This window comes from Cytobacillus spongiae, assembly GCF_021390075.1.
In genome coordinates this window covers 2536513-2594183 of sequence record NZ_CP089997.1, presented here as the reverse complement: position 1 = coordinate 2594183, position 57671 = coordinate 2536513, and the positions used below count along the sequence as shown (strand labels likewise).

Genomic DNA, 57671 nt, shown 5'->3' with positions numbered 1-57671 from the left:
CAGAGCTTTCTCCTCAGTTAAAAGAGCAAACGATAATCATCAATGGGGTTTCGAAATCGCACTCAATGACAGGCTGGAGAATTGGATATGCTGCAGGGAACAAAGAGCTTATTAAGGCAATGACGAACCTAGCAAGCCATAGTACATCTAATCCAACAACTACTGCTCAATTTGGTTCAATTGAAGCGTACATGGGTTCACAAGCTCATGTAGAAGAAATGCGTCAAGCATTTGAAAAGAGATTGGCCATTATTTATGATAAGCTAGTTGTTATTCCTGGCTTCACATGTGTAAAGCCTCAAGGTGCTTTCTATCTTTTCCCTAATGCGAAGGAAGCAGCAGAATTATCAGGATATGCAGATGTAGATGCTTTTTCAGAAGCGCTGCTAGAAGATGCAATGGTAGCAGTTATTCCAGGTTCTGGATTCGGCGCTCCTGATAACATTCGTTTGTCCTATGCCACTTCATTAGAGCAATTAGAAACAGCAGTTGAACGTATGGACCAATTCGTACGTAATAAAATGAGCAATTAAGACACTTACCGTGGGATTATAACTTTAATCCGACTACAAAAGCACTTAGCTATTCGGATATAGCTAGGTGTTTTTATATTTTAGGATGTGTTATCCCTTGTGTTGATTTGGAACAGCAAGTGGATTGTATCAAATGGTGGGAGAGTCAATTTTTCGTATGGGGAAATCGGTTCTCTGAGACACAGCAGGACCATTAGCGAGACAACAAAAAACAAGTGAGACCCCGGAATCGATATAGTCGCTGAGGAGGCTTTCCGCATGCCCCGTGGAAAGGAAAGCATCCTGTAGTGGAAAACAACCGTCTCATTTAATCAACCTATTCATTAAGGACTAATAATAAATAAATGATATGTAATGAATCCACCTGTAGCTATATGCATTAGTTAAAATTTTTCCCATCTGTAAATGCGAATTAAGAAGGCTATTCGTCTTACGCGTTCGAAGTGTTCATGTTATACTAGCTAAGAGGTGTAAACATATGAAAGATCATTTATTAGAGTGGCTGAAGGAAGGCAATCTGACTATACCTGGGGTATTGCTCTCACAATATAAAGACATGGGGATGGATGAGAAAGAGCTTACATTGCTTCTCCATGTAATTCATTTTATCGATAAAGGAAATCATTTCCCTACTCCAATTGAAATTTCCTCCCGCATGACGATTTCTGTTACAGAATGTACAGAAATACTTCGTCGCTTAATTCAAAAAGGGTTAATGAAAATTACAGAAGGATATTCAAGTGATGGAATACGATTTGAAGCCTATTCCTTAGACCCGCTTTGGGAAAGATTAGTTGAAAATTTCTACTTAAAGAAGAAACAGCAGGAACAGGTGACTACTGAACAACAAGAGACAGATTTATATACATGCTTCGAGCAGGAATTTGGTCGACCTCTATCTCCATTTGAGTGTGAATCATTAGCGATGTGGATGGATGATGATCATCATGATCCAATTATCATTAAAGCAGCCTTAAGAGAAGCCGTTATTTCAGGTAAATTAAACTTTAGATACATCGATCGAATATTGTTTGAATGGAAGAAGAATGGAATTAAAACGATTGAACAAGCGAAAAGCTATGGAAGAAAGTTCAGACAAAGTCAAACCTCTCAAAGAGGAAAACAATCAGAACCCTCAACGACTATGTCGAAATCCGTGCCATTTTATAATTGGCTGGAACAATAAATTTTTCGGTGAACGGGAGAAATCAATTCTCTCGTTTGTTTTCATTTTAAAAAAAGTAAGGTGAAAATCATGTTAAAAAAATCAGAAATTCAATTTTGCTTAGATCAAATGGGCGAGATGTTTCCTGATGCCCATTGTGAGCTTATACACGCTAATCCGTTTGAATTGGTAATTGCGGTCGCTTTATCTGCACAATGCACAGATGCACTCGTTAATAAAGTAACCAAGCAATTATTTCAAAAGTACAAAACACCGGAAGATTACTTGAGTGTCTCCATTGAAGAGCTGCAAAACGATATTCGTTCAATTGGCTTATATCGCAATAAAGCAAAAAATATTCAAAAGCTATCGCAAATGTTAATAGATGACTATGGCGGGATTGTTCCTAGGGACCGAGATGAACTAACGAAGCTACCTGGAGTAGGCAGGAAAACAGCGAATGTGGTTGTATCGGTTGCATACGGAATTCCAGCAATTGCTGTTGACACTCATGTAGAAAGAGTGAGTAAGCGACTTGCCTTTTGCCGCTGGAAGGATTCCGTACTTGAGGTAGAAAAGACGCTTATGAAAAAGATTCCGAAAGAAGAATGGTCCGTTACCCATCACCGAATGATTTTCTTTGGGAGGTATCATTGTAAAGCTCAAAATCCTCAATGTGAAATTTGTCCGCTGTTAGACGTATGTAGAGAAGGAAAGAAACGGATGAAAGGGAAGAAGTAAATGGAAAACGACAAGAATCAATATCAAATTCCCTCTGAGCTGAAATATGATGGCTTTTGGGAAAGTTTCTATTCAACCTATGAAAAAGAGGATAGAAGGCTGCCGTTCTATGAAGAGGTGGCATTCTACACAAGGGGAAGTTTAAGAAAACCATGGCAGGTAGAGGATGAATGTATCCCCCAGCTTTTGAAGAAATGGGAGACGTTAAAAGAAGAACTGGACAAGCTTTATCAAAATAGAGATACGAATGGAGTTATTCTCCCCATGAAGCAGGCAATCGCTTTATTGGTTCAGTTCATCTATTGGGCAAACGGAGAACCAGCCCGCTTAGACCGAATAAAGAAACTGAATGAGCTCACTTACAAGCCAGTAAATGCTACAGAGCGATTGGAATTTATCCTTGTCCGTCCGTCTCTATATCATTCCTTTATGCAAATGGCTGAACTGTTTGAGGAAATGGGTAAACTGTATCAAAAGAAGAAAGCAATGGATGCGAAGCTAAAAAAGAGATAACAAAGAGCGTGTAAACGATGGTTACACGCTCTTTGTCGTACACTTACTGTTTTTCATTTGCTTACACATTTGATGGGAAATTTAAAATATTGGGCTAATTATTTCCGCTTCCTGTATTATTATTACCAGGATTGGTTGTCGTTCCGCCAGACGAGTTACCGCCCGTCCCCGAATTTCCGGTTTGACCACCATTCTGTCCAGATCCATTACCAGGGTTTGTACCTGTATTGGTATCATCTGTCTCACCGGAATCTTCATCTCCAGGTTCGGTGCCATCATTGTTTTCCTCATCACCGTTATCTTCGTCGGCAGAATCTTCATCTTCTTCGTTTTCATCCCCAAGATTATACGGATCAGGGATTTCAATCGAAACCGAAGCAGAATCGCTTCTTTGCTCGCCTCTAACTGCCGTAACTTTAAACGTATAGATGGCGCCTAGAATTGGATCTGTCATCGTAATTCCTTTTTCAGGGGTAACGGTTAGTGTTTGTTCAACGCCTTCATCCGTTGATACGGTTACTTCAAATTGGATGCTATTATCAGCTTCATCCAGTTCTTCATCAGTGTAATCCCAAGTTAGGATCACCTCGTTAGCTGCTTCATCATATTTAGCCTCTAAGCCTTGAGGTGTTTCAGGCAGGTCATACTTATCAGATACTTCATTTGGCGCATGACCTTTGACAGCATACTCATAGATCACTTGATCATCAGGTGTGAATTCACTTGCTAACTTAGCTGGAATGGAGCCTTTTTCAATTTTTACTTTTTCAACACTTTTAGGCATGGTGAAGTCTGGTGTATCAATACCCTCAGAGACATGCTCCATTAAGTTCTTAAATAAATACTGGGAAATTTTTTGTTCATCCCCAAGTAAATAGGTTTTTCGATCTTCTTTAGTCGTTTTATCCTTATATCCAGTCCAAACAGCTGCTGTATAATTGGTTGTGTACCCAACAAACCATGAATCTGGAACCGCACCGTTCGGAATTCCGTATTGCTCACGTTCATCTTTTGAATAGTTCGTCGTACCGGTCTTACCAGCTATAGGTAATCCTGAAACACTTGCTCTGGTACCTGTACCTTCTCTCACGACACTCTTAAGCATGTCAGAAGTCATGAAAGCAGTATAATCTTGCATGGCAACCTTAGATTCAGGTGTTAGATCTAGCTTCGTTCCATCACGTAATTCAATTTCAGTGACAGCGTAAGGGTCAGTGTAGTACCCATTATTTCCGAAAGCACTATATGCTCCGGCCATTTCAAGTGGGGATACTCCATCTCGTAAGCCACCAATAGCATAAGGCTCATAGATTTCCTCTAATGGAATGCCTAATCCTACGGCAAAATCTTTTGCCCGATCTAACCCAACCTCTTGCAGTGCTTGAAGGGCAGGGACGTTACGAGAAAGGGCTAACGCTTTTCTCATCGACATGATACCCATATGCTTATTGTCCCAGTTATTGATTGGCGTTTTCCCGTCTGAATAGGTGTATGGCTTATCATCCAGTGCATGATAAGTACCCCATTTCAAGTATTCGATCGCTGGAGCATAATCTAGAACGGGTTTAATTGTTGATCCTGGCTGACGCTTTGTATCAACAGCGTAATTAAAGCCTCTCTCTACCTTTTGATTTCTCCCGCCGCCAATTGCTCTAATTTCTCCCGTCTTTGTATCAAGAAGGGTTATTCCAGCTTGGAAGTCTTCGTCTGGGTATTCGACAACTTCATTTGTATCAAGCATTTTATTTACATAGTCTTGAGCCTTTGGATCAAGGGTTGTATAGATTTTGACTCCATCAGTGAAAATATTGATGTCTTCATACTTCTCTTCAATTTCATCAATGACCACATCGATAAACGAGCCATATGGCTTTTCAGATCGGTTCCGATCTTCTTCCTTCACGAGTGTGGATTCAACTGGAACAGCTTTTGCTTGTTCCATCTCTTCTTTCGTTATAAACCCATGCTGATTCATTAAAGTTAACACAATGTTACGTCGCTTTTCTGCTTTATCAGGGTGATCAAATGGATTGTAATTATTAGGACTTTGTGGCATTCCGGCAAGCAATGCGGCTTCGTGAAGCTCTAACTCATTTAACTCTTTGCCAAAATAGATGCTAGAAGCGGTCGCCACTCCATGACTATCCTCTGACATGAAAATTTTGTTTACATACATTTCAAAGATTTGTTGCTTTGTATACTTCTGTTCTAATTGAAAGGATAGCCATGCTTCTTGGACTTTCCGTTCGATTGTCTTATCAAAGCTTAAGAACGAATTTTTTACGACCTGCTGGGTAATTGTACTTGCCCCTTCAGATCCAAATCCATTCGTAATATTGGCAATAACTGCACCACCTAAACGGATCGGATCGATTCCGTTATGCTGATAAAATCGTGCATCCTCAACTGCCAGAAATGCTTCTTCTACCTGCTTGGGAATGTCTTCATAATTTACATAATCTCGATTAGCTGCTCCAACCTCACCAATTAAATTTTTATCTTTATCATATATTTTAGAGGAGATTGGGTCCTTTAATAATTTTTCATCTAATTCAGGAGCATCCTTTACCATGTAAGCAAAAACCCCAACACCGGAAAGGATTCCGACAATCCCTAATGCAACTAGCACGAGGAAAATGCGTTTAAAAAGGCCTTTTGGATTTTTCTTGCCTTTTTTCTTCCCTTTCAGATTAGAAGCTTGCTTACGACGCTCCTCTCTCGTTTGATATTTTTCAGCCATATATATTGATCCTTCCTTTCTACTCCATTACAAGTTCACAGGTCTCATGTAAGATTATAAAGATAATCTATTATTTTAATATAGTCAATTCTCGGCCGAAAGCCAAGTGAAATCCTATGCCCGTATTCCTCGATCTCTTCTTTACGGATAGACTTTCGCCCACCTTCGTCCATTCTTTTCCAAAATGTTAGAAGGTGAAGGGCTTCAAGAAGAAAGACCTCCTCAGAGGATGAAAACCTTAGAATGACAAAGCTGACTCCATCTTGGGCCATGACGGACTCCATATGCTTTATTTGATGATCATGAAAATTGCTAAGTGGAAAGGATGTTGTGTTTTTCGTTTCCTTTGCCTCGAAATCAATATACTTCCCTTTGTAGACCCCATTATAATCGGTTGTTGATGCTTGTTGAAAATATGCTTCTTTGATGACGGCTGCACTTCTTTGTGGATAATCAACCTTTACGATTTGAAGAGGGGTTGGCTTTTTATGAATAACTGCGATTCCATTAGATAGATAGAATTGATTTGTTTCATTTAAGTCCTCTTCAAGTGTCATTCCTCTATTGCTGTACGTAATTTTTTTCTCTTTCTTTTGAGTGGAGCTAGATTGAGCTTTTGCCTCATACCTTTTCCCATTCGGATAATGAAAATTCATTGTTCTTTCACCTCTTTATTCCTACCTATCATATCAAATAGAAGAGGAGGTTGGTTGAATAAAAAGCACTAAATAACAAAGGCTATTAGTCAAAGTACTAAGTAAAGGGGATTTACTATGTTCAACAAGTATCTACCTACAGATGAAAATTCCCTCCTGCAAAACATTGAAAACATCACAAACGTAAAAAATATAGATAATGTTTCTAGAACATCGGCTTATCAGGGGTATTATCAAAAGCACAAGGACATTCAATGGTCATTCCTCGCAAGCATGGTGTCTCGAAATGCGGGCTGGAATATGTGTGACCTTGAGGGAGATCTATTCCCTGAAATACTTGAGCCAAGTGTCAGGCAGCGTCTGTTTTTGACCTACGAAAGAGCCAATTGGTTGATTTTTAAAGATGCATATCCTCAATTACTTCTATACCATTATTCGACGAAATTAAAGAAGCCAATGTTTCATCTCTTAGAGTTTTTTCATGTTTCATCTTTTATGCAAAGAGAATGGATGTTGTATTGGCATTCCCGTGATTCAAGGCGATTAATGAATGCTTTAATTGTTAATGAACAAAATGTCATTCAAGAGCCCGTCATTAAAAATCACCTCTATCAAAGAAAAGTTTTTCATACAGCAATGTTCTCTTTTCAGGATTGGTTCCATTTTAGCTCCGCCTTATTTCCAACATGTAACGGGGAATTATTTGGTGCAAGTGTAAATGGGTTTAAATCAATCGACAAACGCATTGACCTAGGTAAGAGACTGGCTAACATATTATTCAATCCTCGACTATATCCAGACTTTTTCGAATTTGCCATTAGGACAGCTCATACGGGATCAAGGCACGATTATGAACAATATTTTCCCTATCGAAAAAGGAGAGAAACCCCTTTTTTGCGAATGACTTATCCGGTTGTCAAACACCATATACATAAGTGGACGGATTGGAGCCTGAGGAAAAAAATAAAAAGCAAATGGTTTGAGGGGGAAATCAATCATAAACACCCACTTCAGATTACCGATTGGTACGAAAGGAAGCAGGCGCAATTGAAAGGATTCATCTATCTAAAAAAAGGTTTTTTTAGATGAGAAGTGTCAAGCAACAAAAAACAGTAGACAACTGGAGTGTACTCGAGTTCGTCTACTGTTTCCTCTTTTCCATCTGTCATGATTTTGAATAAGATTCTTTCCTTAAGTTGAAGGACGGTTTGGACCTTCTAATTTTTTGTCTCCATAACCTGTTTTTTTCTCTTCAAGCTTAGCAGGCTGAGCGTTGTTTTTCTTTTTATTAGTTTTCATATCAACACCTCCATATTTAGTTTGTACAGAGGACTTTTTTTTCATTCGAACGAGCGATGTCGAATGCTCAGAAAATGTTAAAAAATAGTTCTTTCTTTGCCGAATCTCTTCTAGTTTTGTCATGTGTGAAGGAAGGCAAAGGAAAAGGAAGAATTAGTTATCATCAAAGCTAAACTTGAATAACAAGCCTATTTGGCATATTAGGAGGTCATTAGGAATGAATCCATCTGTAGTCAATAAAGAAGAACTTCTCTCGATGTTAACTGAAATTCATGATCAGTTGGAGGAGTTAGAATCTTTATTAGAAACAAATCTAACAGACGCTCGAAAAGATCTGCTACAATCGCAATCAACTTACGTAACTAGTTGTGAAGTAAGATTGGATGAGGTGGAAGAAAGAGTTTTGTTTTTCGAAAATGGGATATCAACTAGTAGAAACCAATCGAGTCAATCACGCTTAAAGCTTGAATTAGGATACTAATCTAAATAAAATAAGAATGGGTAATTGAGTAGTAGCTAAATGTGATAGCTACTTTTATTTTTTATAGAAGATATTTTTTTCAAATGGAAGACAGTTTCAAATAAATGGGTTTAGAAAAAAGGAGATATCCGAAGATGAGTGTCAACAAGCTAAAGAGCCTAACAGAGGAACTATTACAATCTGTCGATTCAATTAACGAACGATTTGCCATATCTAAAGAATCGGGGGTTCCTGGAGATTTTTATCAAGAGGTCAAGCCATTTGCAGATGGAGTCAAGCAAAAAAGTGATGAATGGGCTCAGGAGGCAATGCAATGGATAGCAGCCAATCGGCCGAAAAACCTTCATCCAAATCAAATCAACTCGGCGACAGAACAAATGGAATTAATTTCGGTACAGGCATTTTTCCCCGAAGTAAGCAAAACGAGATTTATTAATTACTCACAATCTGTCCAATACGTGTTAAAGGTGCTGAGAGACTATTTGAGCGAAGAGGACTTATAACGGATGAATCGCGGTTTCCTGTCCAAAAAAAATGCTCCGATTAGGAGCGTTATTCAAGGTTGCTGGATGTAAGTTCTTTTTCATGGGGTGACTCCGCTCCAAGAGCTTCGAGGTCTCGAACGAGCTGTCTGTAACTATTAGCTGAAATTTCGTTTTGGATATAAGCTTTTTTGGCAAAGTCTAATAAAGCATTTACATCTGATTCCTGGCTATTCTTTGCTTGTAAGAATTTTTCATTCAGGTCTTGGATATTCATGGATACATCCTCCCTTTAGACTCTTCTATTGTGGTAAACTGCTTTCTCATCCACTACTTAACTGTATCATGGATCGAAGCATTTCATTATTTTTAAAAAATTTTAACTTCCGACAGAGCCTTACATATTTAGACAAAACCGTTACCATAGAGTTAGGATCTCAAAGCAATCATTTTCATATTAGGTCCTTTATGTATTAATCATCACCAAATAGGCGAATCCCTCATAAGTTGTAGTAATGATTAATTCAAGGAGGATGTTTGCCCATGTTTGGCCGAAAAAAGAGACGTCAATCTTATCCGACTTATTGGCAATATTCTAATGGCATCGATTACTATACACCTGGTCAAAGTGATTTTCGTCAATATCCTGCCATGTATCCTTATCCACCAACCTATTGGAATGATTATGCGGTTCAAGGCCAGGGAATTCCTTATGGTCAACCATCAGCAATGGGGATGGAATCGCCGAGTTCGTACCCTTATGGTCAACCTCAACCACCAGCAATGGGGGGGGAATCACCGAATTCGTATCCATATGGTTATCCGCTAGCAATGGGGGCTGAAACACCGAATTCGTATCCATATGGTCATCCGCTAGCAATGGGGGCTGAATCACCAAATTCGTATCCATATGGTCATCCACTGGCAACGGGAATAGAATCACCGAATACGTATCCTTATGGCTTTCAGATGATGAATCCTTACCCAGGTGGTTATCAACAACAAATGAACCATCCTTATGGTAATGGTACACAAATGAACGGGCAGAGTGTTTTCCATAATCCGTTACAGCCAGTGGAAGAAAAGAAAAAGGGCCAGCCTAGCATTCCATATGGCAATGGGGGGAACGCATATATGAATCCTTATCCAAAGCAATCGATGATGCAAAAGCAATCGGGGATGCAGTCGATTATGAATTCGTTTAAGGGGCAGGATGGTTCATTGGATTTTAATAAGATGGTTGATACTGCTGGACAAATGATGAATGCGGTTAACCAGGTTTCTTCGATGGTGAAAGGGATAGGGGGATTTTTTAAGGCATAGGCTGAAGAACCTATGCTTTTTTGTATGCTTATTTTATTCGTTTGTTCGTTTGAAAATGGGACTCTCACTCTCAATGGTCGGTCGTTCATTTCGCTCCATATTACTATGGTTTGTTAAAATGTTAAACACGCACAATTCCAATTACTATTTTTAAATTTTCTATCCTACTTCTTTTGATTTCTCTCCAGTCAATTACTTTCCTTGGTGAAGGAGTCAAGCCTCCTCGGCTTCGCCTGTCTGGTCTTGACTTTTCCTCTTCATCCCGCAGGAGTCAAGTGGCCTCCGCTTCAGTCCACTAAGGTTTTCAAACTTCAAACAATGAAAAAAATCTAACACTAATAGATCTGAATTTTAATTCTGATTCGTTTCATTCCACTGCATCCACAAACTTCCTTTAATAAAAAAATAGAGTCTCCTTTCAACCTCTGTCACCAAATCTTCACATGTTTTCGTGAACCCCCTTGTCCGTTTGCCCTTAAAAATCACTATATAAAAGGTGAAGGATATTTTATGTGAAGAAGGGACTGGGTGTTGATGGCGATGTATCGAATGGTTCGTACGGATTTTTGGAAGATTCCGATGGTTATGGAGGAGATGTCACCGGAGGATAAGTATTTTTATTTGTATTTGTTGACGAATCCGAATACGAAGCAGATAGGGATCTATACGATTACGAAGAAGCAGATGGCTTTTGATGTGGGCTATTCAATGGAGACGGTGCAGGCGTTGATGGATCGTTTTTGCTTCCATCACAAGCTGATTCGCTATAATCCAGAAACATGGGAGCTCGCGATTAAAGAGTGGGGGAAATATAATCTCCAAAAAGGCGGCAAGCCGGTCATGGATTGTATGTATTCTGAATTGAAAGAGGTTGTCGACACGTCGTTGATTTCTTATGTGATGGAATCGATTAATAAGCAGGAATTTCGTGAACTGTTTGAATCCTTTTGTCATGTGGAGCCATTAGAAGAGGAAGAACTAGATTTAGAAGAAGAACCACTTGAACCCCTAGTAACATGCCATTCTACGATACGTGGGCAAAAAGAAAAAGAAAAAGAAAAAGAAAAACAAAAACAAAAACAAAAAGAAAAACAAAAACAAAAACAACAAGAAAAAGAAAAACAAATACAAAAAGAAACAGAACAAAATCAAAATGGAGAAAAAAACAAACATATACACTCTCCATCTCAACAAAAGAAAAACGATGTAGAAGATGTAGTCGTATTTTGGGATAATAATGGATTTGGTAGTACAAACATACATGGGAAAGAACAGTTACTGATGTGGTTAGATAAAGATGTTTTTTTACAACCGAAAGAAGTTATTATAAAAGCAATGGAAATTGCATGTGCAAATAATAAGAGAATGCTCAATTATGTGATAGGAATATTAAATAACTGGAAAAATCTAAGGTTATTAACGGTTCGAGAGATAGATTTACACGTAGAAAAGCAAAAAAATATAAAAAAACAACCACCTGAGGCCAAAGTATTGCCACCAGGAAGAGATATTCCCAGGAATTTTATATTCGATCTGACTGCAGGTGAAAGGGAATGACAGATTTAGCAGAGATGGTTAGTAGTAATAGGGCAGGATGCTTACATTTTAACAGAGACGAATAAGTGGCTAACGGTATTTATTTATGAATGAAACAAAAAAAGAAGAAATCTCGTCTAACTGTTGGTGAAACTTTCAGAATAAAAGGATTTTATTGACAATTCTATCGAACAATTAGAAAATAATAGAATGACTTCAGGTCATGAAAGGGGGGGATGATTTGTTGCGTCTTATTCAGCAAATAATCATAATATTTTTACTCATATTATTTTTAGCTGGTTTACCTGCTATAGTGTCCATCAGTCCGATAACGGGTACAATTAGCTGGCATCCAGAACGAATGCTGCCAATTTATAAGACTTTCATCCAGAACATAAGTGAAGGAAACTTAGGTACATATCATTTGGGAGCGACAGAAAGACAGATTTCCAACGATATTAAGGACAATTTTTTTACGAGTTTAGGGATGGTGCTGATCGGCGTCAATGTAGCTTTAGTTTTAAGCGTTTTATTTGGCGTTTTTCTGAGCAGGTTTAAGTCAACCAAACTCTTTAATTACTTGTTAAATTTTCTCTCAGCTATCCCTGATTTTATATTAATTATCGCGCTTCTCATTTTTGCAATCAAAATATTTAAATGGACAGGCGTGAAGGTCATCTCGTTAAGACCAGATGCTGGTGCACTTAATACCTGGTTTCCTACCATGCTTGTTAGCATTGCACCTACCCTTTATTTGTTTAAAATCGTATCGGTTAAATACTATCAAATTAGTGGGGAAGACTATATAAAAACAGCAGTAGCGAAAGGGATGGGCATTAACTATATTAATCTTAAGCATATCTTTAAAAATATCGAGCCTTTTATTCTTGCTGAGCTAACAAAAGTGATTTCCTTGGCGATTGGAAACCTATTCATTATTGAATACTTGTTAAACGTTCCTGGAATCACGAAATTTATATTTTTAAGTTATGAAACGCAGGCAATTGCTGTTGGGTTATTCTCAATATTGTTGATTTCCGTCATCGTTTACCTTTCTATAAGACTATTATTATATCTTTTTAAAAGAGGTTTGATTCATGAATAAGCGGTACCAGTTGAATTACTCATTATATATCGGTGTATTTCTTGTCTCGATCATCTTTTTCTTAAGTATGTTTGGACCCATACTAGCACCTCATCCACCCAATGTTCCTTTGGAAACACAATATACAGATGGTGAGTTATTATCGCCACCAATCAAACCAATGGAATCCAATCGGTATCCATTTGGAACGGATTATGGGGGATATGACCTTCTGAGCAAGGTATTATATGGGATCCGATATACAATTGGAATTGCTCTAGCTGTAACCATCTTAAAAATGTTTTTTGGAACCGTAATCGGTCTATATGCAGGTACGTTGAAAAGAACGCCTAGTTGGATGGAGGCGTTTGAAAATACCTGGAGCTATGTTCCAATATTCCTCGTATTGTACTTTTTCTTATTGCCGATTAATTTTAATGAAGCGATCGACACTTCGACTCTCGTTCTATTTTTTATTGTGATTACAACGATGGTAAGCATTCCAAGTATCGTATCTTCTATCCGAAAAAAAACACAGGAAGAATATAAGTATGCATATATAGATGCGGCGAAAACATTGGGTGCCAATCGACATCGCTTGATTTGGAAGCATATTTTTCCCCAAATGAAAGAGTCGTTGTTAGTAATGTTTTTGCTTGAAATTGTCTATGTTATTACGATTATGGGGCAGTTAGCATTAGTGAACATCTTTGTTGGAGGGACTAAAGTGACGTATGATCCGATCTTATATCACTCCCAAACTTTGGAACTTGCTGGACTTGTCGGCCAATCAAGAGACTACATATATGGAAATACTCATATCCTGATTACCCCATTGATCGTATTATTATTCACTACAATTGGGTTTAGCCTTTTAGCGAATGGGCTAAAAAATCGCTTTCAATCAACTTATCAGCGTACACCTTGGATTCGAACAGGACATGCAGCCATTTTGAAGCCAGTCCGGAAGGCGTATGGAAAACAAGCTATGCTATGGTCGCTAACAGGTGAAAAGCTTGCCATGAGCTGTTTTATTCTTTTATTCATCACTGCTGGATCCTATGTATATATGACAAAGGATGATGATGTCGGCGTGAAAAATGGTAGTAAGGCGAAGTATGATCTCTCGTTAAGAATGAATGAAGAAGGGGAGTTTACGACAAATGCTTCGATTGAGGTCAAGAATCATTCTAACGATAGCTGGGAAGATATTGTGTTTTATTTTATCCCAAATGTATTTAGAGAGGGTCATTCCTTTAAAAGTGTAAAGGGAAGTGCACAAGTTAATATTCAGAGTGTAAAAGCGAATGGAGTGGAACAGACTTACGACTTAACAGAAGATACGTTTACGATTAAATTATCGGAAGAGCTGAAAAAAAGGGATAAGGCCACTGTTGAAATTACGTATTCTTTTACCGTCCCTGAGGAAGGGAACCGTTTTTCAAAGGTGGATGAAAATTATTATTTAGCACAATGGTACCCAATGCTCGCTACTTATCAAGGAGGAAAATGGAACAAAGGCCCATACTCTGAAGGGGTAGAAACGTATCATACCGATTTCTCCGATTTCCGTGTGGCCTACGAGCTACCAGCTGGCTATTCCATCGTTTCAACAGCGGACAAAGATGGAGAGCTTGAGCAAAATAAAGGGACAGTGAAAATGAAGAAGGTGAGAGATTACTTTATTGCGATTATCAAAGATATGAAGGTTTATGAGACGGAGGTCGACGATGGTGTCAAAATTCGCCTGTTTGCGAAAGAAGATCATGATAAAGATCCTGATCAAGCTCTTGAGATTGCAAAAGACGCACTATCCTTTTACCAACAGAATATTGGGGAGTATCCTCATCAACAGTTAGATATTGTGTTTGATGATGGTCCTTTTATGGAATACCCAGGAATCGTAACAGTTAATCCATATGTTAATGATGATTCTTTTTTTGAACTTTCCATCGTACATGAAATTGCCCATCAGTACTTTTATGGTGTCGTTTCAAATGATCCGTACCATGAGGGCTGGATTGACGAAGGCATTACTGAGTTTGCAACATCCCTTTATTATTTTGTCGGACAGAACCAAAGAGATTCTATCGCATTTTCCCTTCCTAGATCCCGGATGAAGCGAATCGAAGAGCTAGAGTTAGGAAGGCAGCATTCGAATGTAACGGTAGATGAATTAAAACATACCGGTTATTTATACGGTCAACCAGCAATTGAAATCTATCAGATGATTCTTGAAAAATATCGGAATCTGGGAGATCATCCAAAAGAAGTTGCTGTTGCCTTTTTGCAGGATTATTATGAGCATTTTAAGTACAAAGAAGTGGATACGGAAGAATTCGTTTCCTTTTCAAAAGCTTATTTCGAAGTGCCAACCGATTATTTTAACAACTGGCTCGATACGAAAAACGTACAAAAATAGTTAACAACGAAACGGCACCGCCAATTGTTTGCTCTCACAATTTGACGGTGCCGTTTTTTTGGATATTACTCTGCATCAATGATGACCGTTTTCCCTTTCGGTTTGGGAACTTTAATTTGAAGCAACCCATCTCTGTAGGATGCTTTTACCTGTTTTTCTGGAATGGGGTGAGACAGCATAATGGATCGACTCATTTTTTGTATATGCTGCTGTTTTCGATACATTTTCTGCGCTTGGTCCTCTTCGAAAACTGATTCTTGATGTTGAACAGTAATCGATAAAGTATGGTTTAGAATATCGATGTGGATTTGGTCCTTCTTTATACCTGGAAGCTCTGCGGTAATGATATGCTCGTGATCCTTTTCCACATGATTGACACGAAACGATGGCGTGGCTGGAAATGGTGATTGAAAAAAATCATCAATGTTTTGTAAAAGTCCTTTAACAGGTCTTTCGTTGAAAAAATGATTCATCGATTTCATGATCTCACCGAAAGGTTCATTCCGATTGCGTTTTTGTTGGTGGTCATCTTTAGGTGGTTTAGAAGACATGTCTTCATCTCCTCTCAACAGTTTTCCTCCTTGATAATATATGCACGAGAATAGGCGTTGTTCTTGGAAGCAAGCTGTTCTCTGATTTTCATTTCAAGTGAAGTAAATATGAACGATTTTTGACAGTTCCTAGAGGTGTGATACGAATCACACTAAGTTAGGCTTTTGAAAGGTATTCTAAAACTGTAATAAGAAGGTAGAGAGGGGATATGAATATGTTTTGTTATCAATGTGAGCAAACTCCATCTGGGGGATGTAAAATAATTGGAGTTTGTGGAAAAGATGAAACGATTGCAAGTTTACAAGATACGATTATCTTTGGGTTAAAAGGAATCGCAGCTTACCGAACACATGCTAATCAACTTGGGTATACCGACCCTTTTGTAGATGCTACAACACATGAAGCATTATATATGACATTAACAAACTCTAATTTTAATGTACAAGAACATATTGATATGGCAATGAAGGTTGGACAATCAGCCGTTCGAATGATGGAAGTGTTAGATGAAGCACATACGAAAAGGCTAGGTATTCCGCAGCCCATTCGTGTTTCCCAAAATAAAATTGAAGGCAAATCTATTATTGTAACAGGTCATAACTTATTTGCACTTGAGGAGCTTTTGAAGCAAACAGAAGGTAAAGGAATCAATATTTATACCCATTCAGAAATGCTTCCTGCACACGGATACCCACAGTTAAAGAAATATGCCCATCTGAAGGGGAATATCGGAAAAGCATGGTATGATCAACGACGCTTATTTGAGAAGTTCCCAGGAGCTATTTTGGCCACAACTAACTGTGTGATGCCGATCAAAGGTACATATGCCGATCGGATGTTCTCATATGAAGTAGCAGGCCTTGAAAATGTGTTAAAGATCGAGAATGATGACTTTAGTCCGCTAATCAATCGCGCATTAGAGCTTCCAGAGGCAAATATTGAGTCTGATGAAACATTACTAACAGGCTTCCACCATGAAACCGTATTAGGACTTGCACCAGAAGTAATCGATGCAGTTAAAGCAGGAAAAATTAAAAGATTCTTTGTTATTGCAGGCTGTGACGCACCTGGAAAAGGCGGAGAATACTACCGCGAGCTAGCCACATCATTACCTCCAGAAACCGTCATTTTAACCACATCTTGCGGGAAATTCCGTTTCAATGATGTAGACTACGGTGTCGTTCCTGGAACAGAGATTCCAAGATATATTGACTTAGGGCAATGTAATAATTCAGGGTCAACTGTGAAAATTGCGAAAGCATTAGCAGATGCGTTTGAATGTGAAATTAATGAGCTTCCAGTTAGTATTGTCTTATCTTGGTTCGAACAAAAAGCGGTAGCGATTTTATTAGGGTTATTTAGTCTAGGGATTAAAGACATTCGCATTGGGCCGAAGCCGCCTGAATTCATCTCTGAAGGTGTGATGAATGTTTTACAAGAAACCTTTAACTTAAAATTAATTGGAACGGCAAAAGAGGATATGGAAGAAATGCTGGAGCTATCTGCCAAGTAAGTTAGTTGGTTTGTGTATCTCTAATGATAGCGGTTAATTTTACTAGATAACGAGAACATAAATAAGGCAAACTTAAATTCTTGCCCATATAGCATACCAATTCGTTAACGGATTGGTATGCTATTTTTTTGAGAGGAAGTTAGAAAAATGGAAAATAAGATGTTGGCAGGAATAAGTGTTTTGATGGGTAATATTATATATTGAATAGATTTCAGAATTAAGGATAGTTGAAGGGGAGTTGGATATGAAGGAACGATCAGAAAAAAGGTATCATGCGCCTACTGGTTCAAAAAGTGCGATTACATTTGGTTCGGCTTTAGCAATTGCAATATCTTGGAGTATTCATCAATCTGTTCTCTGGGCCATTATTCACGGGTTCTTTAGTTGGTTCTATGTCATCTATTATGTATTAACAAGGTAAAGGGTCATTGAAGTGAATTCTATGGATTTACGATGGAAGAGCTGTTGAAAGGGTGATTTTCGCTGCAGGCGCTGGCTTATCTTGGGACAAATTTGGGAGGCTCACTGACGCTAACTCTGAAGTGACAGGTTGTTTCGCTTTAAGGGAGGGCGGTGAGCCTCCTCATCGACTAAATCACTTCCTTGGTCTTACCTGTTCTCCTAGTCCAGAAATTCTGCCACCATACATGGTAAATCGCGCTAGTTATGAGGGGAACTGAGCAACTACCATAGTTTTCACACTTCAAATCAATGAATATAGCTTTCGCTTAATAGTTTGATTGTGCCAATGTGAGTTCGTTTCATTATGCTCCGCCACTTGCTTTCCGCAGGGAGGAAGTCAAGCCTCCTCAGCTCGCTTTCGGGGTCTTGACTTTTCCTCTTTATTCCTCAAGAGTTTTACACACCTTCGGTTCCAATCACCTACTACAAATATCATCCTTGCCTTAAATCAATTCATCCAAGAGCGATTCTTTTTCATAAATCATATCTCCATTTGCCGTCACTTCGAGTAACTGCTTTTTCTTCATTTTCGTTAATGTTCTGCTGACGGTTTCTCTTGTTGTTCCGATCATGTTGGCTAGATCCTTGTTTGTGAAATCAGCTTTTAGCACTATTTTTCCATCAGCGGTTTCTTGTCCATGTAAGTTTCCTAGTCGAACGATGAGCTTAATAATTTGTTCGTACGTGTTATTTAGAATTTGTGCTTCTAGCCGTTCTTGAAGATCCACTATTTTCTCCCCAAGAACTTTAAAAACCTTTATGCTTAATTCTGGGTTAGCAATCAACACTTTTTCAAATTGATTTATAGGAACAACCACTAGGGTGCAATCCTCTAATGCTTCTGAATAGGCTGGATAATTGCCCTTTCGAAAAAAACCTACATGTGGAAACATTTCGCCTTGCTTTAATATCGCTACTATTTGTTCTTTTCCATTGATATCACTCTTGTAGATTTTGATTTTTCCATCCACTATAAAATACACATTTTCAATCGGTTCATCCTGCATGAATATGTGATTGCCTTTTTTCCAGTCACGAGGAATTGAAATTTCAATGATCTTATCGATTTCTTGATTATTTAATTCCCTAAATAAGGAAAACTTTGACAACACCTCTTTAATTTCAACTCGCTCCATTTTTTCGACACCTCTTATGAATGATGAAATACATTCTCCATTCTAATGAATACTCTTATTTTAGCAAAAAAAGTGTTGTCAAAAAGGGCTGAACATCTAAATATATCGAACTTTTTTCGAAAAAACCTTTTTTAGCCCTTCGGCAAAGAGATTAAATGTGAAAATGGCAAACGTCATGGCGAAAGCAGAAAAGAATGGAATCCAAATCGGACCACGAATATCTTGAAATGCGTTAATTAACATCATCGGCCAGGTAATCGAATTATTGATTAGCTCAAAGCCGCCTGCTTCATTTTGAATAAATTCCTGCGATATGAAAATGCCAATAAAGCCTAATTGCCCAAGGAGAAACATCACTTTTCCTAAGTCAGAAATGGCATAAACAAATATCCTTCCATACAAGAATGGTAAGATGTAAGCGGTGAAAATGCGAACTGGAGTTGCACCAGCTGCTATGCCTCCAAGTACGTATTCTCTTTTCGATAATTCATCCATTTCTAAGCGAATCATATCAGCTGCACGCCCAACTTCAACCAAAGCAATAATGAGAATTATATAATAGGGTCTCGTATCAATGGTTAATATCGGTGGCAACATCACAAGTAAGATAACGATAATAATAGTAGGGATATAGGACAATAGCCCATTGATGCATGGTAAAAAATAGTGTGCGCCAAATCGATTCTTATGGGCGAAAAAAGCCAATGGAATGGCAAAGATATAACGAATGATAGTTATAAGGAGAACGATGATTAATGTTTCTCTTGCGCCCATCACGAGAAGACTAAATAGGTCCCTTCCTTTTGTGTCCGTCCCAAACCAATGTTCACTTGACGGGGGATAGGGTGGTATGACTGGCTTTTTATTTTCATCAAGTATGTATGTAATAGTGGAAAGCTCGCGATCAACGAAAGGTAGAATAGGACCGACAATAGTGAATAATAATAAGCTCGCTAGCATGAAACCTCCTATACAAACGAGGTAATACTTCTGAATAAAAGATTCCCTTTTCATTCTCTTTCCTCCACTTCGATAGGCATTAAGTAATATTTAAGTGACTGCGAGAGAACAATGGTTGCGAACATTAATAGTAGAAAGGGGAGCATTAAGGCTAACGATCGGATCTCATCATTTCTAAGGATGCTTCCAAGTAGTTCTTTTCCTGCACCATTATAACCAGAAAGTTTCTCGATAATTGGTAAACTTGTTAAAATATATAGCATAGTGAGCTGCGCTTGATTAAGAATTGCCGGCCAGCAGTTCCAAAGCATGTGGAGAAGTGCTTTCACATGACCAAGTCCCTTTGCATAAACCGTCCGGATGTATTCTCTCCCCATTTCATTTTCAAGTGTTGTGGATGTGAATTTAACCATGTGAGTTAACGGGAAAATTATTAATGAAATAAGGGGAATGATAAAGCTATACCACTGTTCATGCCCAAATAGATGAATATGTGGCAGACCGAGTCGGATTAGTTTTATTAATAGATATTGAATAGAGATATATAGAAAAAAGTCTGGAATAGACGAAAAAACCCAAAAAAGAAAGGCAGAGATTTTCCCTCTCTTACGGTCTCGGTGATAGAATTGCAGTACTCCTAGCAATATTCCGAGTCCCATACTAATGAAGAATGCAGGTAAAATAATTTTCAAGCTTCTTGTTACGTACAACTTGGCTTCTTCGCGAATAGATTCCCCTGTACTGCTAATTCCAAAGCCTTTTTCTGTTTGAAAATGAAGAATAAATTCATCCATATTTTCTACATATTTTTCTACACTAAATGGGTAGGATGCTTCTATATGATAGGATGAAAACACCTCGATTTCTTTTTCCCTAGGCAAGAGCAACAGGAGAATAAAACCGATAAGGATGAAAGAAAAGATAGATGTATATTTTAGTAATTTGATAATCATGTTTGTCCCCTTTAATTAATTTCAGAATATTTCCACTTATATCATTGCAAACATCCGAATAATAGTCAATTTTTTCCTTTGGATTCATATTGGATAAAAAGATAAATTTACTACTTTTGAAACGAACGTTTATTCGATACAATAATATAAATGAGGTGAATCATGTGAAGGAAAAGAAAGATATCCATAGAATGATGAAGCATCTAAGAGAATCGGAGCAATTTAAAGATCAGATTGTCTATTGGGAAACAATCGAAGAGAAAGCAGCAAAAACAAAAGAACTACCTAACGACTTGCATCCGAAGCTAAAAGAGGCGTTGCAGCATCGAGGGATTACACAGCTGTATACCCATCAAAAAACGGCATATGATGCGGCTATGGAACAACAAAGCTTTGTAGCTGTTACACCTACAGCATCTGGAAAAACCATGTGCTACAATCTACCTGTTCTTCAATCGATTATAAATGACCCTAATGCGAGAGCGCTTTATTTGTTCCCAACGAAAGCGCTAGCTCAGGATCAAAAAAGTGAAATAAACGAAATCATACAGGAAACAGGGCTAGAGATTAATAGTTATACATATGACGGGGACACACCCTCAAATATTAGGCAGAAGGTACGAAGAGCAGGACATGTTGTGATTACAAACCCAGATATGCTGCATTCTGCGATATTGCCCCATCATACTAAATGGGTTTCTTTGTTTGAAAATCTGAAATATATTGTTATCGATGAATTGCATATTTACCGTGGAGTATTTGGGAGTCATGTCGCGAACGTTATTCGTAGACTCAGAAGGATTTGCCAGTATTATGGAAGTGACCCAGTATGTATCTGTACCTCTGCAACAATAGCGAATCCCTTAGAGCTAGCAGAGAACTTAACAGAGAAAAAGATGAAATTAATAGATAATAATGGGGCACCTAGCGGACGAAAGCACTTTGTATTCTATAACCCTCCGATTGTGAATGTCCCGCTGAATATTAGGAGAAGTGCTACGTTAGAGGCTCGAAAGCTGGCTGCTGAAATGCTAGAAAATAAAATTCAAACGATTGTTTTTGCCAAAAGTCGAGTTCGTGTAGAAATTCTCCTTACCTATCTGCAAGAGCTTGTGAAATATAAGCTAGGTCCAAAAGCCATTCGCGGTTATCGTGGTGGCTACTTGCCGACTGAACGAAGAGAAATTGAAAAAGGACTACGGTCTGGGGATATATACGGAGTCGTAAGCACGAATGCACTTGAGCTTGGAGTCGATATTGGCCAATTACAAGTTTGTATTATGACAGGATATCCCGGAACGATTGCAAGCTCTTGGCAGCAAGCTGGACGGGCAGGAAGGCGACATGGAGAGTCATTAGTCATCCTTGTTGCGAGCTCTAGTCCATTAGATCAATATGTCATCCAGCATCCAGATTATTTCTTTCATCGGAGCCCAGAAAAGGCGCGAATCAATCCGGATAATCTCGTGATTCTAATTGACCACATTAAGTGCGCTGCATACGAATTGCCTTTTAAAAAAGGTGAGAAATTTGGAAGCTTTGAAACGGAAGAAATACTAGAGTATTTAGTAGAAGAACGAATCCTTCATCAAAACGGTGATAAATGGTATTGGATGAATGATTCATTTCCTGCTCACAACATCAGCCTTCGATCAGCCTCTCAGGAAAATGTAGTCATTATTGACCAGTCTGATGTAGCCAATATTCGAGTGATTGGGGAAATGGACCGGTTTTCAAGCATGACCCTTCTCCATGAAGAAGCTATCTACCTTCATCAAGGGATCCAATATCAGGTGGAGATGTTAGATTGGGAAGAGAAAAAAGCATTTGTAAGAGAAGTGGACGTGGACTATTATACAGATGCGAACTTGGCGGTCCAGTTAAAGGTTCTCGAAATGGATAAGAACAGGTCTTTCGAAGATCTTGAAATTGGCTATGGTGATGTTAGTGTCCAGGCCATGGCGACCATTTTTAAGAAAATCAAATTCGAAACACATGAAAATATCGGATCTGGCCCCATTCATCTACCAGAAGAGGAACTGCATACGAGCTCTACGTGGATCTCGTTACAGGATAGTATTTCTCATTTTTCAGAAGAACGAATTGAGCAGGGGTTAATTGGAACAGCACATGCCTTAAAGCATATTGCGCCATTGTTTGTAATGTGCGACCCTCAGGATATTCATGTGGTTCCCCAAGTAAAGGCCGCTCATAATGAAAAGCCAACAATCTTCTTTTATGATCGTTATCCTGGTGGGATTGGATTAAGTGAAAAGATATACGGAGAAATCGAACATTTATTATTGGAAACCACTGCAATGGTGGAAAGATGTCAATGTGAATCTGGTTGCCCATCATGTATTGGGACGGATTCATTGCTACAAACGGCTAAAAGAGATGTCATCAAAATAGTAAAGCTATTTATGAATTTATAGCCATAATTGGGTATTTGGTAGAGGATGGGATGTTAGATGTCATTAAAAAATAAACTAAACCGGTTGAAGCCGCACTTGTCGAAGGGAGAAGGAGTGCCAAAGCTAGATACCCCTCCAATTGATAGAATTCAAGAGGGAATACCTCATATTGAAACATGGACGGAGAATGGGGCATCTCCCTACTACCTTGATGATCAATATTGTCTTGTCAGAGAAGTGATCTATCCACTGTCGTACAAGCATGGAAAATATCAATTTGCCGACTTTATTAAAGCTGTTGATAGCTGGAACACAAGCGATACGGAACACCCACTATCTGCGAAGGGGTTTCAGCCGAACGATTTATTCTTTTTTGATACAGAAACAACAGGCCTAGGAGGAGGAACGGGAAATACGATCTTTTTGTTAGGTCATGCAAGATTTTCTGAAAAAGGGGTGATCTTAAAGCAACATTTCCTTCCAGCTCCTGGTTCGGAGGTTTCTTTGTATACGAGTTTTTTAGAAGAAGTGAATTATGAGACGCTTGTAACCTATAATGGGAAAGCATTTGATTGGCCCCAAGTGAAAACACGCCATACCTTGATACGAGACCATGTGCCGAAATTACCTCAGTTTGGTCATTTTGATCTCTATCATGCATCTAGACGAATGTGGAAGCATAAATTAGAGAGGCTAAAGCTTGCGGTGGTAGAGAAAGAAGTGCTGGACGTGCAAAGAACGGATGATATTCCAGGGTTTCTCGCACCAATGATCTACTTTGATTATGTTGAGCGGAAGGACCCGCAAGGAGTTCTTGGGGTGATGAAACATAACGAGATCGATATCCTTTCTTTAATTACTCTTTATACACATCTTACTTTCCAAATTCTCCAGCTAGATCGAGAGCAAACTTCGAAGGAAGCATTTGAAGTCGGAAGATGGTTTACTTCCCTTGGTAAGGGGACGGAGGCGAAAGAAGCATATATTCAGGCATCCCATAAAGAAGATGGCCTTGTTTCGATTGATGCAAGACACGCACTAGCCTTTGAATGGAAAAAACTAAAACAATGGAATAAGGCTGCAGAGCTATGGGATGAAGTCGTTAAGCAAGCATCCCCTGAAATCAAGTTAGAGGCATTTATTGAACTATCCAAGCTGTATGAGCACCGTATCAAAGATGTCGAACGAGCTCTTCATTATTGCTGTGAAGCTGAGTATGTATACGTTGAGGTAGCTAACAAAGGGATTACAAAGCTTCCATTTGAAGAAATAACAAAGCGAAAAAAACGATTAGTAAAGAAGAAATCTATTTCCTAAAGGAAGGTTCTTGTTCCATCTTTAGTTCTCTTCACTTCAGTGATTGCAACAATTACAAATTTCCCGGGGAACCGCAAAATTCAACGAAATTCGAATGTTCATTGTAGGTTTTGACGGAATGATGGGAAATTCGCTAAAGTGTAACAAAAACTTAATGTTTTTTTCGACAATTCCCACCAATTCCTAGTTGTCTGTACTTCTATTAAAATGTAAAATGTAGAATTGTATGATAAGTGTTACTGGAATCAATTAGTGGGGTTGATATTATGTACAAAGCGATATTATTTATGTTTTTTGTTGTGATCTGTTTAACAGCAATTATCTTTACAAGCTTAAAAGACAGCTTCTATACTTTCCTATAAACCTACATTCACAAATACCCATATTTATAGATAAAGCCAAAATTAGGTGTTTTCATTAGTACAAGAATCCCTTTTCCTTCATAGGCTGTTAGTGTAATAACAAAATAAAAATTTAGGAAAGGGGATTTTTATATGTATTGCGGACCAAGACCAAATGTATTGCCTACAGTAGTTCATCCTACAAAATGTTGTGTAACGAACAGTTTTGAAAATAATATTGTTCCTCATGTTCACCCAACACACACAACCAACGTAAACCATATTAATTACAAACACGAGCACTATTTTCCACAAACATTCTCTAATGTAAATGAGGTAACACACCAACACTTTAATGCTGGCCCTGGATACCCTCCATATGGTCCAAGACCAGGCTTTGGCCCGGGTTTCAGATAAGTAGCTATTCTTACACAAGGGTTCTTTTTTGCCCTTGTGTATGATTAAATAGTCTATACATAATGGAATAGTTTGTTACAATAGTACTCAAAGGTAATGTGTAAAAGGAGAAATCTAGTGCCAAAAACAATTGTTGTATCAGGGTACAAACCTTATGAAATAGGTGTTTTTGATCAAAAAAATCCTGGAATACATTATATTAAGCAAGCATTAAAGAAACAGTTCATTCAGTTATTGGATGAAGGGTTAGAATGGGTAATCATAAGTGGGCAACTTGGCGTAGAACTTTGGGCTGCTGAGGTAGTATTCGATTTGCAACTTGAAGGGTATGAATCCCTACAGCTTGCCGTTATTACACCATTTTTAAACCAGGAAGAAAAATGGAAAGATGTTCATAAAGAATGGTATGAATCTGTGTTAGCTGGAGCAGATTATATCGATTCCATTACAAAAAAACCTTATGAAAACCCAAATCAATTTCGCTTGAAAAATCAGTTTTTTGTAGAAAAAAGTGACGGACTTTTATTATTATTTGATCCAGAAAAGGATGGCAGTCCAAAATACCTTTACGAAACAGCCAAAAGGTACCAAGAACATATATCATATGATATCCGTTTAATTACCTTTTATGATTTACAATTAATTGTAGAAGAGGAACAGCTTAAGCAGGATTTTTAATGGAACGTTCCTAAAGTGCCGTGAATCTATCGCAAAGGCGAACACCCTTCCTTTAAACCGCTAAAAGAAAAATTGACAAATTTGACTATTTTTGAAAAAATAAAATATGAATTGGTTATATACCGAGGTGATATAATGCAGTCTGATAAATTTAAATTAACGGCTAAAGATATTTTAGAAAAAGAATTTAAAACAGCTATGCGTGGATACAAGCCAGAAGAAGTTGATAGCTTTTTAGATATGATAATAAAGGATTATGAAGCATTTCAGCTAGAAATTGAGCAATTACAACAAGAAAATGCTCGTCTTCGAAAGCAATTTGAAGAGACTTCAAGAAGACCAACTCCTCAAACCGCTGGAACAACAAATTTTGATATTTTAAAACGAATATCTAATCTTGAAAAGCATGTTTTTGGCAGCAAGCTATACGATTAACAAAAACTGTTAGAATTTCAATATTATTACCATTGATATTCTCATTAAGATTACATATAATAGTTTTTGTATCATTAATAACGTTCGGGTAATCGCTGCAACATTTGTTGTAGAGGAAAGTCCATGCTCGCACGAGCTGCGATGCTCGTAGTGTTTGTGCCTAGTCAATTCATAAGCTAGGGCAGTTGGGCATTATGCTCGATTGACGGCAGGGAAAATGCCTAAGTCTTCGGATATGGCATGAATACCTTGAAAGTGCCACAGTGACGGAGTCTTTTCAGAAATGAAAAGAGTGGAACGAGGTAAACCCCACAAGCGAGAAACCCAAATTATGGTAGGGGCATCTTCTCTAAGGAATATGAACGATGAGAAGGACAGATGCGTTGTCATCTGTAGATAGATGATTACCACCGGAGTACGAGACGTCAGTCGTTTGAAGTACAATGGTACAAAACATGGCTTACAGAACGTTATTAATGGGAATTGATGAGATGACTGAACGGGCTCTCCTTATTAAGGAGGGCTTTTATTTTATGTATACATAGACATGAGATTTCACTGTTTTTTCACCGATGGGGGTCATACTGTGTACAATAAACGAATTACTAATACAGATAATCTATCACTTTTTGAGATGGTATTTCAGCATATGGAAGAAGGCATTATCGTCTTAGACCATGAAATGAAGATTGTGTCGTTAAACCCATGGGCGGAAAAAACGGTACATTATAGTGAAAAAGAACTAATTGGCCAGCCGTTTTCGATGCTATTTCATACTGAACATACATATGAAACGATCCTAAATTGTTTGCACTTGCATGGGAAGTGGAAAGGTGAAGTGAGAAAGAAGCGAAAGAATGGCGACGTATACCCAGAATGGATGAACATTCGAACGGTCCAGGGGTCCGATCTAAATATTCAGCATTTTGTAGTCGTTTTTCGAGATATTACGGAACAGAAAAATTCGCAAGCTGAACTGAGATTAGCGGCAAAAGCGTTAGAAAATACAAGTGAGGGAGTACTTGTAACAGATGAGCGAGGTTCCATCCTTTCTGTAAACCCTGCATTTCAAATCGTGACAGGCTATAGTGAAGAAGAAGTGATTGGCAAGAACCCAAGTATTCTTCAATCTGGTGTACATTCAGAAGACTTTTATACGAACATGTGGAGTATTATTAGAGAAGCGGGGCAGTGGAAAGGGGAAATCTGGAATAAGCGAAAGAATGGCGAGATCTTTCCTGAATGGATTACAATCAGCGCCATCAAGGATCAGCAAGGGAAGATTACGAATTATGTCGCTGTATTTACAGATATAACCGACCGGAAATTTGCTGAAGAGCAGTTGCGTCGATTGGCTCATTACGATACTTTAACTGGTGTTGCGAATCGTTATTCGTTAAATAAACGATTAGAGAATTTGATTCAAACCGCAGAAAAATATAAGCAACAGCTAGCTGTCTTATTTTTAGACTTAGATCGCTTTAAATATGTGAATGACACATTGGGTCATAACTACGGTGATATGCTTCTTAAGCAAGTTTCATCAAGGCTTAAGGGGTTAATCAAGAATAAGGATATGATTGCTCGCCTAGGGGGAGATGAGTTTGTAATTGTACTGCCAAACATCAAACATCCGAAAGAAGCGGTTCATATCTCCCAAAACATCATTGACTCGCTGAAACAATCTTTTATTCTAGATGATCAAGAAGTATATATATCTACAAGCATTGGTATTAGTCTCTATCCATTAGATGGCGTAACCATTGAAACGCTACTTCGAAATGCTGATAAGGCCATGTATCAAGCAAAGGCTAAGGGGCGGGATCAGTTTGAATTGTATCATTCGGATATGCATCAGAACGAATCCAAGCAAATGAAGATTGAAACTCTTTTAAGGAAAGCGATTGAACGAAAAGAGTTTTTCTTAGTGTATCACCCGCAAGTAGATACGAAATCAAAGAAAATAGTTGGAGTCGAAGCGTTAATTCGGTGGAATCAAGCGGAGCTAGGACTCATTTCTCCTGGAGAGTTTATCCCTCTAGCAGAAGAAACCGGATTAATCATGCCGATAAGTGAATGGGTCTTCCAACAGGCTTGTGAAGACTTAAAGAAATTTCATATTGCTGGTTACTCCAATTTAAAGATGAGTATTAATATTTCGGCCCTTCATTTTAATCAAGATGGTTTCATCCGGTCGATTGATAAGCTTATTCAAAAGACAAATGTAAACCCTCATTATATAGAATTAGAGCTAACAGAAAGCATGATCATGCCAAAAGCAACAGAATCTATCGATAAACTTGTAAAACTAAAGCAATTAGGATTAAAATTATCAATAGATGATTTCGGAACCGGCTATTCTTCGTTAAGTTATTTAAACCGGTTTCCAATTGATACACTAAAAATCGATCAAAGTTTCATTAAGAAGCTTTGCGTTTATAAAGAAGACAGTTCAATTGTTCAAGCAATTATTACAATGGCTCACAGGCTTAACTTAAAAGTTGTTGCCGAAGGAGTCGAAAGCAAGAAGCAATTTGAGTTCTTAGAAGAAGAAGCGTGTAATTATGTACAAGGCTTCTACATTACAAAGCCACTTCCTTTTCAAGAATTTCTATTTTTTGCTGAAAGTTGGAATGCCGAATTTGTAGAGTAAGGGTGAAATGATGACAACATACGATTTAATTGCTACTTCAGCTATGGGATTAGAGGCACTAGTTGCTAAAGAGGTCAGAGACCTAGGCTATGAGTGTTCCGTTGAAAATGGCCGCATTAGCTATAAAGGCGATAAGAAAGCGATCGCTCGGTCAAATATGTGGTTACGAACGGCGGATCGCGTAAAGATCAAAGTGGGAGAATTTAAAGCTACCTCCTTTGACGAACTTTTTGAAAAAACTAAAGCACTTCCGTGGGAAAATTTCTTACCTGTAAATGCTGAATTTCCTGTTAGTGGAAAATCTGTAAAGTCAAAATTATATAGTGTTCCTGATTGCCAGGCCATTGTTAAAAAGGCGATTGTTGAGCGGATTAGTAAGCACTATAAGAAAACAAGCTGGCTTGAGGAAAATGGAGCGCTATTTAAATTAGAAGTGGCTATCCATAAGGATGTAGCACTACTAACAATTGATACGAGTGGTAGCGGTCTTCATCGTAGAGGCTATCGCGTAGATCAAGGGGAAGCACCATTAAAAGAAACATTAGCTGCAGCTTTAGTGATGCTGACAAACTGGACGCCAGATCGTCCTTTTGTTGACCCTTTCTGCGGATCAGGGACGATCCCTATAGAAGCTGCTTTAATTGGGCAAAATATTGCACCAGGCTTTAATCGTGAATTCGTTTCAGAGAGCTGGGACTGGATGGAAGCAGAAATCTGGGATGACGTGCGAAATGAAGCAGAGTCATTAGCAAATTATGATCAGCCATTAGACATTACCGGAACGGATATTGATCATCGCATGGTTAAGATTGCAGAAGAAAATGCGTTTGAAGCGGGACTAGGAGACTTAGTCAAGTTCAAGCAAATGCAGATAAGCGACTTTACAACATTTAAGGAATATGGCGTAATAGTGGGAAATCCACCATATGGTGAGCGTCTTGGCGATAAGCCAGCCGTTGAAAAAATGTATCAGCAAATGGGACAAGCATTGATTCCATATGATACATGGTCCGTCTATATGCTGACATCCCATGAAGGCTTTGAAGAATGCTACGGTAAAAAAGCAACCAAGAAGCGGAAATTATTTAACGGGTTTATCCGTACGGATTACTATCAATACTGGGGGAAACGTCCTCCAAGAGCAAATAAAGAATAAGCATAATTTTTCTTTTCGTCGAATAAAATACGATTATCTATTTTATTCGGAGGGAAGATTATTGAAGCACACAAGCATTGATTTTAATCGAATTTCACAAGCATTAGCATCTTCATTTGATGTACTAAAAAATGAGAAGGATGCGCATGAACTAGTTATGGAACAATTACAAAAAGCACGGGACGAATTTCAGCAAGCCTTATCATTTTCATTAACCTCAACACTCAAGTAGAGATCAAGCGCTCTTATATAGCGCTTTTTCTTTTGGTTGAGTAGCGCTTGCGTTTCGATTGATGGAGGGGACTGTTTTGCAAAATCGATTGCCATTTGAAATCTCTAAGACAGAGTCATTTTATGATAAATTTAGCGAGTGGATCGGCGATGTCTTTTATGATATTTTACCTGAAGCCGGCTTTGAGTTAAGGGATGAGCAAGTATATATGGCTTTTCAATTAGAGAAAGCCTTTAAAGAAAAAGAAGTGATTTTCGCAGAAGCGGGTGTAGGAACTGGAAAGACGATCGTCTATTTACTCTATGCGATTTGCTATGCTCGTTATTTGAACAAGCCTGCCATTATTGCTTGTGCGGATGAAACTTTAATTGAACAGCTGGTAAAAAAAGAAGGGGATATTGCGAAGCTCGAACGGGCATTAGACTTACATATTGATGTACGTCTGGCAAAATCAAGGGAGCAATATTTATGTTTAAATAAGCTAGATCACGCTGTCGTACATGAAGACGATGAAATCTTCAATGACCTATTTCATCAGCTGCCTGATTTTGTTCATACAGATAGCTCTATGCAAGCATTTAGAAAATATGGAGACCGGAAAGACTATCCTGAGCTAACAAATGAGCAATGGGATGCTGTAGCATGGGATCCTCTTCAAGACTGCTTTACCTGTTCAAAGAGACACCGCTGCGGCCAGACATTACATCGTGATCATTATCGTAGTGCGAAGGATCTAATTGTCTGTTCCCATGATTTTTACATGGAGCATATTTGGACGAAAGAATCTAGAAAGCGTGAAGGACAGCTACCATTTTTACCGGAAAGCAGCTGTGTAGTATTTGATGAAGGACATCTCCTTGAATATGCAGCTCAGAAAGCTTTGACTTATCGCTTAACAGAGCAAACACTTGAAACATTACTTACAAGGTTAATGTCAAATGATGTAAGAGAAAAAACGTTAAATATTATTGAAGATGCCATCTATCAAAACGAGCAATTTTTCCATACGTTAAGTCTAAATGCCAAAGAGGTAGAAGGGTCCGAAAAAAAATTAATCCATAAAACGGATGGTATGCTGAGTCAAGGGAAGCAACTGTTGACGTTTTTAAATGACCTTGAAGAAGAATTAGTATTTGAAAGTGAAATGTACATCATCAATGAATATGATTTGAAGATTGTTGAAGAATACTTGGAGCAAATCTCCTATTCCCTCAATTTGTTTTTGAAAGAGTTAAATGGCATCACATGGTATGAGGAAATTAAAGGCGAGAGAACCCTTGTCATCATGCCTAGAATGGTAAAGGATATTATGAAGGAAGAAGTATTCTCTCAAAAGAAGCCGTTTGTTTTTTCATCTGCTACTTTAGCAGAAAACAAATCCTTCACCTATGTAGCTTCAAGTCTTGGTGTCGAGAAATACTTATCATTTACTGTACAATCACCATTTGATTACGATGAGCAGATGAATCTGTATATGCCAACGTTTAAGCAAAATGATCGAGTTCACAAAGCTACCTATACCATTGAACAAATAGAGAAATCAGAGGGCCGAGCACTTGTCTTATTTACAAATGACCAAGATCTATCCTTCTTTAAGAATTGGATGCAAGGAAAATTAACTTATCCGGTGTACTTTGAAGGAGATGCTGAAATTAGCACACTTGTATCCAAATTCCAAAACGAGGAGCAATCCGTCCTTTGTTCAACTCATTTATGGGAAGGGTTAGATATACCAGGTAAGTCATTGGAAAATGTCATCATTTTCTCCTTACCGTATCCTCCCCATGACCCTGTATTTCGTGCAAAAAGAGAAGCGGCCACTGATCCATTCCATGAAGTGGACATGCCATACATGCTTCTTCGCCTCAGGCAGGGGATAGGAAGGCTGATTAGAGGACACGAGGACAGAGGATCCGTATCCATTTTACTAGAAGATCAAGTAGAGAATGAAGTGATCACAATGATTCAAACCACCCTCCCAACAGAACCGACAAGAAGTGAGTAAGCGAGCTAGAACTTACTTATATCTATCCGTAGTAACATGAACTTGGAAGATGCGAATAAAATATCATTAAAGGGGATCGAGAGTAAGCTCTCGGTCTCTTATTTTTTGCTTAAGAATAGAAATAAATAGCATAAAGGAATACCACTGAGCAGGTTTTTAGTTCGCACAGAACGGATATCAGTAGGTAGAAATAAACTCCTACCAAGTAAAAATTCTTTATCTTTTGGAACAGAAAAAAGTTGCAATTTATATTGTTTGGGATTAAAATCTAACTAATGGTAGTTAAATTTTTGGTAAGAAGTAAGGATTTGATTAGTTTATCTGTACAAACTAATGATAAATTAAAAAAGTTAACCTGGAAGGGAGTATGGTTTATGGCATGGGTATATCTCATTTTTGGAGGAATAATGGAGGTTGGATGGGCTTTAGGTTTAAAATATTCAAATGGCTTTACAAATATTAAGGTAGTCATTCCTACAGTTATTCTAATTATTCTAAGCTTTTATGCCTTTTCAAAATCATTAAAGCTTTTACCAGTATCTACAGCTTATGCAGTTTTTACAGGGCTTGGTTCCTTTGGAACTGCCCTGGTAGGTATGATATTTTTGGGAGACACCGTTACTTTTATTAAAATAGGACTCGTAATGATGTTAATTAGTTGTATTATTGGTCTGAAGTTGGTCTCTAGAGAGCCTAATAGGGAGGATGCTGTATAACATGAGCTGGATATTATTAGTGTTGGCTGGACTAATGGAAATTGGCGGTGTAATATTTTTGAAATTATCGGAAGGATTCTCAAAAATTAAACCAACTATCATATTTATATTATTTATGGGTTTCAGCTTTATACTACTCTCGATCTCATTAAAAGAGATTCCTATTAGTGTAGGGTACGGGATATGGACGGGAATTGGTGCCGCTGGAAGTGTATTATTAGGCATGGTAATCTTTAAAGAACCTAAAGATGCTAGGAAATTAGCTCTTGTAGGTGGTATTATCGTATGTATAGTCGGGCTTAAGCTCGTATCGTAATGAAGTGGAAGAACGAGGTGAACAAAGGTGAGTAAAGGAGAAGAAACAAGAGAGAATATATTGAAACAAGCCCTTTTCTTGTTCTCGACAAAGGGGTATGAAGAAACCTCTCTCAAAGATATTGCCATGAGGGTGAATATTAAAGCACCCTCAATATACGCATATTTCTCAAGCAAAGAAGAATTATTTGAACATGTAACGAATCACGTAATGGAGGATTATCTAATTTTTGTACAAAGCCAATCCAGTTTGTTAAAAGACCTTTCCATAGAAGATCAGTTATATGTACTTATGGAAAAGTTAAACAAGTATTTTTATGAACATGATTTAGGCCTGTTTATTAAACGATATGGAATGGTACCTCCAGAACGGTTTAAAGATTTTATGCTACAAAAATATGGTGAAATGGAGCAAGAAATAAGAAAATTGCTCAATCTTATTTTAGAGCCTACAGATCATCTCATAGACAAAGAAATCATTGCAACATCTTTCCTTTGCATGCTAGATGGTATGATATTCTACCTGGTGAATCTTTCTGAGGAAGAATATGAAAGGAGATTAGAGGAGAGTTGGTATGTGTTTTGGAGGGGGATTTCGAAATAGAAACACTCATTAGATGATAATCGAACCATTATCAGTAATTTCACAGGTCCAATTTCTACATGTATCTTTAAGAAATTGGGCTTCTTTTATTGCATACGAAAGATGAAAAATTACCGTTATCAAAGCAGGAGAAACAAAGGACTTCTTGTTCATCTGTTTGAACCCCATAAAAAAAACCATCTAAGCAGTAAAGTTCCTTTCCACATATATAACAATAGCCAATCAATTCCGTCATCCCATTCAACCCCCCTCGAGCATATGATAACTATTCTATTATATGTTGTTGTTAATGAATTATCATAAGGCAAGCAAAAACACAATTATTTTTCAGAAAAATATGATAAAATGAGATGGATAGAGTTTGATAGGGGGTAATAAAATGACTGAGAATATTCAGCAAGTAGAAAAAGAATTTCTAGATTATGTAAAGAAAATGAGTGCGTATAAAGAAGCCCTTTCCCTCATTTATTGGGATCTAAGAACAGGCGCTCCTAAAAATGGCGCAGATCAACGTTCTGAAGTAATTGGCATGCTTTCTTCCGACGTATTTAACATGTCAACTTCGGAAGAAATGGCTGCATACATAGCGAAGTTATCTACGGAGGAAGCTTCTTCCGTGTTATCCGAAATAACGAAGAAAACCCTTGAAGAGTGCAAGAAGGAATATGACCGAAATAAAAAGATTCCTGCTTCAGAATATAAAGAGTATGTCATTCTTCAATCAAAGGCAGAAACAGTATGGGAAGACGCGAAGGCGAATTCTGACTTCAGGATGTTCCAGCCTTACTTAGAAAAGCTTGTGGAAACAAACAAACGCTTTATTCGTTATTGGGGATATGAAGGAAATAAATATAATACGTTATTAGATATGTATGAGCCAGGGGTAACGGTTGACGTATTAGACCGAGTATTCGGTGAGCTGCGTGAAAAAATTATTCCGCTTGTTCAACAAATTGCTGAATCTAGCCATAAACCGACGACGGAATTTTTATATGAGCATTTCCCAAAAGAAAAGCAAAAAGGGTTTAGCTTAGATGTGCTAAAACAAATGGGGTATGACTTTGATTCGGGCCGATTGGATGAAACGGTTCATCCTTTTGCTACGGGTCTAAACCCAGGAGATGTACGTGTGACGACTAAATATGATGAGAAAGACTTCCGTACGGCTGTCTTTGGTACAATTCATGAAGGTGGACACGCTTTATATGAACAAAATATCTCAAAAGAGCTAGTCGGTACACCATTATGTACAGGAACTTCAATGGGGATTCATGAATCTCAGTCTTTATTCTATGAGAACTTTGTAGGACGTCATCTTTCATTCTGGAAGAAAAACTATGAGCTGTTAAAGGAATATTCCAATGGTCAGTTTGATGAAGTAGGCGTTGATGAGTTTTATAGAGCAATTAATGAGTCAAAGCCTTCCCTTATCCGCATTGAAGCAGATGAACTAACCTATCCATTACATGTCATTGTTCGATATGAAATAGAAAAAGGCTTATTTAACGATGAGATTGAAGTGAAGGACCTTCCACAGGTATGGAATGATAAGTATGAGCAATATCTAGGTGTAAGACCATCAAATGATGGGGAAGGAGTATTACAGGATGTGCATTGGGCGGGCGGAAGCTTTGGATATTTCCCATCATATGCACTCGGTTATATGTACGCAGCTCAGCTGAAAAATGCTATGGTAAAGGATATTCCAAATTATGATCAATTACTAGAGGAAGGGAACCTTCTACCAATTAAAGAGTGGTTTACGAAGCATGTACATCAGTTTGGTAAGATGAAGCAGCCACTAGAAATTCTAACGGAAGTTACAGGTGAAGGGCTAAATGCGAAACATCTGTCAGATTATTTATATGAAAAGTATGGTAAGGTGTATCAATTAAACTAATATGAAAGAGGATGGAGCTGTCATTCCATCCTCTTTCATATGAATGAATGTAGATTTTGTTCTATTCGTCACTCTGTAATTCCAATTCATCTTTCACATCACAAAGAGAAGTAGGGGTAGACGGTAGAACAAAAAAGCTCCGAACATGTTCGGAGCTTTTTTCATTTCACTAATTTTACCAAAGTTTAAAGCCTTTTGCCCCTGGAGGAGCGTTTTCAATTAAGTCGATAAATGGAATCGTGTAAGCGAATAGGATTAGTACGACTACAACACCAAGCCATAGCTTCCAGTTTTCGTAAACCATTGGTGACTTTTCAGCTTCATCAGCCACTTCACCTACAGGGAAGTCCTGCTCGCCTTTTGGTGCAAAGAATGCAAGGTTGAAGAAGATGTAAAGCATTAAGATGATCGATAAGAATAGGATTGAACCACCAACTGCTTGAGCTACTTGGTAAGGAATCCATTCAGCTGCTTGTGCTGAACCGCCGTATTCTGAGAAAGAAGAACGACGAGGAGCACCTAGTAAACCAGCAGCATGCATGGCCCCTGACATAAATGTCATACCGATTGCCCACAGAGCACCTTGGATTAATGCTAATTTATTCATTGCTTTTGTTAATTTACGACCAGTTAAATGCGGTACTAGCCAATAAGCTACACCAAAGAATGTTAATATAACTGCAGTTGCCACTGTTAAATGGAAGTGACCAGTTACCCAAATCGTGTTATGAACTACTTGGTTCATTTGGTGGGATGCGTTAACGATACCACCAGCACCTGCTGGAATAAAAGCAGCCATCCCGATAAATGGAACTGTGAATCGTGCATCTCCCCAAGGAAGTTTCTTGAACCAACCAAACAATCCTGTTGCACCTTTCGAACGACCGAAAGTTTCGAATGTTGCAAATAATGAGAACGCAGTCATTAATGAAGGGATAACAACTAAGAATGTTAAAATAACCTGTAAGAACTTCCAAGCTGGGTCAATTCCTGGTTCTAATAGCTGATGGTGGAAACCAACAGGAATTGAGAATATTAAGAATAAGATAAAGGACATACGAGCTAGTGAATCAGAGAAAATCTTCGCTCCAATAACTTTTGGGATGACCACATACCATGCCATGTAAGCAGGAAGTAACCAGAAGTATACAAGCGGATGTCCGAAATACCAGAATAATGTACGGCTTAAACCAACGTTTACAGTTTCAACTAAGCCTAAAGACCAAGGGAGTAATTGTAATAATACAGTTGCAGCAACACCAATTGTCGCAACAATCCACATCATTGTGTTTACAAGTGACATAAATGTCATTAGTGGGCTAGGTTGGCCTGGGTTTTCTCTTCTCCATTGAGCATATTTTAGGATAATAGCAGCGCCATCAAACCAGCTACCTACAATAACTAGTGTTAAACCTAGGTAGTAGACAAAATGTGCTTGTAATGGAGCATAGAACGTATAAAGAACAGATGCTTCATTTAACAGGATCATTACAGCAGCCATTGCTGTACCGATCGTCATTAACCAAAAACCAATCCATCCTGTGCGGCGTTGTGCGTTTGTAAATGTGCCTGAAGTTTTACTAGTTGCCGCTAATTGGAAACCCATAATAAAGAAAGTAGTTAATACAAGTCCTAAAACAACACCATGTACAGTTAGTACTTGGTAGTAACCAATACCTGCTGGTAATGTGAATTTTCCTGAACGAACTAAAACCTGTAATAATCCGGCAATTCCGCCTAATGCTAAAGCAATAAATGCCACATAAAAGTGGGCCATTGCTAATTTACCATCACGGCGGTCAACTTTTAGATTAGCAGTAGGGCTAAGCATTATTCAACCACCTCAATTTTCGAAGTCATCATGTGGTGACCAGTACCACAATATTCATTACATAGAATTAAGTATTCGCCTGTTTTATCAAAAGTTGTAATATGTTCACTGATATATCCTGGTTCAACCATCATGTTAATGTTTGTACCAGCTACTTCAAACCCGTGAATAACATCTTTTGTAGTTGCAATAATTTTCACTTTTGCTCCAAGTGGAACTTGTACGTCCCCAGGTGTGTAAGCGAATGCTTGTGCAACAAACACTAATTCATAATCCCATTCTTTTCCTTCAACCTTTTTCAAACCTGGTTCATTAAAAGGTGCGGTTGTATCTACCTTTTCTGGATCGATTGTCGCTAAACAGCTCGGCGGTTGATTTCCTAGATAGAATGCGCTTACTCCTAATACAGTTAAGAATACGAGAAGTGCACCTATTCCGAAAATAAGCCAAACCTTTTCAAACTTATGCATATGCATGGCTTTTTCCCCTTTCCATCTTTAAAAACGATCTAAGTATAAGAAGTAAACGCCTACCCACGTAATTATTAGGAAGAATCCTAATAAGAAAACGGAAGCCAACGTCCCTTTAAGAGAAGAGCTATCCTCGATTTCAGTTTTTGTCTTCTGATCCAGTTCCGTTTTCGCCATCGCTTCTCACTCCCTTCAAATTTTTGAACAAATAAATGATTACACTCTCATCATACAAAACTCTCAGTAAGATTCCATTAGGTTTTCTGCACTTCACAAATTGTTCATTAATTACTTTATTACTATGATAATAGTGAAAAGTTGATATAGCAGTGATCCACATCACATACTTCCCAGTGAAAATGTGAAAAAAATGTGAAGCTTAAAGAACATATATCATAGAAGGAAGGCGGTATTTCGGAAATATGTCGGTCTATTGGGAATTTTTTCTGTGCTATTTGATGTGGAAAGGAGTGATTTCTCCTGGATTCACCTATAGAGAAGAGTTAATTTGGGCATAAAAAGGGGAGTTTTTAAAAAAACTATACGCTTATAAGCCTATAAAACTACTAGTAACATAACGAAACTCCCTTCAAAATGCCCCTTAATGAGCAGAAAGTAATGGAAGAGGAGGGGGGATTGTCGAACTGGATCGATTTCTTGTCGTATGTGAGCGAAATCCGTAAAAATGTGAGCGAATTTTACTAGTGTTGGAGTGAAACTTAAATAAGGAACGATCACTCCAATTTAGTTGGTTAAGAAAGTAAACAATTGATGAATGGTGATACTCACTTCAACATCCAGCGCCAGTGCCCAGCACCTCAAGGTCAAAAGCCAACTTAAAAGGGGAGGCAAGGATCGGGATTCTTTTCTAAACTGCCTAGTGCATCTCCTTGCCTGACAAGGAGCTCTGAGCTATTGGTCCAAATATGAAAGCATGCATCAGTATGGGTTTCGATTTGGATCACCCGAAAGAATATTGGAATTTCAGAAAAAATTGAAACTAAATCGCTTGCACATCGTCAAAAGAGAGGAGGGGAGGAATTTACATAATGATACGAAAGCTAACCCTATTTTATTTGCTGATGCTTAGTGTAACGTTATTGTTTGGATGTAGCCAAGAAAACGATCCAAAGCAGCATTTAGTTCAGATCTACATAGTGGCTTTAGAAGAGCTTGTAAAAGAAGACGAAGCCTTAAATCATGACATGAAGTTTATTGCTATTGATATGAGTAATTTTCAGGGTGTCAAGAAAAATGAACAAGAGGAGATCATTCATTATTTTAAAAATAAATATCAAGTTACTGTTTTGGATGCAACGTTAGAAGAGCTAGATGGGATGGGTTATTTTCATTCTGAAAAAAATAGCTTAGCGGGTATTCTACTCCAAATCGAAAAGTTGAAAATAAAGTTCAATAGATCGGTAGAGTTTGAAGGCTCGAAGTATCGATCATCAAAAGGGGCCGTTGGTATAGAGGGTTCAGTACATTATAAGGATAATAGGTGGATTCCGAAAGAAGTCCAAATGACTCGGATTAGTTAAATATAAATATATGTTATTGAATAAAAAAGCTAGCTGACCCAAGAGATGGAATCGACTAGCTTTTTGTAGTGTCCTAAAGTTTAAATTTACTTACGACCTGTTGTAATTCTTCTGCCATTTTGCTAAGCGATTCGGCAGAATAGGAGATTTCCTCCATAGAAGCGGTTTGCTCCTCTACTGAAGCGGAAACGTTTTGCGTGTTTGCAGCAGATTGCTCAGAGATGGAAGATACAGCCTCCATCATCTCTACCATTCCTTGAGAACTTGCATTCATCTCATCTACAATAATAGCTACCTCTTGGCTTTGTTGAGAAATATCCTCAATGTATTTTACAATCTCCTCAAATGATTCTCCTGTTTCTTGAACAGAGCTTAGGCCGACTTGAACAGAGGTAGTTCCTGCAATCATCGATGTAACTGCTTTAGTTGAATCCTTTTGAATTTCTTGAATTAGATGACTAATTTGACCAGCAGCTTTTGCTGATTGCTCAGCAAGCTTCCTTACTTCGTCAGCTACTACAGCAAAGCCTTTCCCTTGTTCACCTGCACGTGCTGCTTCAATAGCAGCATTTAATGCTAATAGGTTTGTTTGGTCTGCAATATCTGTAATTAAATTAACGATTTGCCCAATTTCTTTTGATTTTTCGCCTAACACTTTTACATCAGTTGCTGTCGAATCTACTTGATCATGAGCTTTTTTAATTTGATTGATGGTTTCAATGACAATTTGTGAACCTAGATTCGCTCTTACAGTAGCCCTACTAGTGGTATCTGATACTAACTGAATGGACGTGGCGACCTGATTCATCCCCATTGAAATCTCCGAAACGACATTCGTAGCCTGTAAAGCACTTTCAACTTGTTTTTCAGCACCGACAGCAACCTCTTGAATGGAAGTTGAGATTTGTTCTGTAGCTTTAGTTGTTTCCTGAGAACTCACGCTAAGCTCTTCTGAAGTCGCTGCCACATGTTCTGAATTGGCTTTGACGTGCTGAACAATTTCTTTTAAGTTATTGGTCATTCGGTTAAATGAATTCGCTAAATCTCCAATCTCATCTTTATTTTTTACGTTCATTGCTTCAATAGAAAGGTTGCCTTCTGCAATTTGTTCTGCTGCTTTAGCCACTTGTGTCACTGGTCTACTAATCTTGCGGCCTACAACATTGGCGATGGCAAGTCCGGTTAATAAAGATATGATTGTGAGAATAATCAATAGTTTTTGTGTTTCCTTAACCATAGCAGTTGTTTCAGCACTTGCTGAGTTGACAAGGCTTGTTTGAATATCTAGCATTTCACTCGTAATTTCTTGCATTCTACTTGTGACAGGGGCAATGGCTGTAATTGCCTTACCAACTTCTTCATTTTTACCCTCATTTTTATATGAAACAACTTCTGCGAATGATTTCGAATATTGCTGCTGCAAGCTATCTAGTTCGTTAAGAAGTTCAATCATTTGGTCAATGTTAATAATGTCTTCAAGTTCGTCAATATATTGTGAATACGTTTGGTTAGATGTATTAAATTCATCTAATGCTTTATTGGAAGAGGATAATAGATATCTGCTTGCATTGTATTGTTGATCTTTTAATGAAATAACCATATTTTGAATAATCCTCATTTTATAGACTCTGCCATCAAGTAAATCATTATATGTATCATCTACTTTGGATATTTGCACAAATCCTACACTTGCTATACCACCTAATAAAATTAGTACCGCTAAAAAACTAATAGACAATTTTCTTGCAACAGTGAATTTCATAATAAGAGGCTCCATTCTAGGTTGTTTTACTTGCAAACAATAGATAAATGTATCTATGTACATGGGATATTTAGTCAATATTAGACAAAATACGACAAGTATATCATTATTTTGCCATACTTCTACCTGAAAAAACAATCTAGACATTTGGGGTTTTTTGTGAGTGTCACAATCGTTTAGTAAAAATTGAATATTAAAAGTAGAGACATGTGTTCAAAACAGGCAAAACACGAACGTTGAATTTAAAATTATTATTAATGTTAAGAAATAACTTTACAATCACCTTTCACTACGTTATATTACAATACATAATCAATTAAATAGCATTCACTCATATAATCGCGAGGATATGGCTTGCAAGTCTCTACCAGATTACCGTAAATGATCTGACTATGTGTGAGCATTGGGAAATAACTGATGTATTTTCTATTATTTCTATATACCTTTTTCGAGCTTAAAGGTCTTTGCTTCACTCATGTTTTGAGTTGAATGCAAGACATTTAAGCTTTTTTATTTTGAAGGAATTCATGATGAGCTTAAAAGGCGATGAATTGGAAAGAGGGGTTTTATATATGAAATTATTGGAAGATAAAATGAAGAATGAGGGGATTATTCTTTCAGATTCTGTATTGAAGGTAGATTCGTTTTTAAACCATCAAGTAGATCCTACCTTAATGCTTGAGATTGGGAGAGAATTTGCTAATCGTTTTCAGAATGCAGGAATTACAAAGATCGTTACAATTGAATCTTCTGGCATCGCACCATCGGTTATGACCGGCTTACAATTAGGTGTTCCTGTTATATTTGCTAGAAAGCGCAAATCTTTAACCTTAACAGATGATTTACTGACAGCATCTGTTCATTCCTTTACAAAAAATGAAAGAAATGAAATATCCGTTTCTAATCGGTTCCTTGATGATAATGATCGAGTACTCATCATTGATGATTTTATAGCAAATGGACAAGCGGCCATAGGCCTCGTAGAGATTGTGAAGCGATCAGGTGCGATGGTGGCAGGAATCGGCATTGTTATTGAAAAATCATTCCAGCAAGGTGGGCAATTGATTCGTGACTTAGGGTATAAAGTCGAATCGCTTGCTAGAATTGCTTCATTAGAAAATGGAAGCATTACATTCGTTCAAGAAGTGGAGGAGTCCGTGAAATGAAACAAAATCCATTAAAGGTAGCCTCTTTAGGCATTCAGCATGTGTTAGCCATGTATGCAGGAGCTGTAATTGTTCCGCTAATTGTTGGGGGAGCATTAGGGTTAAGCGGAGAACAGCTTACATATCTTGTCTCTATTGATATTCTTATGTGCGGCGTCGCAACCATTCTTCAAGTTTGGAAAAATAAATACTTTGGCATTGGGCTTCCAGTTGTTTTAGGCTGTACGTTTACAGCCGTAGGGCCAATGATTGCTATCGGTGGTCAGTATGGAATCTCCGCCATATATGGCTCGATTATTGTGTCAGGATTATTTGTTGTATTGATTGCAGGGAATTTTGGTAAGCTCGTACGGTTTTTTCCTCCTGTTGTAACAGGGTCAGTAGTTACGATAATTGGGATTACACTAATTCCAGTTGCCATGAATAATATGGCAGGCGGGGTGGGAAGTCCAGATTTCGGATCACTTTCGAATATCGCTCTAGCATTTGGTACATTGTTCTTTATTATTCTCCTCTATCGTTTCTTTCATGGCTTTATTCGCTCTGTATCGATTTTACTAGGTTTAGCTGGAGGAACAATCGTTGCTCTCTTTATGGGGAGGGTGAACTTTTCTGCTGTTGCTGATGCCTCGTGGTTTCATATGGCAAAGCCATTCTATTTTGGGCTACCAACGTTCGAAGTGACAGCGATCTTAACAATGATGCTTGTAGCTATTGTTAGTTTAGTAGAGTCAACAGGTGTTTATTTTGCTTTAGGAGATATTTGCGAAGAAAAGATTGAAGAAAAAGATCTTGCTGCTGGATATCGTGCAGAAGGGTTAGCAATCATTTTAGGTGGTTTATTTAATGCATTTCCCTATACGACCTATTCACAAAATGTAGGACTTATTCAGCTTTCCGGAGTGAAAGGAAAGAATGTGATCTATACAGCAGGAGCATTTCTTGTAGTGCTTGGATTGGTTCCGAAAATTGGTGCGCTAACAACAGTTATTCCTGCACCAGTTTTAGGAGGTGCTATGGTAGCTATGTTTGGCATGGTCGTAGCTTACGGAATCAAAATGCTTAGTACGGTGAACTTTGCTTCACAGGAAAACCTATTAATTATTGCATGTGCAGTTGGTATGGGATTAGGTGTAACAGCTGTACCTGACCTGTTCGCTCAAATGCCAGAAGGAATTCGCATTCTAACAGACAACGGAATTGTTGCAGGAAGCTTAACGGCCATTTTCTTGAATATTGTCTTTAATGTACGAAACAACAACCAGCCAGCTATCATTCGAGAGCAAAAAGCTTCTTAAAATATAGTTTATTAGAAAAAAAGCAAGCGACAATTTTATTGGAATCTTTTCCTAAATGGGTGCGGAATAACAAAATAGACCATTTCATTAGAGCGGTAGGGATGATATCTCCTACCGCTCTAATTATTTGTAGATGCTCCTACAAACCCAACATGAAGCAGCCGTTTTCTAATTTGTTGATTCTTACCATAGTTAAATGGACTCTTCAACGTAGCTAGGTGAAGCCCAACGAATGGACCACAGAATACAGCTAGTTGTTTTTTCGTCCAATTACCTCTAATATCCATCTTAGTTTAAGTAAAGAAACTTATCATAGTGGTTTCATGTAAATCAATGACATACATTATCATCCTCAAACATACACTTTATCATATTCCATCTATAAGTGTAACAAGTTATCACAAATTGATTGGAAAGATCATACACTATCATAAACAGGTGAATATAGGAAGTGAGTGAACAAGCTATGGAAAAGTACTATTGTGATCATTGCCGCCTTCTTTATAATGATGAAGATGTATGTAAAGTATGTGGCTCAACAGTTAATCATAAAATTAAGATTGAAGTACAGCATCATCAATCTATTGAAGAAAGATAACAGCGCATCGGTCATCCCGGTGCGTTTTTAACGTACTTCCGAAAGAAGTCTCCCTCTTCAAGCGTGTGAAGGGCGTAGTCCAACGGTAAGGGGGAGATGAATTTCGGTTGGGCGATAGCCCAAAGATTCTTTCTTTTGTCATTTTCCTCCATATGTTATAATCAGTATTATAAAGCGTAGGTATTGATATAATAATGAAATTAGACAGTAATAACCATTCAGTAATCTTGATGTCTTACCACCTCTTACTAGTTGTGAAGTTTCGAAGGAAAGTGATAGATGATACGATTTCCGACTATGCCAAAGATAAATTTGTGTCTTTGAGTCAAAAATATAATATTACATTAGTCGAATGGAACCACGATATTGACCACGTTCATATCTTGTTCAAAGCACAGCCTAACAGTGAAATATCAAAATTCATCAATGCCTATAAAAGTGCCAGTTCAAGACTAATCAAGAAGCTTCTGTTTGTTGACCACTGGTGGTTCACCTATGGAAGTGGTGAAAAAATATATAGAAAATCAAGGGGTAAAGTGAGGTGATTTGATATGACTAAACAAAATAAAGCGTACAAGTTCAGGTTGTATCCAACAGATGAACAAGCTTTTATTATACGAAAAACCTTTGGGTGTGTTCGCTTCGTCTACAATAAAATGTTAGCTGAACGAATAGAAACGTATGAAAGCCTAAAAGAAGATAAAGAAGCATTGAAAAAGATAAAGCACCCAACTCCTGCTAAGTATAAAAAAGAGTATGAATGGCTAAAAGAAGTAGACTCTTTAGCATTAGCGAACGCACAACTAAACTTAGATAAGGCATATAAAGCCTTCTTCAAAGGGAATGTCAAGTTTCCAACGTTCAAAAGGAAACGACACAAACAAAGCTACACAACAAATGTTGTCAATGGAAATATTCAGTTGTTGGATGGTCATATCAAATTACCTAAGTTGAAATTGGTCAAAATTAAACAACATCGAAAGATACCTTCAGAATACAAAATCAAATCCTGCACATTATCTATGACCGCATCAGGAAAATATTATATTTCTATTTTGGCAGAGTACGAGGTGGAAATTGAAAGGAAGGAAGTTAAAAAAGTCGTTGGGTTAGATTTTGCGATGGATGGATTGTTTGTGGATAGCGAGGGTGAGAAAGCCAATTACCCTAAGTTTTATCGACAAAAACTTGAAAAATTAGCAAAAGAACAACGTAAACTGTCTCGTAAGAAGAAAGGTTCTTCCAATTGGAATAAACAACGTATTCGAGTAGCTAACATTCAAGAGAAAGTCGCCAATCAACGGAAGAACTTTCTTCACCATCAATCAAAAAAATTAGTAGCGAACTATGATGCTGTTGTGATTGAAGATTTAGATATGAAAGGAATGTCACAAGCACTTAAATTCGGTAAAAGTGTAGCTGATAATGGATGGGGAATGTTCACTTCTTTCTTACAGTACAAACTAAAAGAACAAGGGAAACAACTGATCAAAATAGACAAATGGTTCCCCTCTACCCAAACCTGTTCGCATTGTGGAAATACCCAACTAATGCCAATGAACATCAGAATATATGTTTGTTCGTGCGGACTAAACCTCGATAGAGATTACAATTCAGCACTCAATATCAAAAAAGAAGGCATTCGCTTATTAGCAAGTGCCTAAAGAAATAAGAGATATAAACTCTTGGAACAAGAGGGTTAGCTTGGTCAATTTCGTCAGCTACCAAAAGTGGCGATTACCCAAGAAGCCCCCACTTCAAGCAACCCGCAAGGGTGGTAAGTGGTGGGAGTAGTTCACTCATGTTCATTTAATGCGATATCCTTTCTGATTTCTAATTTTTTTGGTATGGTAGAATTATATATTTGAATTTTCAATTTTTTAGTTGAATAAGTCATAATTGAGTCTGTTTTCCCTTACGATGCACATATTAGGTCAGGCGTTGCTCCAGATTCGGTCTTTTATGGAAGAAACCTTTGCAACGATGGTTTCATCTTGAGTTTGTTGTTGTCAACTAGTCCTTCACTTCATATTACGAAAAAGAGCAATCTTAGGTGCTACCACAATATAAAATGGTGAGCTCGAGGAAGTAGTTGGACCTGACGTGTTTTTGGCATCTGATGCAGGTCGCTACATAAAAGGGCAAACGTTATGAAAATAGACTCTCTTTGCTATCCTTTTAAGCCGGCGGCGAGGAGGCTCACCGCTAGCCCCGCGGAAAGCGAAGCGCCTGGAACGGAAATCAACAGCCCCATTCCAGCACCAACCCAAAAAAAGACTGTAAACAAACACGATTTTCATCGAATTTGTTTACAGTCTGAGTTTGATCTCTCTATAAGATCAAACTATTTAGAGTGTATTTAATGAGGTTAAACCTCTACCATTAATACGGCCATCAACGTGCCGAAATTTTGAACATGGATTGGTAAGCGAAAAGCTTTTTCAAAGCCATACACTTTCGTATGACCTACTAAAACGGTTGGAGGAGTAATGTCCATATTGTATCCGCTATTGGCAATGGAAGTAGATAAATTTCCAGCAATCATATTTCCTAACTCACCAGCAAATGATTCGAGCATTTCTCCTTCAAGAACCACTCCGAACATCCCTTCACCGATTCTCCCAAATAGCTGCTCATCACCATTTAAGATAATTCGACCTCTAACATCACCAGTCATCCCAATTAATACTCCAACCGAATGCTGGTCGAATGGCTGATTAAATAAGCCTGGTTTATCAACCGTAAGCTCAAAGGGTAGAACAGATTTAACGGACTCAATTGTACCATTTAAAATGTCAGTAACACTCTTAGTCAATGCCATAAGTCATTCCTCCACAATGTTCACTATAACTATAGTAACATATTTTGTAGTAATAATAAGCAAGAAATAGTGATTTAGTCGTGTGATTTACAATATTTTAACGTTTATTGTCGAAAAAAGGGAATGGGTGATAATTGGAAAAGATTGAATGGTGCTAATCTTTGGTCCATTGCATATAATAAAAAAGCACAACAACTTCTTCAAAACGTCTTGCTTCCTCCTTGTTTGGGGGAAGTTTTTTTTTGTTTTATTCCTAAAGGTAGAAGAGAGACTGACGGATGTTCGGTATCTAAGATGAGTAATGATTTTATTGTACATATGGATTCAGTTAACTGGAGCTATTGCTATTCTATTAATCGTATGAAATGAATAGATTGGTGACCAATGTGCACTAAGCATTTGTTCCGTTCTATTTCTATGCATATTTTTCTAGTAATTGGAAAGAGTATATGTATCATGTTTCTATTGACGAATGTAACGATATGGATGATGTATATATCATTCGTTCACATCTTCTAAAAAGGAGAGATGTAGATGCCGAATATCCTGTCTGTTGGAGAAGCTATACCTCCTCATAAACTAGAGCAAGGGCAGGTAATGGATTTTGCAAGAGAATTATTTTCTGAGTCGTTTAACGATATTGAACGACTGTTAAAAGCATTCCAAAATGGAGAAATTAAGAAGCGTCATTTCGCTAAGGGATTGGAGTGGTTTAAAGAGGACAGGTCTTTCGAGGAAAAGAATGATGCCTATATCGAGTCAGCAGTCGAATTAGGAAAGCAAGCCATTATTGAATGCCTATCGCACTCAGCTTTTCTACAACAGCCGATTGACTGTTCTGAAATAGATGCCATATTTACGATTTCTAGCACGGGAATCGCAACCCCAAGCATAGAAGCCAGAATTATGAATCACCTCCCATTTCAGGAGCAAACGAAAAGGATCCCAATTTGGGGATTAGGCTGTGCAGGGGGGGCGTCGGGTATATCGAGAGCATATGAATATTGCTTAGCGTATCCAAAGGCCAAGGTGCTAGTCCTTACAATTGAGCTTTGTAGTCTTACCTTCCAACGGAATGACCGCTCGAAAAGCAACTTAATAGGGACGTCGTTATTTGCAGACGGAGTGGCATGTGCACTCGTGGTTGGGGATGAAGTAGAGAAAAGGAACGATCTTAAAGTAGATTGCTCGCCATCAATCCTTGCGACACAGTCGACAACTATGAAGCAATCATTAGATGTGATGGGCTGGGATGTGAAGAACGAAGGACTTTATGTTGTATTTTCCAAGGATATTCCTACAATCATTGAAAAGTGGCTAAAGCCGAACGTTAGCAATTTCCTTGAAGGATTGAATATCTCGTTACAAGATATCCAACATTTTGTTGCTCATCCGGGTGGAAAAAAGGTGCTGGATGCCTATACGAAATCACTGGGATTTTCACCTAGCATGACAAAAATCTCCCAGGAAGTCTTAAAGGAATATGGAAACATGTCCTCTTCAACCATATTATATGTGCTAAAACGGTTTCTGGAGGTTGGGAAAAAAGGGGATATGGGTCTCGCAACTGCACTTGGACCAGGGTTTAGCTCGGAATTATTATTATTGAGGTGGGACAATTGAACGTATTTTTTCTTTTTTTGACGGTAATTATCCTTCAGAGAATGGGTGAACTTGTTGTCGCTAAAAATAATGAAAAATGGATGAAGAAGCAAGGAGCAATCGAATTTGGAGAAGGTCACTATCGGTTGATAGTCTTTATTCATAGTATGTTCTTTGCCGTATTTCTGTTAGAAGTACTGATTTTTCAAAAATCGTTATCTCCCGCATGGCCAATTTGGATAGTGCTTTTTCTTTTGACTCAAGTGGGTAGAATATGGGCACTTTTTTCCCTTGGTAGGTATTGGAATACAAAGATCCTTGTTGTCCCAAATGCCAAAGTGATGAAGAAAGGACCATATCGATTTATGAAGCACCCGAATTATGTCATTGTCGCGATTGAATTGATTGTAATTCCTATGGTCTTTCAAGCTTATTTAACAGCGATTTTATTTACGTTTTTCAACTTTTTAATATTATCAATTCGCATTCCAGCAGAAGAAAAAGCGCTAATGGAGTTAACCGAATATGAAAGTGTGTTTTTGCAAAATGGCCGTTTCTTTCCTATAAATTTTAAAAAAATGTGACAATAATAAAAGTAGTATTGAAAATGATTATCGTTCGTGGTAAACTCTAACTGACTTTGAAAATTATTCTCATTAAATGAGGGCGGTGTTACATATGGTTTCACTTTTCGTTATTGGAACGGTAGCAGCATATACATTTGTTATGAAATATGTACTGAACAATGTAGCAAAACCAGTACAAGCTAAATAATACCTATTCAAGATCAGGAGATCCTTCCTGGTCTTTTTTCTTTTTTTTCGAAGGAGAAGCTATTCTTGCGAATTCAACATATGAAAAGTTTGAAAAATCATATAAAATAAACATACATATCGAATATTAAGGGGTATATTTCATGGTTCAACTAGCAGATAAGCAAGAAACGAGAGAGTTAATAAAGAAAATTCTTTCTTTATATTCATATATAGAAGGAAATGGAGATATAGAAACAGCGGATAAGCTAAAGGGGCTCGCTGGGAAAGTGCAGGATGCCGAGTTTTCTATTGCATTTTGTGGTCACTTCTCAGCAGGGAAATCGAGCATGATTAATCATTTAGTAGGAGATAAGCTTCTGCCTTCAAGTCCAATTCCAACTAGTGCGAACTTAGTAAAAGTAAAAACAGGGGAAGAGTATGCAAAAGTATATTTCAAAAGTGAAAAGCCACACCTTTATCCTGCGCCATATGACTATGAAAAGGTGAAAACCTATTGTAAGGATGGAGATGAAATTCAATCGGTCGAGATTAGTCATGCGAGTCAAACGCTCCCGAAGGGTGTCAGTGTCTTAGATACGCCCGGGATTGATTCGACGGATGATGCTCACCGTATTGCTACGGAATCTGCCTTACATTTAGCTGATTTAGTGCTATATGTGATGGATTATAATCACGTACAATCTGAGTTGAATTTTATGTTTACAAAGGAACTAACAGAAGAAGGAAAAGAAGTCTACTTAATTATTAATCAAGTGGACAAACATAGAGACGAAGAGCTGTCTTTTCTTCAATTCAAAAAAAGTGTAACTGATTCATTTTCTGCTTGGGGAGTAAAGCCAGAGCGGATCTTTTATACATCATTAAAAAATGAGGAGCATCCCTTTAATGAGCTACCTGCATTAAAGGAATTTATTCAAAAGAAGATTCATCAAAAGGACAACCTTCTCCCAACTTCCATAAACCAATCACTCACCAAGTTGATGGAGGAGCATAAACAATATTTACTGGAAAAAGATAAGCCAAACTTTGATGCTCTGCAAGCTGTTATTGATTCATACAGCTCAGAGGAACAAGTAACGGCATTTGAAAAGTTCAATGAAGTAAAGACGCGCATCGAAAAACTCAATCAGATCATTGAGGACAAAAAGCAGCTGTTAGAGGAAGACCTTGTGAGCATTCAAAAAAGCGCTTACTTAATGCCAGCTCAAACAAGGGACCTGGCTGAAGAGTACTTACAATCGGTACAGCCTGATTTCAAGGTGGGATTGTTTTTCTCCAAACAAAAGACAGAGCAGGAACGAACAGCAAGAAGACATGCTTTCTTTACTGATTTTCGTAAGCAAGTTCAAACACAATTAGAATGGCATCTAAAAGAGCAGCTATTAAAACGAATAAAGGAAAGCGAGCTGCAAGATCCTGAATTAATGACGAGTGTTCAAGGACTTTCTCTAGAAATTGCAGAAAGTTTGTTAGACGAGGTTGTCAAAAAGGGAGCAGGTCTTTCTGGCCAATATGTATTAAATTATACGAATGACCTGTCAGATGCAGTGAAGAAAATCGCTCGCGTTGAAATCACACCATTATATGAGCGATTCATACAAAGAATTGATGAGAAAAATAAAAAAGAACAGCAAAAACTAAACGAGCAATTTAATGTATGGAAAAAGCTCGTAGATGCATTACAGAGTCAAGAAGAACTACTAGAAAGGCATGCTGAGTTCGCTAGACAATTGGAATCGATCCTAAAAGGTGATCGTGCAATTCCTACTGATCTAGATGCGTTCTTAACAAAGCTATTAGATGAGGATGTAATCGTTCAAAGGTCGGAGGATGACTGGACAAAGCAGCCAATCATAGAGAAAGTGGAAAGGCAGCAACTCGAAAAAATAGAAACGAATCAAGAGCATGAGCCTCTTTCTTCAGAGGGAATTGAAAAACTGGCGTACAAGTTAACCAATACAGCAGAACAAGTAAAAGAACTCCCTGGGTTTAAACGAATTTCCACCGACTTAATTCGAAAGTCAGAGAGCCTACTGTCGAAAGAATTCACAGTCGCATTATTCGGTGCCTTTAGTGCCGGAAAGTCTTCTTTTGCAAATGCATTAATCGGGGAGAAATTGCTTCCGGTATCGCCGAATCCAACTACAGCAGCCATTAATAAAATTAAGCCAATTACAGATATTCATGGTCATGGAACCGTATTAGTGCAATTAAAGGATTCCGATACCTTATTCCAAGATGTGTTGCGCTCACTGAAAGTGTTTGAGATGACGGCCAGTTCCTTTGAGGAAGCATTAGGGCAGATTGGTAAGATTATTGAACATGTAACGGATTTTGATGCCAATGAAAAAACACATTATGCATTTTTGCATGCCTTCTATAAAGGATTTTCAGTTTATCAAAATCAACTGGGCGATATACTGACGACAAGTATGGAAGAATTCGCTGACTTTGTAGCAAAAGAAGAGAAATCATGTTTAGTGGAATATATTGAGGTGTATTATGATTGTCCCTTAACACGAAAGGGAATTACATTGGTCGATACACCAGGTGCGGATTCAATTAATGCTAGACATACAGGTGTAGCATTTGAGTATATTAAAAATTCAGATGCCATTTTGTTTGTAACCTATTATAATCATGCCTTCTCTAAAGCTGACAGGGAGTTCCTTATTCAGCTTGGCCGTGTAAAGGATGCCTTTGAATTAGATAAAATGTTCTTTATCGTTAATGCAATTGATTTAGCAAATGATGAAGAAGAGAAACAATCCGTTATGGAGTATGTGGAGGACCAACTGATTAAATATGGTATTAGGCATCCACATTTATATCCTATTTCAAGCTTACATGCTTTGAAAGAGAAACGGGAGGATACAAAGGAACAGGCTTCTGGTATCCACCCGTTTGAGGAAAGCTTTTATTCCTTTATTTCAAATGATTTGATGAAAATGACGGTTGCAGCGGCCGAGCATGAATGGAAACGAACGCTAAAGCAACTGCAAAGCTTTATACAATCTTCACAAGAAGACAAAGAGGTAAAGCAGGAAAAAAGAAATCAGCTTAAACAAGAGCATTTACTGATAAAAGACGAGATCAATCAATTAGATGGACGGTTTGAAATAAACCGAGCATCACAGGAAACAGATGAATTAACTTACTATATAAAACAGCGCGTATTTTTCAGATTAAATGATTTCTTTAAAGAGTCATTTAATCCAACTGTATTAAAAGACGACGGAAGAAATCTAAAAAAGGCGTTACAAGGGGCACTTGACGATTTCTTAACGAGCTTTGGTTATGACTTTGCTCAGGAATTGCGTGCGACCACCATTCGTTTAGAAATTTTTATTCGAAAGACATTAAGAGAGAAAGAAAGCGCCATCCATCATTCACTAAATGAGCGAAATGAGCGCCTTTCCTTTAGTGAATTTGAAACAAATGAATGGAATCAGTTAGAATTTCAATCCGCTTTTGTAGAAATGGATCAAATGATCTTCAAAAAACCGTTGTCACTCTTTAAAAACCCAAAATCATTCTTTGAAAAGAATGAGAAGAAATTGGTAATGGAAGAATTGGAGCAATCCCTCCAACAGCCAGCTAATCACTACCTTAAAGTGGGAAATGAACGATTGAAGGGGTATTACTCAGACATCATCGACATGGAAATGACTCGTATGAAAGAAGAACTCCTCCTTCAAGTAGATGAGTTTTATCTAGGTCTTTTAACGGCCTTAACTGACGAAATTCCTGTAGATCAGCTCATCGAAATTGAACAGAACATCATTCAGCAGTAACAATTAGTAAAGGAATGGTGCATATGGAAAACTGGATCAATCATATGGAAGAAATCTACCAAATTGATATATTGTATGCGTGTGAATCAGGAAGTCGAGCTTGGAACTCGGCTTCTTCTGATTCAGATTATGATATTCGGTTTATCTATAAACAAAAAGGGATCAGATGCTATTTATCAATAGACAGCCCTCCAAACGTATTAGACTTTGCTGAGCCATATGATGCTCATGGATGGGATTTATTTAAGACAATGCAGCTTTTACAAAGATCCAATCCAAGCTTATTTGAATGGGCGTTTTCTCCGATTGTGTATCGTGATCACAATTTCAAAAAGCAGCTGCAATATTTTATTGTTCAATCCTATTCCACGCAAATTCTATTCATGCATTATTTACAAGTGATGGAAGGGAATATTAGGACAATAGTAAAGACAAATGGAGCAAGTTTGAAGCTTCAAAAAAGTGGGATTCAAGCATTGAGAGCTTTTTTCATTGCACGTGATCTTTACCAAACCAATCAGTTAAACCCGCAGTTGCTTTTCTCCACATTTGAACAGTTAGATGATAAAGCCTCCAACGAATATCAGCGTCTACTTGCAGCCAAGAAACGAAACGAAGTGGTGTCTATGGATATGGAAGTAGTGAAGTGGCTTCAAGGAGAAAGAGAGAGCATGCTTCATTCTGCTAAGCTTACCAAAAGGACTACTCAAACAGTCAATCTAAATGGTTGGCTGTGGGAGATCCTTGGAATATAAAGGAGAGAGACGGGAAGTGGGGAAGGCATTTCACGCGTGTGCGACTTGTATTCATTTTGAGGCAGAAAGAAAAGGATCCATTATGAGCTATTCTTGTAGTAGGCTTGGCTATGAGACAAAGCCAGCCTTTCAATTTGCCTGCTGGAATCCTAAAGAACAAGTGAAGAAATTGATAGAGAAGCAAAAAAAGGGAGAGGGGGAAGAGTCATGAACCCAATCAAAACCAATGAATGGGTATATAGTCAGCTAGGGAAGGAGAAACTTCGACTTGTAGATTGTAGGTTTAATTTGAAAGATGCAACAGATGGTAAATGCCGCTATGACCAAAATCATATTCAGGGAGCGGTATATCTAGACCTAAATAAGGATCTTTCAGGAGAGGTGAAACGTACCGGTGGTCGTCACCCGTTACCTAATTTCACAGATTTTATCGACCGTTTAGAACAAGCAGGGATTACGAATGATACGGTTCTAGTTGCTTATGATGATGGGGAAGGAGCTTTTGCTGGCCGGTTTTGGTGGCTTATGAAATATGTAGGTCATGAGCACGTCTATATCCTTGATGGCGGATATAAAGCTTGGATAAATGAAAGCTATCCGATTTCGTCAGAAAAACCTTCATATAAAAAATCCACATATAAAGCTTCACTAAACGAAGATATATTGGCTACCTATGAGGATGTGAAGGAAGTCGTCCAGCAGAAAAAGTTGGCTACTTTAGTAGATTCACGAGAAGCCAAGCGCTATTTGGGCATTGAAGAACCAATTGATCGAAAAGCCGGGCATATTCCAGGCGCAATCAATAAGGTTTGGTTTGAGGGGTTCAATAATGGGTACTTCAAAACAGCACCTGAGCAACAAGAACGATTTCAAGAGCTCGATCCGTCTGAACCTATCATCGTTTATTGTGGTTCAGGTGTTACGGCCACACCAAATTTTATTGCATTAAAACAAGCGGGGTTTCAACAAGTTAAGTTATATGTTGGCAGCTTTAGTGATTGGATTTCTGACGATTCAAATGAAGTCGGTAAAAAATAGTTTTAAATCCCTTGAAAAAGGGATTTTTTTACTGTTGTGAATATTGTATAATTTAAAAGATTCTAAAAAAGGGGGTAATTGTGATGATCTCGAATGGATATACAATTACTAAAAAAGCAAAAACAGACTTTAACCATATATTAATTACTAGTGGAATAGTCTTAATTCTCTCATCAATTTTCATTCCGTTATTTCTACTTGTTCCAATTCAACAATTGCTCTTTCATCCAGAGGGCTATTGGTTATATGAACCGACTCGTACAGCTTATATTGTCTTTATCTCTTCACTATCAGGTCTATCAATTATGTGCTTTGTTAGCGCTTGGCTGTCCAATAGAGGGGGATCACCGCTTCTAATCAAAAGTCTAATGGGATTTAGTTTGTTAGTAAGCCTGACATTCATCCTGCTTAGTGTAAACCAATATCATTACGTGGATCAAAAAGGGATCCATATCAATCCTTTATTTAGCTTTGAAGAGAAACATTACTCATGGTCGGATGTGAAGGATGCAAAGCAAACACAGTCAACAAAGATGGGCGTTTCAAAGGATAAGAATATCCATTTTGAATTCCAAAATGGGGATGAGTATAATATGGTCTTAAACTCGAATGTACTTAAAGCAAGAGTAGCTATTATATATGAGCTGAGAGAGAATGGAATCGATATTTTTGAAAAGAGCTAAGGAAAACATTTCAAACAAAACTTCCTATTCTTCATGATATAATATTCATTATGTCACTATTTGTACGGGAGGTTTGTAATGAATACAAACGAAAAACCATCAATTATGTTAGTTGACGGAATGGCTTTGTTATTCCGAGCATTTTATGCAACAGCTGTCTCAGGACAATTCATGATTAATTCGAAAGGGATTCCAACGAATGCCATGCATGGATTCGTTAAGCATTTTTTAACGGCTGTCTCAACCTTCAAACCTAGCCATGTGGCCGTTTGCTGGGACATGGGTTCAAAGACGTTCCGTACGGAAATGTTTCAAGCCTATAAAGCAAACCGCTCAGAGCCACCAGTAGAGCTTTTGCCCCAATTCGATTTAGTGAAAGAGGTTGTAGATTCATTGAACGTACCAAACATTGGTCTTGCAGGCTTTGAGGCAGATGATTGTATCGGAACGATAGCGAAACAAAGTAAAGACGCGTCTGTGTATATTCTGACTGGTGATCAAGATATACTTCAATTAATCGATGATAATATTTCTGTCATTCTGCTGAAAAAGGGATACGGAAACTATCAGGTTTATAATGAAGAGAATTTCTTAGCCGAAAAAGGGATTCGCCCTAGACAAATGATTGATCTCAAAGCATTAATGGGAGACCCGAGCGATAATTATCCAGGTGTAAAAGGAATTGGTGAAAAAACAGCTTTAAAGCTATTAAAGGAATTTGAGCATGTAGAGGGGATTATATCGAACCTAGATCAGTTACCTAAAGGTCAAAAAACAAAGATTGAACAAGATCTCGAAATGCTTTATCTTAGTAGAAAGCTTGCGGAAATAAAATGTGATGTCCCGATTGAGATGAACCTTGACCAAGCATTCTTCCAACTCGACATGGATAAAGCAACGAGTAAATTTGCTGAATTAGAGTTTAGAGGCTTGTCTAAATTTCTTTCAATAGAACAATATGCATGATATAAAAAGCTGTTGATTGGGGTAGGTTTAAACCGAAACAATGTTCGTGTTTAGCTATAGCTGTAGGAATTAAGTACTTCTACGGTAGAAAGCCCCAAAAAAACTCGGTGATTGGAGCAGAAGGCGCTTGACTAAAGGGGGATTAGCGTTACAGCCAAGACCCCGCAGGCGAATGCTGAGGATGCTTGGCGAACGCCCCACGGAGAGCAAGCGCCGGAGTGAAATCACCTTTTTTAAACCTACCTAAATAAGAAGTGATAACTGATAACCTGAAGCTGTCCAAACAGCTTCATTTCTATTTCGTATTCTTTTTCTTAGCGGCATTTTCGAGTTTGCTTTTCGGTTCTTCAGCAAACTCAGCATCTTGCCCATAGCCATGTGGGGTTACACCTGGCGCTTTTTTTCCTCTGTTCTTCGCTTGATTTTTACTCATATTCATCACCTCAATTATCGGTTTCTTCGTACATATTATATCCACCTAGAATAAATCCACTCCTATTTTTTCACACTAATGGAGAGGTGAAATCAATGAACAAGGGTGTATATGTTGCACTATTAAGTATCGGACTTGCTCAAGGTCTGAAAATACCGATTCACTATGCAAAGACAGGCAAATTCCAGCCTGACCTATTTTTTCAGACTGGGGGTATGCCAAGCTCTCACTCGGCAGGTGTCTCCTCCCTAACCACCTATATTGCTTTGCAAAGAGGACTACCCACAATCGATTTTGCGTTATCGTTAATTTATGGATTAATTGTCATGTACGATGCTCAAGGAATTAGAAGGCAAACAGGCGAATTAACATTAAAGGTGAATGACCTTGATGAGCTAATTGA

Annotated in this window: 54 protein-coding genes, 1 other RNA gene, 1 pseudogene and 1 riboswitch (2 of these 57 only partly in view); of the genes and pseudogenes, 42 read left to right on the top strand and 14 right to left on the bottom strand. The window is 38.0% G+C overall.

The window, feature by feature from the left end; translation table 11 throughout:
- The 4 genes from LS684_RS13145 to LS684_RS13130 all read left to right on the top strand — a co-directional run.
- A protein-coding gene (locus LS684_RS13145) for a pyridoxal phosphate-dependent aminotransferase (protein ID WP_233811656.1) crosses the window boundary here: on the top strand, positions 1–533 show its 3' end. Its footprint begins 655 nt before the window's first position; 533 of the gene's 1188 nt are visible here — the last part of the coding sequence; its start codon lies off the left edge, out of view; the stop codon is at positions 531–533.
- Positions 534–1011: 478 nt separating this feature from the next.
- A complete protein-coding gene (locus tag LS684_RS13140) occupies positions 1012–1719 on the top strand; it encodes a DnaD domain-containing protein (protein WP_233806558.1) in 708 nt (235 codons plus the stop codon).
- Positions 1720–1788: 69 nt separating this feature from the next.
- Positions 1789–2439 carry an endonuclease III gene (gene nth / locus LS684_RS13135; RefSeq protein WP_233806557.1) on the top strand — a complete coding sequence of 217 codons (651 nt, stop codon included), beginning with the start codon at positions 1789–1791 and terminating at the stop codon, positions 2437–2439.
- A complete protein-coding gene (locus tag LS684_RS13130; protein WP_233806555.1) occupies positions 2440–2952 on the top strand; it encodes a YpoC family protein in 513 nt (170 codons plus the stop codon).
- 94 nt (positions 2953–3046) lie between these two features.
- On the opposite strand, the gene LS684_RS13125 is transcribed toward LS684_RS13130, so the two are convergent.
- Both LS684_RS13125 and recU read right to left on the bottom strand, forming a co-directional pair.
- On the bottom strand, positions 3047–5692 hold the full coding sequence (locus tag LS684_RS13125) for a transglycosylase domain-containing protein (RefSeq protein ID WP_233806553.1): 2646 nt from the start codon (positions 5690–5692) through the stop codon (positions 3047–3049).
- A gap of 44 nt (positions 5693–5736) precedes the next feature.
- Positions 5737–6348: a Holliday junction resolvase RecU gene (gene recU, locus LS684_RS13120; protein ID WP_233806551.1), complete on the bottom strand. Its 612-nt coding sequence runs from the start codon at positions 6346–6348 to the stop codon at positions 5737–5739.
- A 117-nt stretch (positions 6349–6465) separates the two neighbouring features.
- On the opposite strand from recU, the gene LS684_RS13115 reads away from it, so the two are divergent.
- Positions 6466–7437 (top strand): DUF2515 domain-containing protein, encoded by a 972-nt coding sequence (locus LS684_RS13115; protein ID WP_233806549.1) that lies wholly within the window; start codon positions 6466–6468, stop codon positions 7435–7437.
- 102 nt (positions 7438–7539) lie between these two features.
- Here LS684_RS13115 and LS684_RS24395 read toward each other — a convergent pair whose 3' ends face one another.
- Positions 7540–7647 carry a hypothetical protein gene (locus LS684_RS24395; protein ID WP_489886014.1) on the bottom strand — a complete coding sequence of 36 codons (108 nt, stop codon included), beginning with the start codon at positions 7645–7647 and terminating at the stop codon, positions 7540–7542.
- Between the two features lie 217 nt (positions 7648–7864).
- Between LS684_RS24395 and LS684_RS13110 the strand changes: the two genes are divergently transcribed.
- Both LS684_RS13110 and LS684_RS13105 read left to right on the top strand, forming a co-directional pair.
- Complete coding sequence (locus LS684_RS13110; RefSeq protein ID WP_233806547.1) at positions 7865–8128, top strand: hypothetical protein; 264 nt, start codon at positions 7865–7867, stop codon at positions 8126–8128.
- Positions 8129–8262: 134 nt separating this feature from the next.
- Positions 8263–8631: a YppE family protein gene (locus LS684_RS13105; protein ID WP_233806545.1), complete on the top strand. Its 369-nt coding sequence runs from the start codon at positions 8263–8265 to the stop codon at positions 8629–8631.
- Between the two features lie 49 nt (positions 8632–8680).
- Here LS684_RS13105 and yppF read toward each other — a convergent pair whose 3' ends face one another.
- On the bottom strand, positions 8681–8887 hold the full coding sequence (gene yppF / locus LS684_RS13100) for a YppF family protein (protein ID WP_233806543.1): 207 nt from the start codon (positions 8885–8887) through the stop codon (positions 8681–8683).
- A gap of 266 nt (positions 8888–9153) precedes the next feature.
- Here yppF and LS684_RS24225 point away from each other — a divergent pair, with 266 nt between their 5' ends.
- The 4 genes from LS684_RS24225 (at position 9154) to LS684_RS13080 (ending at position 14975) form a co-directional block, all read left to right on the top strand.
- On the top strand, positions 9154–9933 hold the full coding sequence (locus tag LS684_RS24225; RefSeq protein ID WP_349293060.1) for a YppG family protein: 780 nt from the start codon (positions 9154–9156) through the stop codon (positions 9931–9933).
- Positions 9934–10467: 534 nt separating this feature from the next.
- Positions 10468–11490 (top strand): DnaD domain-containing protein, encoded by a 1023-nt coding sequence (locus LS684_RS13090; protein ID WP_233811654.1) that lies wholly within the window; start codon positions 10468–10470, stop codon positions 11488–11490.
- 220 nt (positions 11491–11710) lie between these two features.
- On the top strand, positions 11711–12574 hold the full coding sequence (locus LS684_RS13085) for an ABC transporter permease subunit (protein ID WP_233806541.1): 864 nt from the start codon (positions 11711–11713) through the stop codon (positions 12572–12574).
- The gene (locus tag LS684_RS13080) at positions 12567–14975 is read left to right on the top strand and encodes an ABC transporter permease subunit (protein WP_233806539.1); all 2409 of its coding nucleotides are present in this window, start codon (positions 12567–12569) and stop codon (positions 14973–14975) included. Before LS684_RS13085 ends, LS684_RS13080 begins: the two co-directional genes overlap by 8 nt.
- A 65-nt stretch (positions 14976–15040) precedes the next feature.
- On the opposite strand, the gene LS684_RS13075 is transcribed toward LS684_RS13080, so the two are convergent.
- Positions 15041–15544, bottom strand: a complete 504-nt coding sequence (locus LS684_RS13075) for an Hsp20 family protein (protein WP_349293059.1) — start codon at positions 15542–15544, stop codon at positions 15041–15043.
- 197 nt (positions 15545–15741) lie between these two features.
- Here LS684_RS13075 and hcp point away from each other — a divergent pair, with 197 nt between their 5' ends.
- A complete protein-coding gene (gene hcp, locus LS684_RS13070) occupies positions 15742–17040 on the top strand; it encodes a hydroxylamine reductase (RefSeq protein ID WP_349293058.1) in 1299 nt (432 codons plus the stop codon).
- Between the two features lie 244 nt (positions 17041–17284).
- Positions 17285–17461, top strand: a complete 177-nt coding sequence (locus LS684_RS13065) for a hypothetical protein (protein ID WP_233806535.1) — start codon at positions 17285–17287, stop codon at positions 17459–17461.
- Between the two features lie 484 nt (positions 17462–17945).
- On the opposite strand, the gene LS684_RS13060 is transcribed toward LS684_RS13065, so the two are convergent.
- From LS684_RS13060 to LS684_RS13050, 3 genes are all read right to left on the bottom strand, one after another.
- Positions 17946–18638, bottom strand: coding sequence for a Crp/Fnr family transcriptional regulator (locus LS684_RS13060; RefSeq protein WP_233806533.1), 693 nt, complete (start codon positions 18636–18638; stop codon positions 17946–17948).
- 96 nt (positions 18639–18734) lie between these two features.
- A complete protein-coding gene (locus LS684_RS13055; RefSeq protein WP_233806531.1) occupies positions 18735–19652 on the bottom strand; it encodes an ABC transporter permease subunit in 918 nt (305 codons plus the stop codon).
- Positions 19649–20551, bottom strand: coding sequence for an ABC transporter permease subunit (locus tag LS684_RS13050; RefSeq protein ID WP_233806529.1), 903 nt, complete (start codon positions 20549–20551; stop codon positions 19649–19651). Before LS684_RS13050 ends, LS684_RS13055 begins: the two co-directional genes overlap by 4 nt.
- 191 nt (positions 20552–20742) lie before the next feature.
- Between LS684_RS13050 and LS684_RS13045 the strand changes: the two genes are divergently transcribed.
- The 14 genes from LS684_RS13045 (at position 20743) to LS684_RS12975 (ending at position 35734) form a co-directional block, all read left to right on the top strand.
- Entirely contained in the window at positions 20743–22986 is a 2244-nt protein-coding gene (locus tag LS684_RS13045) for a DEAD/DEAH box helicase (protein ID WP_233811652.1), read from the top strand.
- A 36-nt stretch (positions 22987–23022) separates the two neighbouring features.
- On the top strand, positions 23023–24282 hold the full coding sequence (locus LS684_RS13040; protein ID WP_233806527.1) for a ribonuclease H-like domain-containing protein: 1260 nt from the start codon (positions 23023–23025) through the stop codon (positions 24280–24282).
- Between the two features lie 494 nt (positions 24283–24776).
- Positions 24777–25040, top strand: a complete 264-nt coding sequence (locus LS684_RS13030) for a CotD family spore coat protein (protein WP_233806524.1) — start codon at positions 24777–24779, stop codon at positions 25038–25040.
- A 117-nt stretch (positions 25041–25157) separates the two neighbouring features.
- Positions 25158–25718 (top strand): SLOG family protein, encoded by a 561-nt coding sequence (locus tag LS684_RS13025; RefSeq protein ID WP_233806523.1) that lies wholly within the window; start codon positions 25158–25160, stop codon positions 25716–25718.
- A gap of 135 nt (positions 25719–25853) precedes the next feature.
- Positions 25854–26153 (top strand): cell division regulator GpsB, encoded by a 300-nt coding sequence (gene gpsB, locus LS684_RS13020; protein ID WP_233806522.1) that lies wholly within the window; start codon positions 25854–25856, stop codon positions 26151–26153.
- 80 nt (positions 26154–26233) lie between these two features.
- An RNA gene (gene rnpB / locus LS684_RS13015) (RNase P RNA component class B) lies at positions 26234–26621 on the top strand.
- Positions 26622–26739: 118 nt separating this feature from the next.
- Entirely contained in the window at positions 26740–28806 is a 2067-nt protein-coding gene (locus LS684_RS13010) for a sensor domain-containing protein (protein ID WP_233806521.1), read from the top strand.
- Positions 28807–28816: 10 nt separating this feature from the next.
- Complete coding sequence (locus LS684_RS13005) at positions 28817–29962, top strand: THUMP domain-containing class I SAM-dependent RNA methyltransferase (RefSeq protein ID WP_233811651.1); 1146 nt, start codon at positions 28817–28819, stop codon at positions 29960–29962.
- Positions 29963–30023: 61 nt separating this feature from the next.
- Positions 30024–30194, top strand: coding sequence for a hypothetical protein (locus LS684_RS13000; protein WP_233806520.1), 171 nt, complete (start codon positions 30024–30026; stop codon positions 30192–30194).
- A gap of 61 nt (positions 30195–30255) precedes the next feature.
- The gene (locus LS684_RS12995; protein ID WP_432418774.1) at positions 30256–32199 is read left to right on the top strand and encodes an ATP-dependent DNA helicase; all 1944 of its coding nucleotides are present in this window, start codon (positions 30256–30258) and stop codon (positions 32197–32199) included.
- A gap of 374 nt (positions 32200–32573) precedes the next feature.
- Positions 32574–32915 carry a DMT family transporter gene (locus LS684_RS12990; RefSeq protein WP_233806518.1) on the top strand — a complete coding sequence of 114 codons (342 nt, stop codon included), beginning with the start codon at positions 32574–32576 and terminating at the stop codon, positions 32913–32915.
- Between the two features lies 1 nt (position 32916).
- Positions 32917–33231, top strand: coding sequence for a DMT family transporter (locus LS684_RS12985; protein WP_233806517.1), 315 nt, complete (start codon positions 32917–32919; stop codon positions 33229–33231).
- Between the two features lie 27 nt (positions 33232–33258).
- Positions 33259–33834 (top strand): TetR/AcrR family transcriptional regulator, encoded by a 576-nt coding sequence (locus LS684_RS12980; protein ID WP_233806515.1) that lies wholly within the window; start codon positions 33259–33261, stop codon positions 33832–33834.
- 379 nt (positions 33835–34213) lie between these two features.
- Positions 34214–35734, top strand: a complete 1521-nt coding sequence (locus tag LS684_RS12975) for a carboxypeptidase M32 (protein WP_233806514.1) — start codon at positions 34214–34216, stop codon at positions 35732–35734.
- A gap of 175 nt (positions 35735–35909) precedes the next feature.
- Here LS684_RS12975 and LS684_RS12970 read toward each other — a convergent pair whose 3' ends face one another.
- Genes LS684_RS12970 through LS684_RS12960 form a run of 3 tightly spaced genes read right to left on the bottom strand, consistent with a single transcriptional unit; the run spans position 35910 to position 38212 of the window.
- The gene (locus tag LS684_RS12970; protein ID WP_233806513.1) at positions 35910–37565 is read right to left on the bottom strand and encodes a b(o/a)3-type cytochrome-c oxidase subunit 1; all 1656 of its coding nucleotides are present in this window, start codon (positions 37563–37565) and stop codon (positions 35910–35912) included.
- A complete protein-coding gene (locus LS684_RS12965) occupies positions 37565–38041 on the bottom strand; it encodes a cytochrome c oxidase subunit II (protein ID WP_233806512.1) in 477 nt (158 codons plus the stop codon). The genes LS684_RS12970 and LS684_RS12965 overlap by 1 nt, the downstream gene beginning before the upstream one ends.
- A gap of 21 nt (positions 38042–38062) precedes the next feature.
- Positions 38063–38212 carry a cytochrome c oxidase subunit 2A gene (locus LS684_RS12960; RefSeq protein ID WP_233806511.1) on the bottom strand — a complete coding sequence of 50 codons (150 nt, stop codon included), beginning with the start codon at positions 38210–38212 and terminating at the stop codon, positions 38063–38065.
- An 872-nt stretch (positions 38213–39084) separates the two neighbouring features.
- On the opposite strand from LS684_RS12960, the gene LS684_RS12955 reads away from it, so the two are divergent.
- Positions 39085–39576, top strand: a complete 492-nt coding sequence (locus LS684_RS12955) for a peptide ABC transporter substrate-binding protein (protein ID WP_233806510.1) — start codon at positions 39085–39087, stop codon at positions 39574–39576.
- Positions 39577–39649: 73 nt separating this feature from the next.
- Here LS684_RS12955 and LS684_RS12950 read toward each other — a convergent pair whose 3' ends face one another.
- Positions 39650–41338 (bottom strand): methyl-accepting chemotaxis protein, encoded by a 1689-nt coding sequence (locus LS684_RS12950; RefSeq protein ID WP_233806509.1) that lies wholly within the window; start codon positions 41336–41338, stop codon positions 39650–39652.
- Between the two features lie 311 nt (positions 41339–41649).
- Positions 41650–41751: riboswitch (purine riboswitch) on the top strand.
- Positions 41752–41910: 159 nt separating this feature from the next.
- Here LS684_RS12950 and LS684_RS12945 point away from each other — a divergent pair.
- The 5 genes and pseudogenes from LS684_RS12945 to LS684_RS12925 all read left to right on the top strand — a co-directional run bounded on the left by LS684_RS12945 (position 41911) and on the right by LS684_RS12925 (position 46064).
- Positions 41911–42504: a xanthine phosphoribosyltransferase gene (locus tag LS684_RS12945; protein ID WP_233806508.1), complete on the top strand. Its 594-nt coding sequence runs from the start codon at positions 41911–41913 to the stop codon at positions 42502–42504.
- The gene (locus LS684_RS12940; protein ID WP_233806506.1) at positions 42501–43802 is read left to right on the top strand and encodes a nucleobase:cation symporter-2 family protein; all 1302 of its coding nucleotides are present in this window, start codon (positions 42501–42503) and stop codon (positions 43800–43802) included. Before LS684_RS12945 ends, LS684_RS12940 begins: the two co-directional genes overlap by 4 nt.
- A gap of 451 nt (positions 43803–44253) precedes the next feature.
- Complete coding sequence (locus LS684_RS12935) at positions 44254–44400, top strand: hypothetical protein (protein ID WP_233806505.1); 147 nt, start codon at positions 44254–44256, stop codon at positions 44398–44400.
- A 194-nt stretch (positions 44401–44594) separates the two neighbouring features.
- Positions 44595–44940 (top strand): annotated as a pseudogene (gene tnpA, locus LS684_RS12930) (IS200/IS605 family transposase).
- 11 nt (positions 44941–44951) lie between these two features.
- A complete protein-coding gene (locus LS684_RS12925) occupies positions 44952–46064 on the top strand; it encodes a transposase (RefSeq protein WP_233805971.1) in 1113 nt (370 codons plus the stop codon).
- A gap of 704 nt (positions 46065–46768) precedes the next feature.
- On the opposite strand, the gene LS684_RS12920 is transcribed toward LS684_RS12925, so the two are convergent.
- Positions 46769–47221 (bottom strand): chemotaxis protein CheX, encoded by a 453-nt coding sequence (locus LS684_RS12920; protein WP_233806504.1) that lies wholly within the window; start codon positions 47219–47221, stop codon positions 46769–46771.
- Between the two features lie 534 nt (positions 47222–47755).
- Here LS684_RS12920 and LS684_RS12915 point away from each other — a divergent pair.
- The 8 genes from LS684_RS12915 to LS684_RS12880 all read left to right on the top strand — a co-directional run bounded on the left by LS684_RS12915 (position 47756) and on the right by LS684_RS12880 (position 56835).
- Positions 47756–48844 carry a type III polyketide synthase gene (locus LS684_RS12915; protein ID WP_233806503.1) on the top strand — a complete coding sequence of 363 codons (1089 nt, stop codon included), beginning with the start codon at positions 47756–47758 and terminating at the stop codon, positions 48842–48844.
- The gene (locus tag LS684_RS12910) at positions 48841–49407 is read left to right on the top strand and encodes an isoprenylcysteine carboxyl methyltransferase family protein (RefSeq protein WP_432418773.1); all 567 of its coding nucleotides are present in this window, start codon (positions 48841–48843) and stop codon (positions 49405–49407) included. Before LS684_RS12915 ends, LS684_RS12910 begins: the two co-directional genes overlap by 4 nt.
- 332 nt (positions 49408–49739) lie before the next feature.
- The gene (locus LS684_RS12905) at positions 49740–53393 is read left to right on the top strand and encodes a dynamin family protein (protein ID WP_233806502.1); all 3654 of its coding nucleotides are present in this window, start codon (positions 49740–49742) and stop codon (positions 53391–53393) included.
- Positions 53394–53416: 23 nt separating this feature from the next.
- On the top strand, positions 53417–54148 hold the full coding sequence (locus LS684_RS12900) for a nucleotidyltransferase domain-containing protein (protein WP_233806501.1): 732 nt from the start codon (positions 53417–53419) through the stop codon (positions 54146–54148).
- Positions 54149–54164: 16 nt separating this feature from the next.
- Positions 54165–54359, top strand: a complete 195-nt coding sequence (locus LS684_RS12895; RefSeq protein ID WP_233806500.1) for a hypothetical protein — start codon at positions 54165–54167, stop codon at positions 54357–54359.
- Positions 54356–55186, top strand: coding sequence for a sulfurtransferase (locus tag LS684_RS12890; protein WP_233806498.1), 831 nt, complete (start codon positions 54356–54358; stop codon positions 55184–55186). The genes LS684_RS12895 and LS684_RS12890 overlap by 4 nt, the downstream gene beginning before the upstream one ends.
- Positions 55187–55269: 83 nt before the next feature.
- Entirely contained in the window at positions 55270–55869 is a 600-nt protein-coding gene (locus tag LS684_RS12885) for a hypothetical protein (RefSeq protein ID WP_233806497.1), read from the top strand.
- Between the two features lie 78 nt (positions 55870–55947).
- Complete coding sequence (locus LS684_RS12880; protein ID WP_233806496.1) at positions 55948–56835, top strand: 5'-3' exonuclease; 888 nt, start codon at positions 55948–55950, stop codon at positions 56833–56835.
- Between the two features lie 295 nt (positions 56836–57130).
- Here LS684_RS12880 and sspL read toward each other — a convergent pair whose 3' ends face one another.
- On the bottom strand, positions 57131–57268 hold the full coding sequence (gene sspL / locus LS684_RS12875; RefSeq protein ID WP_233806495.1) for a small, acid-soluble spore protein L: 138 nt from the start codon (positions 57266–57268) through the stop codon (positions 57131–57133).
- Between the two features lie 95 nt (positions 57269–57363).
- Here sspL and LS684_RS12870 point away from each other — a divergent pair, with 95 nt between their 5' ends.
- Positions 57364–57671: the 5' portion of a divergent PAP2 family protein gene (locus tag LS684_RS12870; protein ID WP_233806494.1), read on the top strand. It continues 193 nt past the right edge of the window; 308 of the gene's 501 nt are visible here — the first part of the coding sequence; the start codon lies at positions 57364–57366; its stop codon lies off the right edge, out of view.

Excerpts from the sequence above, each read along its gene's own strand:
- recU (WP_233806551.1), bottom strand. The coding sequence starts at position 6,348 with ATGAATTTTCATTATCCGAATGGGAAAAGGTATGAGGCAAAAGCTCAA.
- LS684_RS13030 (WP_233806524.1), top strand. The coding sequence starts at position 24,777 with ATGTATTGCGGACCAAGACCAAATGTATTGCCTACAGTAGTTCATCCT.
- LS684_RS12970 (WP_233806513.1), bottom strand. The coding sequence starts at position 37,565 with ATGCTTAGCCCTACTGCTAATCTAAAAGTTGACCGCCGTGATGGTAAA.
- LS684_RS13105 (WP_233806545.1), top strand. The coding sequence starts at position 8,263 with ATGAGTGTCAACAAGCTAAAGAGCCTAACAGAGGAACTATTACAATCT.
- LS684_RS12885 (WP_233806497.1), top strand. The coding sequence starts at position 55,270 with ATGATCTCGAATGGATATACAATTACTAAAAAAGCAAAAACAGACTTT.
- LS684_RS12925 (WP_233805971.1), top strand. The coding sequence starts at position 44,952 with ATGACTAAACAAAATAAAGCGTACAAGTTCAGGTTGTATCCAACAGAT.
- LS684_RS12990 (WP_233806518.1), top strand. The coding sequence starts at position 32,574 with ATGGCATGGGTATATCTCATTTTTGGAGGAATAATGGAGGTTGGATGG.
- LS684_RS24395 (WP_489886014.1), bottom strand. The coding sequence starts at position 7,647 with ATGAAAACTAATAAAAAGAAAAACAACGCTCAGCCTGCTAAGCTTGAA.
- LS684_RS12890 (WP_233806498.1), top strand. The coding sequence starts at position 54,356 with ATGAACCCAATCAAAACCAATGAATGGGTATATAGTCAGCTAGGGAAG.
- LS684_RS13125 (WP_233806553.1), bottom strand. The coding sequence starts at position 5,692 with ATGGCTGAAAAATATCAAACGAGAGAGGAGCGTCGTAAGCAAGCTTCT.
- LS684_RS12940 (WP_233806506.1), top strand. The coding sequence starts at position 42,501 with ATGAAACAAAATCCATTAAAGGTAGCCTCTTTAGGCATTCAGCATGTG.
- LS684_RS12960 (WP_233806511.1), bottom strand. The coding sequence starts at position 38,212 with ATGGCGAAAACGGAACTGGATCAGAAGACAAAAACTGAAATCGAGGAT.
- LS684_RS13060 (WP_233806533.1), bottom strand. The coding sequence starts at position 18,638 with ATGGAGCGAGTTGAAATTAAAGAGGTGTTGTCAAAGTTTTCCTTATTT.
- LS684_RS12920 (WP_233806504.1), bottom strand. The coding sequence starts at position 47,221 with ATGGCATTGACTAAGAGTGTTACTGACATTTTAAATGGTACAATTGAG.
- LS684_RS13090 (WP_233811654.1), top strand. The coding sequence starts at position 10,468 with ATGGCGATGTATCGAATGGTTCGTACGGATTTTTGGAAGATTCCGATG.
- LS684_RS13130 (WP_233806555.1), top strand. The coding sequence starts at position 2,440 with ATGGAAAACGACAAGAATCAATATCAAATTCCCTCTGAGCTGAAATAT.
- LS684_RS12915 (WP_233806503.1), top strand. The coding sequence starts at position 47,756 with ATGCCGAATATCCTGTCTGTTGGAGAAGCTATACCTCCTCATAAACTA.
- LS684_RS13050 (WP_233806529.1), bottom strand. The coding sequence starts at position 20,551 with ATGATTATCAAATTACTAAAATATACATCTATCTTTTCTTTCATCCTT.
- LS684_RS24225 (WP_349293060.1), top strand. The coding sequence starts at position 9,154 with ATGTTTGGCCGAAAAAAGAGACGTCAATCTTATCCGACTTATTGGCAA.
- sspL (WP_233806495.1), bottom strand. The coding sequence starts at position 57,268 with ATGAGTAAAAATCAAGCGAAGAACAGAGGAAAAAAAGCGCCAGGTGTA.
- LS684_RS12945 (WP_233806508.1), top strand. The coding sequence starts at position 41,911 with ATGAAATTATTGGAAGATAAAATGAAGAATGAGGGGATTATTCTTTCA.
- LS684_RS12965 (WP_233806512.1), bottom strand. The coding sequence starts at position 38,041 with ATGCATATGCATAAGTTTGAAAAGGTTTGGCTTATTTTCGGAATAGGT.
- LS684_RS13080 (WP_233806539.1), top strand. The coding sequence starts at position 12,567 with ATGAATAAGCGGTACCAGTTGAATTACTCATTATATATCGGTGTATTT.
- LS684_RS13115 (WP_233806549.1), top strand. The coding sequence starts at position 6,466 with ATGTTCAACAAGTATCTACCTACAGATGAAAATTCCCTCCTGCAAAAC.
- LS684_RS12975 (WP_233806514.1), top strand. The coding sequence starts at position 34,214 with ATGACTGAGAATATTCAGCAAGTAGAAAAAGAATTTCTAGATTATGTA.
- nth (WP_233806557.1), top strand. The coding sequence starts at position 1,789 with ATGTTAAAAAAATCAGAAATTCAATTTTGCTTAGATCAAATGGGCGAG.
- LS684_RS13140 (WP_233806558.1), top strand. The coding sequence starts at position 1,012 with ATGAAAGATCATTTATTAGAGTGGCTGAAGGAAGGCAATCTGACTATA.
- LS684_RS12985 (WP_233806517.1), top strand. The coding sequence starts at position 32,917 with ATGAGCTGGATATTATTAGTGTTGGCTGGACTAATGGAAATTGGCGGT.
- LS684_RS13065 (WP_233806535.1), top strand. The coding sequence starts at position 17,285 with ATGAAGGAACGATCAGAAAAAAGGTATCATGCGCCTACTGGTTCAAAA.
- LS684_RS12880 (WP_233806496.1), top strand. The coding sequence starts at position 55,948 with ATGAATACAAACGAAAAACCATCAATTATGTTAGTTGACGGAATGGCT.
- LS684_RS13110 (WP_233806547.1), top strand. The coding sequence starts at position 7,865 with ATGAATCCATCTGTAGTCAATAAAGAAGAACTTCTCTCGATGTTAACT.
- LS684_RS12955 (WP_233806510.1), top strand. The coding sequence starts at position 39,085 with ATGATACGAAAGCTAACCCTATTTTATTTGCTGATGCTTAGTGTAACG.
- gpsB (WP_233806522.1), top strand. The coding sequence starts at position 25,854 with ATGCAGTCTGATAAATTTAAATTAACGGCTAAAGATATTTTAGAAAAA.
- LS684_RS13045 (WP_233811652.1), top strand. The coding sequence starts at position 20,743 with ATGATGAAGCATCTAAGAGAATCGGAGCAATTTAAAGATCAGATTGTC.
- LS684_RS12995 (WP_432418774.1), top strand. The coding sequence starts at position 30,256 with ATGGAGGGGACTGTTTTGCAAAATCGATTGCCATTTGAAATCTCTAAG.
- LS684_RS12900 (WP_233806501.1), top strand. The coding sequence starts at position 53,417 with ATGGAAAACTGGATCAATCATATGGAAGAAATCTACCAAATTGATATA.
- hcp (WP_349293058.1), top strand. The coding sequence starts at position 15,742 with ATGTTTTGTTATCAATGTGAGCAAACTCCATCTGGGGGATGTAAAATA.
- LS684_RS12950 (WP_233806509.1), bottom strand. The coding sequence starts at position 41,338 with ATGAAATTCACTGTTGCAAGAAAATTGTCTATTAGTTTTTTAGCGGTA.
- LS684_RS12905 (WP_233806502.1), top strand. The coding sequence starts at position 49,740 with ATGGTTCAACTAGCAGATAAGCAAGAAACGAGAGAGTTAATAAAGAAA.
- LS684_RS13055 (WP_233806531.1), bottom strand. The coding sequence starts at position 19,652 with ATGAAAAGGGAATCTTTTATTCAGAAGTATTACCTCGTTTGTATAGGA.
- yppF (WP_233806543.1), bottom strand. The coding sequence starts at position 8,887 with ATGAATATCCAAGACCTGAATGAAAAATTCTTACAAGCAAAGAATAGC.
- LS684_RS13005 (WP_233811651.1), top strand. The coding sequence starts at position 28,817 with ATGACAACATACGATTTAATTGCTACTTCAGCTATGGGATTAGAGGCA.
- LS684_RS13040 (WP_233806527.1), top strand. The coding sequence starts at position 23,023 with ATGTCATTAAAAAATAAACTAAACCGGTTGAAGCCGCACTTGTCGAAG.